The organism is Pseudoxanthomonas koreensis, assembly GCF_010093225.1.
GTDB classification, from domain to species: domain Bacteria; phylum Pseudomonadota; class Gammaproteobacteria; order Xanthomonadales; family Xanthomonadaceae; genus Pseudoxanthomonas; species Pseudoxanthomonas koreensis.
Genome location: NZ_PDWM01000026.1, coordinates 1 through 45,927, shown reverse-complemented (window position 1 = coordinate 45,927; position 45,927 = coordinate 1). Strand labels below are relative to the sequence as shown.

The following is a 45,927-nucleotide window of genomic DNA, read 5'->3' as shown; positions in this document are numbered from 1 at the left end:
GCCCCAGAATCCCCCGCCGCGCCGCGTTTCGGTGACCTCGGCCTCCCCGAGCCGTTGCTGGCCACCCTGTCGGAGGTCGGCTACGAATCGCCGTCGCCGATCCAGGCCGCCACCATCCCGGCGCTGCTGTCCGGCCGCGACGTGCTCGGCACCGCCCAGACTGGCACCGGCAAGACCGCCGCGTTCGCGCTGCCGGCGCTGGCCAGGCTGGACCTGTCCAGGCACAAGCCGCAGGTGCTGGTGCTGGCGCCCACGCGCGAACTGGCGATCCAGGTGGCCGAGGCGTTCCAGCGCTATGCGGCCAAACTGCCCGGTTTCCACGTGCTGCCGATCTACGGCGGCCAGGGCTACGGCCCGCAGCTGCATGCGCTGCGCCGCGGCGTGCATGTGGTCGTCGGCACCCCCGGGCGGGTGATCGACCACCTGGAGCGCGGCACCCTGGACCTGTCCGGCCTGCAGTGCCTGGTGCTGGACGAGGCCGACGAGATGCTGCGGATGGGCTTCATCGACGATGTCGAGGCGGTGCTGCAGAAGACCCCGCCCACGCGCCAGGTGGCGCTGTTCTCGGCGACCATGCCGCCGCCGATCCGGCGCATCGCCCAGACCTACCTGAAGGATCCGGTCGAGGTCACGATCGCGGCCAAGACCACCACGTCGGCGAACATCCGCCAGCGCTACTGGTTCGTCAGCGGCCTGCACAAGCTCGACGCGCTCACCCGGATCCTGGAGGCCGAGCCGTACGACGCGATGATCGTGTTCGCGCGGACCAAGGCCGGTACCGAGGAACTGGCGGAGAAGCTGCAGGCGCGCGGCGTGGCCGCCGCGGCGATCAACGGCGACATCCAGCAGCAGCAGCGCGAGCGCACCATCCAGCAACTCAAGGACGGGCGCCTGGACGTGCTGGTGGCCACCGACGTGGCCGCGCGCGGGCTGGATGTGGAGCGGATCAGCCACGTGCTCAACTACGACATTCCGTACGACACCGAGAGCTATGTGCACCGGATCGGCCGCACCGGCCGCGCCGGGCGCAGCGGTGAGGCGATCCTGTTCGTCACCCCGCGCGAGAAGGGCATGCTGCGCGCGATCGAGCGCGCCACCCGGCAGCCGATCGAGGAAATGCGCCTGCCCACGGTCGAGGCGGTGAACGACCGCCGCGTGGCGAAATTCTTCGAGAAGATCTCCGGCGCGCTGGAAACCGGCGGGCTGGACCCGTACCGCGAGCTGGTCGAGCGTTACGCCGGCGAGCACGACGTCACCACCACCGAGGTCGCCACCGCATTGGCGCGGCTGCTGCAGGGCGATACGCCGCTGTTCCTGGAGGCGAAGGAACCGCCGCCGCGCGCGCCGCGCTTCGAGCGCGAGGGCCGCGAGGACAACCGTGGCGCGCGTGCGCCGCGCGAAGGGTTCGCCGCGCGCGGGCACGAGGGTGCTGCGCGCAGGCCACACGAGGGCGGCCACGTTGCCCGTGCGCCGCATGCATCCGGCGAGGCCGGTGAAGGCCAGCATCCGTCGCGCCCGCCGCGCGCGTACGATGCCGAGTACGGCACCCGCCCGCCGCGCGCAGCCAAGCCGCCGCGCGCGGCGCCGGACCCGGGCATGGAAACCTACCGGGTCGAGGTCGGCCACGCGCATGGGGTGAAGCCGGGGAACATCGTCGGCGCGATCGCCAACGAGGCCGGGCTGGAGAGCCGCTACATCGGCCGCATCGACATCCACGACGACCATTCGATCCTGGACCTGCCCGAAGGCATGCCGCCGGAGATCATGTCGCACCTGCAGAAGGCCTGGGTGGTCGGCCAGCAGCTGCGGATCAGCCGCTGGGACGGCAGCCATGCGCCGTCGGTCCATGGCCCCGTGGAGCGTGCGCCGAAGAAGGGCCCGTTCCGCAGCCAGGGAGAACGTCCGCACGGCGCGCATCCGCGCAAGTCCGGCAAGCCGCCGGCCAGGCCGCACCGCAAGGGTCCGCCGAAGCCGCATGGTGGCTGAGCCGGCGGCCGCCGGCTCGGGGATAATCGCGCCATGACCGAGCCCGTCCGCCTCAACAAGCACATCGCCGAAACCGGCTTCTGTTCGCGCCGCGAGGCCGATCGCCTGATCGCGGACAAGCGCGTCACCGTCAACGGCCAGCCGGCCGGGATGGGCGCGGTGGTGGGCGAGGGCGACACCGTACTGGTCGACGGCCAGCCGCTGAAGGCGCGCACGGCGAAGGCCGGCAGGCGCCGCCACGTCTACATCGCGCTGAACAAGCCGGTCGGCGTCACCTGCACCACCGAGTCCTCGGTGAAGGGGAATATCGTCGACTTCGTCGGCCACGAGCAGCGCATCTTCCCGATCGGGCGCCTGGACAAGGATTCGGAAGGCCTGATCCTGCTGACCAGCAACGGCGACATCGTCAACCAGGTCCTGCGTGCGGAAAACCGCCACCAGAAGGAATACCTGGTGGCGGTGAACAAGCCGGTCACCGACGAGTTCCTGCGCGGCATGGCGCGCGGGGTGCGCATCCACGGGCAGATGACCCTGCCGTGCCGCACCGCGCGGATCGCCAAGTTCGGCTTCCGCATCGTGCTGGAGCAGGGTCTGAACCGGCAGATCCGGCTGATGGCCGCGGCCTTCGACTACCGCGTGGTCCAGCTGCGGCGGGTGCGGATCGACAACATCAAGCTGGGCGAGCTCAAGCCGGGCAAGTGGCGCAACCTCACCGACGCCGAGCTGCGCGGGCTGCTGCCCGGGCACGACGACTGGTAATGGCGGCCGATTGATCCGGGTCATTCCCCGCCGGCGGCACCGGCATTAACATCCATGCACGTAGCGGACAGCCTGGAGGCGAGACGATGAAGATCCTGGTGGCGGTGGACGACAGCGCCGTGGCAGCGACGGTGGTCAAGAGCGTGGCGAAGCTGGCGAAGGAACTGAAGACGCCGCCGCAGCTGTTCGTGCTCAGCGTGGTGCCGAAGCTGTCCGCTGCCGCGGAGAAGGAGTTCGGCAAGGCCGGGCCGGGGCGCTACTACGAGCGCCAGGCCGAACTGGCGCTGGCGCCGTTGCGCCCGCTGCTCAAGCGCACGCGCCTGGACTGGAGCGAGCGCACGGCGATCGGCGACATCGCGCCGACGCTGCTGGCCGAGGCCAAGACGGTGAAGGCCGGCATGATCGTCATCGGCAGCCACGGAAAGGGCGCGCTGAAGAGCCTGCTGGTCGGCTCGGTGACGCAGAAGGTGATCGCGCTGAGCCCGATCCCGGTGCTGGTGGTGCACTGAGGCGCCGCGGCGGGGACGTCAGTCCACCATCTGCTTGGCTTCGGAGGTGCCCAGCACTTCGGGATGCTGGACCTCCGGTTCGGCCGCCGTCGTGGGTGCCGAGCGTCGCGCCAGCAGCGGATCGAGGAACACAGCACCCAGGATCACCGCCACGCCCAGGTAGAACAGTGGGGTCAGTTCGCGCTGCTCGCCCAGCAGCAGCGCCGCCAGCACGATCGCGTACACCGGCTCCAGGTTGGTGGCCAGCTGCACGGTGTACGCGCTGAGGTGGCGCAGCGCCACCAGCGACAGCGCGAACGGCAGCAGGGTGCAGCCCAGCGCCAGCACCAGCAGCAGCGTGCCGTCGGCCAGTCCCGGCATGACCAGCAGTTCGGAGGAGAAGCCGGGCAGCAGCACCAGCAGCGGCGCCATCGCGGTCAGGGCGACGGTGCCGGCGCCCAGTTCGACGGCGGTCACGGTCAGCGGGTCGGCATGCTCGACCAGGCGCTTGTTGAACGAACCGAACACCGCCACCAGCAGCGCCGACAGCGCGCCCACCGCCACGCCCAGGCGCATGCCGTCGGGCACGCCGCCGACCACCAGGGCCACGCCGGGCAGCACCGCCACGCCCAGTGCGAGTTCGCGCGGGCGGAACGGCCGCCGCGCCACCCATGGTTCGATCACCGCGGTGAACACCGGTGCCAGGGCAATGCAGGTCGCGGCCACCGAGGCGTTGGCCAGCTTGATCGCGCCGTAGAAGGTCAGCCAGTGCAGCGCGACCAGCACGCCGATGCCGGCGTAGGCCAGCAGCAGCCGCGACGGCAGCGCGCGCAGGCCGCGCCAGACCCGCGGCAGCAGGGCCAGGGTCGCCACCACCAGCAGCATCCGCCACCACACCAGCGGCAGCGCGGGCAGGGTTATGAGTTTCCCGAGGATCGCGGTAAAGCCCCACAGCAGCACGCAGAAGTGGATCTGCAGCTGGGCGCGGGCGCGGTCGGTCATCGGCATGGGCGCATTATCGCCCGGCGGCGGTGGCGCGTGGGTGCGGGATACGGCGCTCTTGTAGGAGGGGGCATGACCGCGACCCGACGCCGTCGGCCCAGGCGACGCCTTCGCTTTTCCGACGCCCGTGTCGCGGTCATGCCCGCTCCTACAAACGCGGGGCGAGCCAGCCGCGCAGGCCCAGTACGGCGACCATGAGCGCCGCGCCGAGGGTGGCCATCAGCATGTCCTTCTGCGCGTCCCATACGTCGCCCTGGGTGCCCAGGTAGGCCTGGCCGAGGTCGCCGCCGAACACGATGGCGGCCAGCCATTCGAACATCTCGAACAGCAACGAGTGCGACATGATGAAGCTGACCGGCAGCACGTAGCGCCAGATCCCGCGAGGCGGCGCGACCCGGTCCAGCAGTTCGACGCAGGCCGGGGCCGCCAGCACGCCGTAGAGGAAGTGCACGAGGCGGTCGAAGGAGTTGCGCTGCAGGCCGAGCATGGCGTCGGGCGAGATGCCGAAGGTGCGCTGGAAGAACGCGTCGTAGGGCACTTCGGAGTAGGTATAGTGCGCGCCGATCTCGTGCAGGACGCCGAACACGAACAGGCAGGCGTAGCTGAGCCGGGTCAGCGGCATCCGCCGCCAGCCCCAGGCCAGCACCGGCACCGCGACCACGACCAGCACGTTCTCCAGTGCCCAGTCCTGGCGGTACCAGGGCGAGATCGCCAGCGCGATCCAGACCGCGGCGAACAGGCCGAGCAGGACCAGCGCGTAGCGGGAGGAGGCGGGCGTGCGCCGGAATCCGTCGGCCATGGCGCATCCTCGCACGGAACCGGTTTACCTGTAGGAGCCCACTTCAGGGGGCGACCCGAGGCGGCCGGGCGCAGCCGCGTTGAACGCAACCGCTCCGGAGCACTGCGCGTTGAACGCTGTGACCTTCAACCGCCTCGGGTCGCCCCCTGAAGTGGGCTCCTACAGGAGGCGCTGGAGCAGGGCCTGGGCGGCGGCGGGGTTGCGTTCCTTGGCGCTGGCGATGAAGAACACGAAGACCTCGCGCGGCGTCCGGTCCGGCCGCAGCTCGGCCACATGCGGCAGGTCGGCCGGATCGTCGCCCTCGGCCCAGGCGCGGGCGCGGCGCGCCCAGGCGTCCAGGTCGGCGTCTGGATAGCCCTGCGCCAACCCGGCCTGCGCCTGCATCAGCCGTGCATAGGTGAAGTCGGCGGTGAGATCGGCGAAAGACGGGTGTTCGTCCGAGCCGGCGAACACCAGCGCCACGTTGCGCGCGCGCAGCAGCGCCAGCAGGTCGTCATCGAACGCGGCCGGATCGCGCAGTTCCAGCGCGTGGCGCAGGCGGCGGCCACCGGCCTGCGCGGGCAGCAGCTCGAGGAACGCAGCAAGATCGTCCGCTGTCGGCGACTGGCCGCGATCGAACTGCCACAGCAGCGCGCCCAGCCGGTCGCCAAGCGTGGCGATGCCGCCGACGAAATCGTCGATCTGCGCGCCGGTGCCGGCCAGGCGGCGGCTGGCCATGATCCGCTTCGGCGCCTTGGCGGTGAACAGGAAGCCGGGCGGGGTCTCGTCGCGCCACTTCGCGTACGTCTCCGGCTTCTGCGTGCCGTAGTAAGTGCCGTTGATCTCGATCGCGGTGAGCTGGCGGCTGGCGTATTCCAGCTCGCGGCGCTGGACCAGGCCCGGCGGGTAGAACATTCCGCCGCGCCACGGCGCGTAGGTCCAGCCGCCGATGCCGACATGGATGCGGCCCGGGGCGGAGGAGGGAATGGACGCGAACAGGTCTTCCATCGGCGGAGGGTGCAGGCGGCGGCGGGAACGGCAGCATAAGCCCGGCGGCAGTCCCGCCCATCGCGCGACGCTCACGTAGAGCGGGGCTTGCCCCGCTCTACGGATGGCGGCGGGGCGGGAGTGCGCGCATGCCACTAGAATCGGGGAAACATCGACCGGATGCCTGCATGTCCTCGCCAACGCCCGCTCTCCGCCTGTCCTGCCTTGCGCTGCTTGCCGCCGGCCTTCTCGCGGCCACGCCGCCGGTGCTGGCCGACGCCCCCGCCGCGCCGGCCACGGTGGCACCGGAACGGGCCGCCCTGGATCCAGCCCAACTCGATGTCTGGGTCGAACAGGTCCGCGAGCGTTTCGAGGTGCCGGGCATCGCCATCGCCGTGGTCAAGGACGGCGAAGTCGTGCTCGAGCGCGGCTGGGGCGTGCGCGAACTGGGCAAGCCCGAGCCGGTGGACGCGCACACCCTGTTCGCGATCGCCTCCAACACCAAGGCCTTCACCGCTGCCTCGCTGTCGATGCTGGCCGATGAGGGCAAGCTCTCGCTCGACGACCGGGTGGTCGACCACCTGCCGTGGTTCCGCATGTCCGACCCGTATGTGACTTCGCAGATGCGCCTCCGCGACCTGCTCACCCACCGCAGCGGGCTGGGCCTGGGCGCCGGCGACCTGCTGTTCTGGCCGGGCAGCGTCTACACCACCGAAGAGGTGGTGCGCAGATTGAAGGACGTGCCGCTGAAGACCGGCCTGCGCGAGCGCTACGCCTACGACAACATCCTCTACGCGGCGGCCACGCTGGTGATCGAGCAGGCCTCCGGGCAGCTGTACGCGCAGTTCCTGCAGCAGCGCTTCTTCGGTCCGCTGGGCATGGCGTCCACGCGCTTCAACGCCGACGAACTGCGGGCGGGCGACAACGCCGCCACCGGGCACGCGAAGGCCGACTTCACCACGCTGCGGCCGACCTTCCCGCTGACCTGGCACAACGCCTCCGGCGCCGGCGGGATCTACTCCAGCGTGCACGACATGAGCCGCTGGATGAAGGCGCAACTGGCCGGCGGAACCTTCGTCGACCCGCAGGGGCGCGAGCAGCGCCTGTTCTCGGAGAAGCGCCAGCAGTCGATGTGGTCGCTGCATTCGCCGATGAACATCGCCGAGCCCGCGGTGCCGGAGCTGGCGCCGGCCAGGCCGGATTTTCTTGGCTACGGCGAAGGCTGGATCACCTCGGAGTTCCGTGGCGAGAAGCTGGCCTGGCATACCGGCGGCTGGCCGGGCATGGTCTCGCGGGTGACCCTGGTGCCCGGGCGCGACCTGGGCATCGTGGTCCTGACCAACCAGGAGGCGGGTGGTGCATTCAATGCGTTGACCCTGCAGATCCTCGATGCGTTCCTGCAGCCGGCGCAGGGCAACGACTGGATCGCGGCCTATGCCGCCGCGGCCGGCAAGGCCCGGGCCAAGGCCGACCAGGCCTGGCAGGAACGCGTGGCCGCGCGCGACGCGCGCTCGAAGCCCTCGCTGCCGCTGTCGGCCTACGCCGGCACCTGGCGCGATGCCTGGTACGGCGACGTCGAGATCGTGCGGAATGGGGCGGAGCTGCGCATGCACTTCAAGCCCAGCCCGCTGCTCTCCGGCACCTTGCAGCACTGGCAGCACGATACCTTCCTGGTGAAGTGGGACGATCGCACGCTCAACGGCGATGCGTTCGTTACCTTCAGCCTGGACGCGGACGGGAAACTGCGCGAGGCGCGGATGGAGGCGGCGTCGGAACTGACCGACTTCAGCTTCGATTTCCAGGACCTGGTGCTGAAGCCGGTGCGTTGAGGCTTCAGCGCGGCTCGTCCGGGCGGCCCGTCCGCGGGCTCTTCCGCGTGCCCGTCCGCGTGCCGTCTGTAGGAGCTGACTTCAGTCGGCGACACGGTCGTCGGAACCATGATGACGTCGCCTGTGCCAGCGTCGTTGTCGCCGACTGAAGTCAGCTCCTACAGAAAGCGGGAGCAGCGACGCGACGCGGGCGCAGGGGCGCGAAGCGGCGCAGCCCCGCTCTACCGGATCGGTTCGTCCAGCATCAGCTGGCGGGCGAAGCGGACCGGCGGGGCGCCGTAGGACAGGATCCGGTCGTGGTAGGCCTTCAGGTCGAAGCTGTCGCCCAGCTTGGCCTCCACTGCCTTGCGCGTGTCGAAGTGCTCTTGCACGCCGACGAAGTAGGTCGGCAGCTGCGCCGAGGTGAGCTGCGCGCGGGTCCACTTGCCGGCCGCCTCGCTCTCCTGCTGGAAGGTCTGGTTGACCATCAGGTCCATCGCCTGCTCGCGGGTCCAGCCGTCCACGTGCACGCCCTGGTCGAGGATCGCATTGGCGATCGTGCGCAGGTAGAACTTCAGCTGGACCAGGCGGAACAGCGGGTCGTTGTCCAGGTAGCCGGCGTCGGCCATCATCTTCTCGGTGTAGACGGCCCAGCCTTCGGCGAACATGCCCGAGCGCAGCACCGCGCGCAGGGTCGAGGGGAACTTGGCCGAGTGCCAGCCCTCCAGGTAGTGGCCGGGCGTGCCCTCGTGGATGCTCAGCAGTTCGATCATGCGCGAGTTGTATTCGCGCAGGAACGAATCGACCTGGGCCTGGGTCCAGTCCTTCGGGATCGGCGAGACCGCGTAGAAGGTCTTCAGGTTCTTGTCCAGCGGGCCGGGCGAGTCGGCGTAGGCCACCGCCACGCCGCGCTGGAACTCCGGCATCTCGATGATCTCCACCGGTGCGTCGGGCAGGGTCACCAGGTCGTGGGTGCGCACGAACTCGGTGGCGCGGGCCAGCGCGGCTTCGGCATCGGGCACCACCTGGTCGCGCGCCGGGCGTTCGGCGTAGGCCAGTTCCAGTGCCGCCTCGATCGCCTTCTGCTGCTGTTCCGGGGTCGGGTTCTCGGGCAGTTCCGGCGCGCCGGGCTTGCCGGCAAGCACCTGGCGGGCGATGCCGTACATCTCGGCGCGCACGCGCACCAGTTCGGCCTCGGCGCGCTGCTTGATCTCCGCGCGCGAGAGCGAGGACAGCAGGGCGAACTGCAGCTTCTGGTCGTACAGCTCCGCGCCGATGCGGAAGTCGCCCTTCGCGTTCGGCACCAGGGTCTTGTCCAGCCATTCCTGGTGTTCGGCCACGGCCTTCTTCAGCCCGGCGATCGCCAGTTCGGCGCGCTCGCGCTCGGGATTGGCCAGCTGGCCCAGGTTCGGGGCGATGAAGGCGTCGACGATGCCGAGGATGCCGGCGTTCTGCTTGGCGACGGTCTCGGCGTGGATCTTCGGCACGCGCGCCGGGTCCAGGTTGGCGCGGGCCTGGGCCAGCAGCGCGGGGATCTTCTCCATGCGCGCGGTGGCCGATCCAAGACGGTCCGGCATCGGCGCGAACTCGCGCGCCATCAGCCCGTAGAGCGCGCTGCCGGCCAGGCCGCTGTAGAGCTGCGGGTCCCAGGCCCAGGACTGCAGGGTCTCGCCGCTCCAGATGTCGTACTGCAGCTGGTTGCGCAGGATCGCCGCGTCGACCTGGTTCTCGCTCGACAGAGTGGACACGTCCATCGCGTCCAGTTCGGCGAGGATCGCGCGGCTGGCCTCCAGGCCCTTCTGCCGGCCTTCGGCGCTGAGGTCGTCCAGCTCGCCATCGTAACGGTGCTCGCCGATCTGGGTGGCGCTGACCGGGGACAGCTGCAGCCAGCCGTCGAGGGCGCGCCTGGACAGGTCGGCGAAGGCGGCATCGGCCGGCGAGACGCCGGCGGTTGCAGCGGTAGCGGCCGCATCGGCGCCCGGCGCGGCGGCGGTCGTGTCCGCAGGCTCCTTGTGGCAGGCGGCCAGGCTGGCGAGGAGTGTGACGGCGAGCAGACTGCGGCGCATGGCGGGTTCCGTGACGGGCGGCGGGAAGACTGGAAGCATAGGCGCACCACGCGGCCGGCGGAACCGGGGGCTGCGGATTTTCTTCGGCTGCGGGCCGGGCCCGACAGGGCATGCGCGGCTCGGCATGCGCCTCCGGTGTGCCTGGAGTCACCGGCGCCGGGCGCGATCCATTAGGCTGGGCCCCTGCCTGTCCCGTGGAGCGCACAGATGACCACCCAGTCCGGAAGCTGCCACTGCGGCCGCATCGCCTTCGAGGTCGAAGTCGGCGACGGCATCGCCGAGGTCTACGACTGCAACTGCTCGATGTGCCGCCGCCGCGGCGGACTGCTCTGGTTCGCGCCGCGCACCGCGCTGCACCTGAAGACGGCCGAGGCGGACCTGGGCACGTACCGTTTCAACAAGAAGCACCTGGAGCACCACTACTGCCCGGACTGCGGCATCGCGCCCTTCAGCGAGGGAACGAACCCGAAGACCGGCGAAGCGACGGTGGCGGTGAACGTGCGCTGCCTGCCTGACGTGGACCTGGCGTCGCTGAAGGTGGTGCAGGCGGACGGCGCGAGCTACTGAGCCCGGCTTCCCGGCGCGCGTCGCCGTCCGGCGGCAGGCGCGCACGGCATGGCGTGCTTCAGTCTTCGTCGTCGATGAACTCGGCCATCAGGCCCAGCCGGTAGGCCAGTTCTTCCACCGCTGCGCGTACGCGCCCGGCGGTGTATTCGTTGGGTGCCTCGACTTCCAGTTCGTGCGTGCCCGGGCCGATGTCGTCGGACAGGCCCGCCGAACTGGAATCCTCGTCGTCCATGCGCGGCATCAGGTCCGCCACTTCCTCCACGTGCTCGATGCCTTCCAGGCTTTGCAGCAGGTCGGCGACGGCGCGCAGGTCGTCGTCGCTGCCGGTGATGCGGATGCGGAGCAGCTGGGGCATGGCGGTGTCTCCGTGGTCTGGCGGCCAGCCTACCGCCGCCGGATCAAGGCCGGGTGACGGCAGGGAAGGGCGCGCGCAGGCTCACCGCTTCGCCGTGCGCACCGGCAGCGGCACGTTGCACAGGTCGATGTGCCCGGCCGGCCGCTTGTAGAAATCGTCGCGGCGGTTGCGGCGCGCCTCGACCACCTCGCGGAAGGTCGCGCTGTCGGTGCGCAGCAGTTGCAGCTGGCTGCGCTCGGCCTCCGGCACCGTGCTGGCCAGGCGCACCGCGCGGATCGCGGTGCGCTGCGCCGGATCCTCGTAGAAGCCCATCGGCTCGGGCCCGCGCGGCAGTGCCGCCAGCAGTTCCATGCCCTGGATGACGCGGCCGACCTGGGGGATGTTGCGGTCCCGCTGCCGCGGCGACTGCCCGGTCACCACGTACAGCTCGGCGCCGATGCTGCTGTCGGGCTCGTTGTTGCGCCCGGCGCCGACCACGCCGTAGCAGTGCGCCATCCAGGCCTTGCCGGCCTGCGGGTCGCGCCCGGCGGCGAAGCCGTCGGCGAAGCCGACCTGCGGCGCCCAGCCGTCGACGTCGGGCAGCACCTGGAAGTCCAGGCCCTTCGCATCGCGTTCGAACTCGGCCGGCAGCTTGCGCCTGGCCGCGCCCAGCGGCCTGGCCTTCGCCGCATCGTCCGCGTCGGCGTCCCCGAACTGGACCACGAAGTTGTCCTGCACGCGGTAGATGCTGGTGCCGTCCCAGAAACCCTCGCGGGCCAGGGTGCGGATGTTGTCCACGTGGGCGGGGGCGAAGCCCGGCGCCAGCTCGATCACCACCCGGCCGCCTTCGAGTTCCAGGTACAGGGTGCTGTCCGGATCGGGGCTGCGCCAGTCGGCGACCGGCGACGCGTCCAGGATCTGCTGCGCGCTGCGGTACGGCGGCGGATCGGCGGCAAGCGCCGGGGCGGTGGCGAGCAGGGTGGCGAGCAGGGCGGGGCGCAGGATCATGGCGTGGGCATGCGTCGGAAGGATGGACGATTCTCGCAGCCACTCCCGGCAGCCGCCAGCCGGGCGGACCGTCCCGGCCTGCAACCGCTGCCCCGGCGACCGCATCTCCTTGTGCGGACCCTCCCGTGACCAACCGCCATGACTTCACGTCCCGCCCTGTTCCTGTTCCTGTTGCTTTCCTGCGGCCTGCAGATGCCCGCGAGGGCGCTGGCCGCGTCCCCGGCCGCCAGCGATGCCGCCCCGAACACCCTCGCGGCCGAGGCCGATCCCGCCCGCCAGGCGCTGGACGCCTGGCTGGCGGCCTTCAACGCCAACGACCGCGGGCAGCTGGAAGCCTTCCGCGATCGTTACGAGCCGACGATGGATGTCGACGGGATGCTGGATTTCCACCAGCGCACCGGCGGGTTCCGGCTGATCCGGTACGAACCGTCCGAACCCGGGTCGGCGCAGGCGCTGATGCAGGAAATGGATTCGGACACCGTCGCGCGCGTGCGGACGACCACGAATGCGGATGCGAAGCAGGAACTGGCGATCGAAGCCATCGAGCGTCCTGCGGACCTGCGCATCCCGCGCCTGGAGCAGGCCGCGGCGATCGATGCGTTGACGGCGAGGGCCGACGTCCAAGCGGAACAGGATGCCTTCTCCGGCGTGCTCCTGGTGGCGCGTGGCGAGCAGGTGCTGTTGCAGCGCGCGTGGGGCCTCGCCGATCGCCAGGCCGGCACGCCGGTCGCGCTCGACACCAGGTTCCGGCTGGGATCGATGAACAAGATGTTCACCGCGGTGTCCGCGCTGCAGCTGGTGCAGGCCGGCAAGCTGTCGCTGGACGGCACCGTCGGCGACTACCTGCCGGACTATCCGAACGCGGAGATCGCCAGGGTCACCATCCGCCAGCTGCTCACGCATTCCGGCGGCACCGGCGACATCTTCGGGCCGGAGTTCGACCGGCAGCGGCTGTCGCTGAAGACCCATGACGACTACGTGCGCCTGTATGGCGCGCGCGGGCCCGACCACCCGCCCGGCGAGGCGCACCGGTACAGCAATTACGGTTTCCTGCTGCTGGGCGCCATCATCGAACGCGTGAGCGGCCAGTCCTACTACGACTATGTCGACCAGAACGTCTTCGCCCCCGCCGGGATGCGCGACAGCGGTTCGCTGCCGGAGGACGCGGCGGGGCCCGGCCGCGCGCGTGCCTATACCCGTGCCGCCAACAGTGCTGCGTGGACCGACGCCGCCGACACCCTGCCGTACCGCGGTACGGCCGCCGGCGGCGGCTACAGCACCGCCGGCGACCTGCTGAAGTTCGCGCGCGCGCTGCAGTCCGGCAAGCTGCTGTCGCCGGCGCTGCTGGCCGAGGCCACGCGCAGGCAGACCCCCTGGTACGGCTACGGATTCTCGGTCGCCCAGGAGCAGGGTGTTCCCGTCTACGGCCACGGCGGCGGTGCGCAGGGCATGAACGCGGAACTCCGCATATTCCCGACTCTGGGCGAGGTGGTGATCGGCCTGGGCAATGTCGATCCGCAGGCGGTGTCGCGGCTGGTGGAGTACTACCAGGCCCGCATGCCGCTCACGCAGTAGCGGCGCGCGACACGCCGGCGCGCGGCATCCGGCGGGGCGGTCCCGGACCATGTCCGGGATCGCCCGGCGTCCGGACCTAGGGGGCGTGGATCCCTGCAGGGTGGCCGGGCTCGAACAACCGGCTGCCGATCCAGGACAGCGCCATGCAGCCCACGGCAGCCAGCGCCCAGCCAAGGGCGTCGCCATCCAGGATCCCCTGCAGCGCTTGCAGCCACTGCGCGCCGTACTGCGCGCCCATCGCGGCCGACGCGACCACGAACACGACCAGCAGGCTCCGCCACAGCAGGCGTTCGAGTCCCGCCTCGTGGCGGGCGACGTGTTTCGCGACCGCGGTGGCGAAACCGGCCGGCGGTTCGCTGCGGGGGGCGGACACCAGCGCCTCGGCCACGATGCGGTAGTCCGCCGCCGCCTCGTCCAGCCGTGCGTCCGCATCGCGTGCGCGTGCGGTGCGCATGCCGCGCTCCTGTGCCTCCCATTCGCCCGGGTCGACCTGAGGCTTGTTCCTCGTGTTCATGGCGATTCTCCTATGCGCGATTCCAGCACTCCGCGCAGTCGCTTGCGGCTGCGGAACAGGTGGCTCTTGACGGTGCCCTCGGCAAGGCCGGTCAGGCGGGCGATCTCGCCGATGGGCATCTCTTCGAGATGGTAGAGCGTAAGCAGCGTCCGCTGCAGTGGCGGCAAGGCCTCGATGGCCGCATGCAGGTGCGCGTTGATTTCCGCGTCCGCGGCGTTCGCCTCCAGATCGAAGCCGTCGCCTGTCCTTTCGGCGAGGAGCAGGCCGTCCTCGCCGTCGCTTCCTTCCACGATCGGGATGCGTTTGCGCTCGAGGTGCCGCCTGGCCACCGAGTAGGCCACCTGCGCCACCCACGATTTCAATGCGCTCTCGCCCCGGTACTGGTGCAGCGAGCGGTGGATGCGCAGGAAGACCTCCTGGCACAGTTCGCGCGTGTCGTCCGGGTGCCGCACCATGCGGTCCACGACATGCCAGCACAGGTTCTGGTATTCGCGCACCAGTCGCTCGAACGCGCCGGGCCTGCGCGCCAGGACGGCTTCCACCAGTGCCCGGTCGGCGCCAAGGGTGTCCTGGAAGGAGGCGGGGGAGGGCGGGCTGGTCATCCGGTACAGGGATACGCCGGGCGTGGCGCCGGTTGCAAATCACCGGCTGCAACCCGCTGGCATGGCCACGTATCTCAATGGGGACCCACTCGACATGGTTGCCGACTCATGAACTTCGATCTCCTCATCCCCATCACCCTGTTCGCCTCCATCGCCTACTCCATCAAGGCGGTGGTCGATGCCTACACGCGCCGGCGGATCATCGAATCGCGCGGTTCCGAGGAGCTGGTGCGCTCGCTGCTCGAGGGCGAGGCGACGCGGCGGCGCCTGGCCGCGCTGCAGTGGGGCAGCGTGTGCCTTGCGCTGGCCGGGGGCTTCGGCCTGGTGGAGCTGACCGGCGCGGACCGGGTCACCCCGGGCGTCATCGCGCTCCTGCTCGGTGCTACCGGGCTGGGAAATCTGGCGTACTACGCCCTGGAGCGGAAGCTGAAGTAGCTGGGGACGGGCCGCAGTGCGGCCTTGATCTTCAATTTTATCAATATGTTATGAGGTTCCGCGTGCGCGGGCTGGCATCAATGCCGGCTCGCGATCTCGCCCGCCGGCCATGCGCACGGCGTGACTACTAGCACATACGCTATATCAGACTTCGCAATAGCATGGCCTCCAACCTAGCGGCAGATCCGCCCGGGAGGACGCCATGTTCGATACCGAGGTCCACCTGAAGAAGTTCCAGAAGGAGATCAGCACCGGCACCGTGTCGCTGGTGCTGCTGGCGGTGCTGGCGCGTGCCGGCGAGCCGCTCTACGGCTACCTGATCGCCAAGCAGCTCGAGCGCACCGGCGACGGCGTGCTCGCCAACAAGCAGAGCGCGCTGTACCCGGTGTTGCGCAACCTGGAGGGCGGCGGCCTGCTGGACAGCTTCGTCGAGCCGTCCGTCGCCGGCCCGCCGCGCCGCTACTACCGCATCACCGATGCCGGCCGCCAGGTCCTGCAGTCCTGGGCCGCCGCCTGGCGCGCCACCCGCGATACCGTCGATTCCGCCCTGGAGGGGGTCCCCGCATGAACACCACCAATTCCGCACGGCCGCTGCCCGGCACGATCCCCGAATACCTGGAACAGCTGCGCGAGGCCCTGGCAGGCGCGGACAAGGCCATGATCCAGGACGCCCTGTACGACGCCGAGGAATACCTGCGTTCGGAACTGGCCGAGAACCCGGACCGCTCCGAATCCGAGGTGATCGCCGCGGTCGCCGGCAGCTACGGCGCGCCGGAAGAGGTCGCCGACATCTACCGCGAGACCGAGGTGACGGTGAACCGCGCGCTGCGCCCGCCGGCGCCGCCGAAGCGGCGCTCGCTGGTCGGACGCTTCTTCGGCGTGGTCGCCGATCCGTACACCTACGGTTCGCTGTTCTACATGCTGCTGGCGCTGGCCACGGGCACCTTCTACTTCACCTGGGTGGTGACCGGCATGAGCCTGTCGCTGGGCCTGCTGGTGCTGATCGTCGGCGTGCCGCTGCTGCTGCTGTTCCTGATGTCGGTACGGCTGCTGTCGCTGGTGGAAGGGCGCATCGTCGAGACCCTGCTGGGCGTGCGCATGCCGCGGCGGCCGCTGTACACGCAACGCGACAAGCCGTGGCTGACGCGGATCAAGGAGCTGTTCACCGACGTGCGCACGTGGACGGCGATGGGCTACATGCTGCTGATGCTGCCGCTGGGCACGGCCTATTTCAGCTTCGTGATCACGGCGGTGGCGCTGTCGCTGGCCTTCGCGGCGGCACCGGTGATGGTCTGGACGGGCCTGGCCGATGCGGGTGTCACGGTCGATGGCTGGCAGGTGCTGAACTATGGCGGTGATGCCTTCGTCACGTCGCTGCCGGCGTGGGGCCTGCCGCTGGTCTTCGTCGGCGCGGTGCTGATGCTGTTCGTGACCCTGCACCTGGCGCGCCTGGTCGGCCGCTTCCACGGCTGGCTGGCCCGGCACCTGCTGGTGCGCGACCCGGTGGTCTGAGCCGGCGCCACGCCCCGGCCCGCGCGCAGCGGCGGGCCGGGGGATGTCCTCCCGCTGCGATCCCGAGTCCCGATGTCCCATCCGCATGCCGCCACGGCAGGAGAGAGTATTGCCCATGGAAAAGAGCACCGTGTCCTCGTCTTCCGTTCCTTCGTCCCGCCGTGGCCGCCAGGCGCTGCTGTGGTCCCTGGTCGCCGGCGCCTGGGGCCTGTCGCTGGCGCAGTGGCTGCTGCCCGATGCCAATGCCAGTGCCAGTGCATCGGCGACGCTCGCGGCCAGCGGCCACCAGCACGTGCAGGAACTGACCGTCGAGCGGATCAACGTGGTCGACGCCAGCGGCAAGCCGCGACTGGTGATCGCGAATGCGGAACGCTTCCCCGACCCGGTGTTCCGCGGCAAGACCCATGCGCGCAGCATCCGTACCGCCGCCGGCATGGTCTTCTACGACCAGGAGGGGGTGGAAACCGGTGGATTGGCGACCATGACCGGTCCGGCCGGACACCGCATGGCGGGCCACATCTTCGACTACAACCACCAGCCCACCGATGGCATCGGCCTGATGAAGATGGAGAGCCCGGACGGCAAGTCGTGGATGGCCGGCCTGACCATCGCCGACCGCATCCCCTACAGCGAGGGTGAGGTGACCACCAGCGAAGGCGTGTCGCGGATCATGCTCTCCAACCGCAACCGCGATGCCGCGCTGGAGATCGCCGACACCAGCGGCAAGCCGCGCATCCGCATCGGCGTGGACGCGAACGATGAGCCGCGCATCGAGATCCTCGATGCCGAGGGCAAGGTGGCGCGTCGGCTCTGAACCGCCTGGATCGGTGGCGTGGAACGGAAGGGCCTGCTGCCGCCACGCTTTCGCCCTATCGCATCAGGAACGGAAAGCCCCGCTCGCAGGCGGGGCTTTCCTTGATCCCGGGGCTGCGACCCGGATCAGCCGTTGTACCTGGCGATGAACCCGCGCACCTGCGGATAGACCTTCTCGCGCCAGCGGCGGCCACTGAAGATGCCGTAGTGGCCGGCGCCCTCGACCGTCAGGTGCTTCTGCCGGGTCTTGGCGATGCCCGTGCACAGGTCGTGCGCGGCGGCGGTCTGGCCCAGGCCCGAGATGTCGTCCAGTTCGCCTTCGATGGTCATCAGCGCCGTGCCCTTGATCGCCGCCGGCCTGACCGGCTCGCCGTTGACCTTCCACTTGCCGCGCGGCAGCAGGAATTCCTGGAACACCGTCCTGATCGTGTCCAGGTAGTACTCGGCCGGCATGTCCAGCACCGCGTTGTACTCGTCGTAGAAGCGACGGTGCGATTCGGCGTCCTGCAGGTCGCCCTTGACCAGGTCCGAATAGAAGTCCCAGTGCGACATGACGTGGCGGCTGGGGTTCATCGCGATGAAGCCGGCGTGCTGCAGGAAGCCCGGGTAGACCTCGCGGCCCTGGCCCGGGTACGGCTGCGGCACCGTGTGGATCACGTGGTTCTCGAACCACGCCAGCCGGTTGCGCGTGGCCAGTCCGTTGACCTGGGTCGGGCTGCGGCGCGCGTCGATCGGCCCGCCCATCATCACCAGCGAGCGCGGCACCGGCTCGCCGCGCGCGGCCATCAGCGACACCGCCGCCAGCACCGGCACGGTCGGCTGGCACACGCTCATCACGTGCAGGTTGGCCGCGCCGATGTGGCGGATGAAGTCCTCGATGTAGGCGACGTAGTCGTCCAGCCCGAACGCGCCATCCTCCAGCGGGACCATGCGCGCGTCGATCCAGTCGGCGACGTAGACCTTGTGGTCGCGCAGCAGGGTGCGCACGGTGTCGCGCAGCAGGGTGGCGTGGTGGCCGGACAGCGGCGCCACCACCAGCACGACCGGGTCGTCCTTGAGCGCGGCGATGACGCTGGCGTCGTCGCTGTAGCGCTTGAAGCGGACCAGGCGGCAGAACGGCTTGCGCACCACCTCCTGTTCCAGCACCGGCACCTTGTGCCCGGCCACTTCCACTTCGTGGATGCCCCAGGGCGGCTTCTCGTATTCCTTGCCGAGGCGGTGCACCAGTTCGTTGCCGGCGGCGATGCGCTCGGCGCCGGGCAGGGAGGAGATCCAGCTGGAAGGGTGGGAGAAGATGCGCGAGTTGGCTTCGGCCAGATGGACCCAGGGGGCCATCATCGCGCGGTTGAGTTCATGGATCTGGTAGAGCATCGAGTGGCCACGCCTGTTGCGGGGGTGTTGCATCGCACAATCCTAACCGCATTCGCGGCTGCGCGGCACCGGTGGTATGGCCCTCCAACATGAATACGGGCCGGGCCATGCCTGGCCCGGCCCGTCGCGCGCAACGCGGTTGGCGCCTACTCGTTCGCAGGCCGCAGCCAGGCGTAGAGCACGCCACCGATCGCGCCGCCGATCAGCGGTGCCACCCAGAACAGCCACAGCTGGCCGATCGCCCCGGAGCCGGCGAACAGGGCCACGCCGGTGGAGCGGGCCGGGTTCACCGAGGTGTTGGTGACCGGGATGCTGATCAGGTGGATCAGGGTCAGGGCCAGGCCGATGGCGATCGGCGCGAAGCCGGCGGCAGCTTTGTTGTGGGTCGCGCCCATGATCACCAGCAGGAAGAACGCGGTGAGCACCACTTCGCACAGGAACGCGGCGGCCATGGTGTAGCCGCCGGGCGAGAGCACGCCGTAGCCGTTGCTGGCGAAGGCGCCGGCCGCGGTCGGATCGATGACGAAACCGCCGCCGCCGCGGGCGATCTGCAGCAGGATGAAGCCGGCGGCGATCGCGCCCAGCACCTGGGCCACGATGTAACCGGGCAGGTCCTTGGCCGGGAAGCGTCCGCCGGCGGCCAGGCCCAGGCTCACCGCCGGGTTGAAGTGTCCGCCGGAGATGTGGCCGAAGGCATACGCGCCGGTGAGCACGGTCAGGCCGAAGGCCAGCGCCACGCCGACGAAGCCGATGCCCAGCGGATTGCCGTCGCCGCCGAACTTCGCCGCCAGTACCGCACTGCCGCAACCGCCCAGCACCAGCCACAGCGTGCCGAGGAATTCGGCCGCCAAACGTTTCGTCACAGTCATCGTCGTCCCCGTCGTTGACGCCCGGAATGGGCCGGCAGAGCGTACGCCGAACACGCGGACGCTGTCGTTGCCTTCCGGTTAAACGGCGCCGCGCCGCCGGCCGCTGCCGGACCCGCGCGTGGAAGCGGCCGCCGCGGATCCGCCATCGCCGCGGCTGATTTCACCGCGTCCGGCGGCGTCCACGCGGGCCGGTCCATCGCGCCGCGATGCCAGCCGGTCGGCCAGCCGCGTCGGTTCGGGCAGGCGATAGCCGGCCAGGCAGCGCAGCGCCAGTTCCACGGCCGTGTGCAACGACACCCGGTGCCCCGGCGAGACGATCAGCGGATTGCAGCGCGGCTTGCTGCGCAGCGCGTAGCCGACCACCTCACCGCGATGGACCACCGGGCTGCGGTCGCCGCGCTCGGCGCCCGGCGGATCGAATTTGCCGGCCAGCAGCGACTTCGCCACGCCCATCGCCGGCAGCCCCGTCGCCACGCCGAAGTGCGCCGCGATGCCCAGCCGCCGCGGATGGGCGATGCCCTGGCCATCCACCATCGCCAGGTCCGGCGCCCGCGACAGCATCGCCAGCGCCCGCAGCAGCGCCGGCAGTTCGCGGAAACTCAGCAGGCCTGGCACGTATGGCATCGAGGTTGGCACCCGCGCCACGTGCGACTCCAGCGGCTGCAGCGAGTCCGCATCGACCAGCACCACCGCCGCGCGCGTGGTCGCGCCCTGGTCCTCGAAGCCGACGTCGAAGCCCGCGATCATGCGCAACGGCACCACGAAGCCATCCTCCAGCGACCCCCGTGCCGCCAGTTCCGCCTGCAACGCACGCGCCCCGGCGGTGCTGCCATCCCAGCCCGGGAAAGGATCGACGACGTCCACGGATGCCTCCATCCCGCGATTATCGCCATTGCCGGTGAAGCGCCGGCGACGACGCGACAACCAGCGCGCCCCCGCCATCCCGCTACAATCGCCATCCCGCTTTCCATCCGCCCCCCGGAGACCCCAGTGACCCGCAAGCTCGTCCTGCTGCGCCACGGCCAGAGCCAGTGGAACCTCGAGAACCGCTTCACCGGCTGGGTCGACGTCGACCTCACCGCACAGGGCCGCGCCGAGGCCGCCGCCGGCGGCAGGCTGATGCGCGAGGAAGGCCTGCGCTTCGATGTCGCCTTCACCTCCACCCTCAAGCGCGCCATCCGCACGCTCAACCTGGCCCTCGGTGAGCTGGACCAGGACTGGCTGCCGGTGCACAAGAGCTGGCGCCTCAACGAGCGCCACTACGGCGCGCTGCAGGGCCTGGACAAGGCCGAGACCGCCGCCCGGCACGGCGAGGAACAGGTCAAGACCTGGCGCCGCTCGTACGACATCCCGCCGCCGCCGATGCCGCTGGACGATCCCGGCCACCCGGCCAACGATCCGCGCTACGCCGGCCTGGACCGCAACGCGCTGCCTTCTTCCGAATCGCTGGCCACCACCCTGGACCGCGTCCTGCCGTACTGGCACGACGCCATCGCCCCGGTGCTGAAGTCCGGCAGCGACGTGCTCGTCGCCGCGCACGGCAACTCGCTGCGCGCGCTGTACAAGTACCTCAACGACGTCTCGAAGGAGGAAATCCTCGAGCTCAACATCCCCACCGGCATCCCGCTGCTGTTCGAACTGGACGACGGCCTGGCGGTGAAGTCCTACCGCTACCTCGGCGACCCCGAGGCGGCCAGGCGCGCGGCCGAGGCAGTGGCCAACCAGGGCAAGGCGAAGTAGGCGCGCCTCTCCCGCAGGACCGGAATGGCACCCGGCTTCGGCCGGGTGTCGTCGTTTCCGGGGTGCTGGATATTGCGGAGTGAGAGTGATTCGCATTTAATACGCGGGCGGTTTTCATGGCCGGCCGGTATTCCGGCCCCCCGCGGGCGGCGGCACGGGACGTGGCGCAGGCGCGGGCGGGCAGGGCGGTACGGACATCTGGGCGGGCGCCGGAAGGTTCCGGTCGCCTTCGTTCCCTCCCGACTCCCATTCGACAAAGGCATCCCGATGCGTTCCACCCGTTCTTCCCGACCGGCGAACAGCCGTCGCCCGGCTTCCCGTTTCCTGGCCAACGCCAGCCTGCCTTTGGCCATCGCCCTGGCCCTGTCGCTCCCGGCAGCGGCCCTGGCCGCACCGCAGGACGCCACCGCGGAGGCGACCGCCACGCCGACCGAGCTGGACACGGTGATGGTCGTGGCCCAGCGCGCCAACCGGGTCAGCAACGGCGCGACCAACCTCGACCTGGACATCAAGGACACCCCGCAGTCGATCAGCGTGGTGAGCGGCGAGTTGATGGCCAAGTTCGGCGCCACCAGCGTCAACGAGGCGCTGCGCCTGGCCACCGGCGTGCGCGTGGACGAGTGGGAGACCAACCGCACCAGCTACGGCGCACGCGGCTTCGACATCCTCAACACCCAGATCGACGGCGTCGGCATGCCCAACAGCTGGGGCATCGCCACCGGCGCGATGGACACCTTCGGCTACGAGAAGGTGGAAGTGATCCGCGGCGCCAACGGCCTGCTCACCGGCGTCGGCAACGCCGCCGGCACGATCAACTACGTGCGCAAGCGCCCGACCAACGAGGCCGAGGGCAGGCTCGGGCTCGGCTACGGCTCGTGGGACACGCTGCGCGCCGAGGCCGACTATTCGACGCCGTTCACCGACGACGGCACCTGGGCCGGTCGCATCGTCGCCGCGCACGAGGACGGCGGGTCCTGGCTGGAAGCCAACGAGAACCGCCGCGATTACGTTTACGGCGTGGTCGACGGCCAGGGCGGCGAAAACGGCACCCTGGCGTTCGGCTACTCGTACCAGCAGGCCGACTCCGACGGCATCATGTGGGGCGCGCTGGTGTTCATGAACAGCGACGGCACCCAGAACGAATGGCCGCGCGGCGCCACGACCACGCAGGACTGGACGTACTGGGACACCACCGACCAGACCGCCTTCGCCGAGTACACCCACCAGCTCGGCGCCGACTGGCAGTTGAAGGCGTCCTACAACTACCGCCGCGCCGAAGGCGACGAACGCATGTTCTACGCTTACGACGGGCTCGCCACCGGCCTGGATCCGGACACCGGCCTGGGCCTGTCCGGTTTCCCCTGGGGCGGAAACGACGAGTCCAGCGCGCACCTGGGCGCGGTCACCGTCGATGGCCGCTTCGAACTGTTCGGCCGCGAGCAACAGGCGATGCTCGGCGCCAGCCTCTCGCGCGCCGAGTCGGACAGCTGGGAGCGCGCCGCCGACTTCTCTTCGCCGGCCTGGGGCCCGCTGCCGCCGTTCCCGTACCCGACCGACGCGATCCCCGAGCCGGCGTGGGGCGATCCGTCGCTCTATTCGGTGCTCAACCAGCGGCTCAAGCGCGTGTTCGGCGCGACCCGGATCTCGCTGAGCGAGCGCTTCAACGCCATCGTCGGCGCCAACTACGCGCAGTACCGGCGCCACGGCCATTCCTACGGGCTGACCTTCGACCAGACCACCAGCCACACCAGCCCCTACGCCGGCCTGACCTTCGATTTCACCGGCAACGTGCTGGGCTACGTCAGCTATTCGGACATCTACCAGCCGCAGGACCAGGTCGACGAGAACGATCGCTACCTGGATCCGAGCAAGGGCGTGAACTACGAGGCGGGGATCAAGGCCGAATGGCTGGACCAGCGCCTGCTGACCACGCTGGCGGTGTTCCGTGCCGACCAGCAGGGACTGGCGACGCCGACCGGCCAGTACAACCAGTACGGCCAGACCATCTACGCGCCGGTGGACGTGGAGTCGACCGGCATCGAGCTGGAGGCGGTCGGCAGGCTCAGCGAGAACCTGGACGTGGTGCTGGGCTACACCGCGTTGAAGATGGATGGACTGAACGGCGAGGACACCTACCCGTGGGTGCCGCGGCGCAGCGCCAATCTGGTCCTGAGCGCGCGCGCGCCGGGCTACGCGGCCCTGTCGTACGGCATCGGCGGGCGCTGGCAGAGCGCGATCTCCAACACCGAGAGCAGCGGCTTCACCGTGCGCCAGGACAGCTACGCGGTGCTCAACGGCTTCATGGCCTGGGACTTCGTCGACAACGCCAGCGTGCGCCTGAACGTCAACAACCTGTTCAACGAGAAGTACATCAGCACCCTGCGCTACAGTGGCTTCTACGGGGCGCCGGCCAACTACACGGTCACCCTGGACTGGCGGTTCTGAGCCGCCATCCGCCACGTACGACACCAGCCGACGCCATGTCACGTACCTTCGCCACAGCCGATGCCCAGGGTGCCACGCGCCTGCATGTCGCGGCACGGATAGTTGCCGCGGTGTTCGGTGGCTACGCTTTCGCGTGGGGCGTGGTCGCGGCCACGACCAGCCTGCTGTTCGCCGCCGGCCTGGAATTCCACGACGCCGAGTTCCTCGGCGCCGTGGCCGGGCTGCTCGCCTGCCTGGTGGTGTTCCTGTGGGCGATCGCCGCGCGCCGGCTGGCGCGGGTGTGGGTGGTGCTGCTGGCCGGCGGCGGGTTGCTGGCCGGGCTGGGTTCATTCGTGCAGTCGCTGCTGGCCTGAGGGAGGTTTGCGATGTTCCAGGGCTTCCGGCAATCGATGGCGTGGCTGCACACCTGGTTCGGCCTGGTGCTGGGCTTCGTGCTGATGGCCGCGTTCTTCTTCGGCGCGCTGTCGGTGTTCGACCGCGAGATCGACCGCTGGTCGATCCCGGCCACGCGCATCGAGCCGCAGCCGATGCCTTCGTACGAGCAGGTGTTGCGGCCGGCATTCGAGCGCATGCAGCCGACCGCCCAGGCGGTCGAGGCGATGCGCCCGCGTGTCGACGGGCCGATGCCCGAGCGTTTCGACACGGTGGTCAGCTGGAGTGCCTACACGACCCATCGCGACCCGGTGCTGGCGCTGTTCGCCGGCTACGAGGTGCCGGGCGCGAAGGACCCGGAAGAGGCGATCTGGGCCTACGCCACCATCGACCCGCGCGACGGCACCGCGCTGCCGGACGACCGGCTCAAGCTCGGCAGCGGCTTCTTCTTCCCGCTGCACTACGGGCTGACCCTGGACTGGAAGAACCTGGGCATCTGGATCGTCGGCTTCTCGGCGATGGTGATGCTGGCCGCGCTGGTCAGCGGCGTGGTGATGCACCGCAGGCTGTTCCGCGAGATCTTCACCTTCCGCCCCGACAAGGCGCGCCTGCGCAGCGTACTGGACCTGCACAACCTCACCGGCGTGGTCGCGCTGCCGTTCCACTTCTTCTTCGCCTTCACCGGGCTGGTGATCTTCGCCGGCACCTACTACTTCCCGGTCGGCCACACCCAGTTGCACGACCTGCACGCGCAGGTCGAGGCGCAGGAAACCGGCCTGCCGCACGACCGCGCCGGCGTGCCGGCCGGGCTGGCCGACGTCGATGCGATGGTGGCCGAAGCGCAGCGCCGCTGGGAGGCCAATGGCAAGGCCGGCGACGTGGGCTTCCTGGTGCTGCAGCACGTGGGCGATGCCAACGGCTATGTCAGCGTCTACCGCGCCGGCACCGATCGCATCGCGCTGGTCGGCGACGGCATCCACTTCAAGGCCGCCACCGGAGAGCTGATCCGCGAGGATCCGCCGGCCACGCCGACCGCGCGGGTCAGCGAGTTCCTCACCGGCCTGCACCTGCAGCACTTCCGCCACTGGTTGCTGCGCTGGCTGTACGTGCTGGGCGGGCTCGCCGGCGCGGTCTGTATTGCTACAGGCTTCGTGTTCTTCGTCGAGAAGCGCAAGCGCCAGCACGCGCTGCGCGGCAGCCAGGGCGCGCGCGTGGTCGATGCGCTGGCGGTGGCGACGGTGACCGGCATGGTCCTGGCCACGCTGGGGATCCTGGTCGCCAACCGGCTGCTGCCGGAGGACCTGCCGGCACGTGGCGACTGGGAGCGCTATGCGTTCTGGGGTACCTGGCTGCTGGCCCTGCTGCATGCGGCCTGGCGCGGCGCGCCGGTGGCGCAGGGCCGGGCGAATCCCGCCTGGGGCGAACAGTGCCGGGCAATCACCGTGCTTGCCGTGGCTGCGGTGCTGCTCAACTGGGTCACCACCGGCGACCACCTGCTGCGCACACTGGGCGCCGGCTACTGGCCGGTCGCGGGCATGGACCTGGCGCTGCTCGCGGTGGCCGCCATCGCCTTGCTGGTGGCGCGCAGGGTGAAGGCGCGCGTGGCGGCGACCGCCGTGGACGGCGTCGCGGACCCGGGAGCGGCGCATGCATGAGCCGGCCCACGCGGCCTGGCTGCTGGCCGCGGCACTGGGCGCGGGCTTCGCCGGGATGGGCTGGCTGGCGCTGGCGATGCCGGCGCATGCCCGGCAGGTGTGGGGCGCGCCGGCCGCGCCGGCCACGACCCGGCTGTTGCGCGTGCTGGGCACGCTGGGCCTGTTCGCTTCGCTGCTGCTGTGCCTGGCGGTCGACCATCCGACCATGGCATCGCTGGTGTGGGTGATGCTGCTGGCGGGCTCGGCGCTGGCGGTCGCGTTCACCCTCTCCTGGCGGCCGCGCTGGCTGGGCGTACTGGCGCCGTGGGTGCGGCGCGGCGCTGTCGATCCCGCCCGGGAAAGGTGAACCGGGCCCGTGGATCGGGCCATGGAGGCGGCGACTTCGGTTTCGACCGTGACTTCCGGCCTATCACCCGGGGTGCCCCGCGGGTCTAGGCTGGGGGATTGGCACCCTGTCCGCGGTCTGGTGTCCCGCATCCCGGAGTCCACGATGTCCCTGCGTTCCTCTTTCGCCCCCCTGACCCTGGCGGTGGCCGTCGCCGTCGCGCTGTCCGCCTGCGGCAAGTCCGAGGCCCCGGCCGATGCCGCGCCGGCACCGATGAGCTTCGACCTGTCCGCGGTCGATACCCCGAGCGCCGCGTTCGACGTTGCCGACCTGGATCCGTCGATCGCCGCGTGCGCCGACCTCGGCGGCCACGTCAACAGCAAGTGGCTGGCCGCCAACCCGGTGCCGGGCGATCGCACCAGCTGGGGCAGCTTCGAAGTGCTGGGCGAGCGTTCGCTGGCGATCCAGCACGCCATCGTCGAGCAGGTCGCCGCGGCGCAGCCGGCTGCCGGGTCGATCGAGGCCAAGATCGGCGACATCTGGCGCACCGGCATGGACCAGGCCGCGATCGACGCGGCCGGCCTGGCGCCGCTGCAGCCGCAGCTCGACGCCATCGCCGGGCTGAGGGACGGCGCCGGTGTGGTCGCGTGGCTGCGCTCGCAGTACGCCGCCGGCGCCGGCGGCCCGTTCTCGTTCTTCGCCAACGCCGACTACAAGGATTCGGGCACCGTGATCGGCTACGCCGGCCAGGGCGGCCTGGGCCTGCCGGAGAAGGGCTACTACTTCGACGCCGACAAGGCGCCGATCCGCGAGGAGTACGTCAAGTACATCGCGCGGCTGCTGGAACTGTCGGGCGTGGACGCGGCCGCCGCGGCGCAGCAGGCGCAGTCGGTGCTGGATTTCGAGACCCGCCTGGCCAAGGCCTCGCTGTCGCGGATCGAGCTGCGCGACCCGGCCAAACGCTACAACCCGGTCAGCGCCGCCGACGCCAACGCGATCACCCCGAACTTCGACTGGAACGCGTTCTTCGACACGCTGGACGTGCCGGCGGCGCAGAAGTTCTCGCTGGCCCAGCCGCAGTTCTTCGCCGAACTGGACAGGATGCTGGCCGACACCCCGGTGGAGGCCTGGCAGGCCTACCTGCGCTTCCACGCCATCGACGACGCCGCGCCGTACCTGGCCGCGCCGTTCGAGCAGGCCAACTTCGGCTTCTACAGCCAGACCCTGCGCGGGCAGAAGGAGATGCTGCCGCGCTGGAAGCGCGTGCTCGGCTCGGTCAACCAGGGCATGGGCGAGGCGCTGGGCCAGCTGTACGTGCAGGCCGCGTTCCCGGCCGAGTCCAAGGCGCAGATGCAGCAGCTGGTCGAGAACCTCTCGGCGGCGCTGAAGGTGCGCCTGGAGAACCTGGACTGGATGGGCGACGAGACCAAGAAGCGCGCACTGGAGAAGTGGGCCAGCTTCACCCCGAAGATCGGCTATCCGGACAAGTGGCGCGAGTGGGATGGCCTGCAGACCACGGGCGAGGGCTACCTGGCCAACATGCAGGCGGCGCGCGCGTTCAACTACCGCTACGTGCTGGACAAGATCGGCAAGCCGGTGGACCGCACCGAGTGGGGCATGAGCCCGCAGACGGTCAACGCCTACTACAACTCGACCAAGAACGAGATCGTGTTCCCGGCCGCGATCCTGCAGCCGCCGTTCTTCGACGCCAAGGCCGACCCGGCGCTCAACTACGGCGGCATCGGCGCGGTGATCGGCCACGAGATGATGCACGGCTACGACGACTCCGGCAGCCAGTTCGACGCCAAGGGCAACTTCGACCTGTGGTGGACCGCCGAGGACCGCAAGCTGTTCGAGCAGCGTGCCGACCAGCTGGTGGCGCAGTTCGACGGCTACGAGGCGATCCCGGGCAAGAACGTGAAGGGCCGCCTGACCCTGGGCGAGAACATCGGCGACCTGGGTGGCCTGACCGTGGCCTGGGACGCGCTGCAGATGGCGCTCAAGGCCAACCCGGAAGCGAACGTCGAGGTCGACGGCATGACCCAGGACCAGCGCTTCTTCGCCAACTGGGCCACGGTGTGGCGCCGCAACTTCACCGACGGCGAGCTGCGCGTGCGCCTGGAGACCGATCCGCACGCACCGGCGAACTTCCGCGCCAACGGTGCGCCGTCGAACATGCCGTCCTTCGCCGGCGCGTTCGGCTGCAAGGCCGGCGACCCGATGGTGCGCGCGGACGCGGACCGGGTGGTGATCTGGTAAGCCGTCCGCCACCGGCGTGACCTGCGGAAGGCCCGGCATTGCCGGGCCTTCTATTTTCCGCGAGCCGGCACCGCGGCCGCCCCGCATGTCACGGGTTTCCGGCCGCACACATGGACGTTGCGGGCTGGCCGCCTACAATCGGCCGGTCAGCGGGAATGGAGCAATGATGAGACAGGCGGCGAAGAAGGTGCTCACCTGGCTCGGCATCGGCCTGGCCGCGTTCGCGCTCGCCTCGCTGCTGGCGCTGTGGGCCTACGGGCGCTTCGCCGAAAGCGTGCGCGGGCCGCCGTCGCAGGTGCTGCCGGTCGCCGGCGCGGCCACGCCCGTCGACCGCCTGGTCGAACCGCTCACTGCCGCGCACCCCGGCCAGGCCGGGATGGTGATCCTGGGCGACAACCTGGATGCCTTCGCCATCCGCGCCGCCAGCGCCCGCGCCGCCGGGCGCAGCCTGGACCTGCAGTACTACATCTGGCACCCGGACTTCACCGGCAACCTGCTGCACAGCGAGCTGCTGCGCGCGGCCGACCGCGGCGTGCGCGTGCGCCTGCTGCTGGACGACCTGAACGTGCACGGCAGCCATTCGGTGCTGGCGGCGCTGGACAGCCACCCGGGCATCGAGGTGCGCCTGTTCAACCCGACCCGCGCCCGCGAAGGCACCCTGGCGCGCGGCGTCGAGCTGCTGCTGCGGTTCTTCAGCGTGAACCGGCGCATGCACAACAAGACCTGGATCGTCGACGGCCGGCTGGCCGTGGTCGGCGGGCGCAACGTCGGCGACGAGTACTTCGATGCCGCCGCCGGCATGAACTTCATGGATACCGACGCGGCCGTGGTCGGGCCGCCGGTCGCACAGGCCGAGCGCATCTTCGACGCCTACTGGAACAGCCCCACCGCGATCCCGCTGGAAGCGCTGGTGCAGGCCGAATCGGAGGCGCTGCCGCGGCTGCGCGAGAGCATCGACGCCGGCCTGCAGTCCGATCGCGCCGGCCCCTACGCCGAACGGCTGCAGCGGGCGCAGGGCGTGCGCGACCTGCTGGAGGGCCGGCGCACGCTGCACTGGACCGGCGACGCGTCGATCATTTCCGATCCGCCGGAGAAGGCGCAGGGCGCCACCCCGGGCCCGGACTGGATGACGCCGGTGCTGCTGGCCCGCGCCGGCGCGGCGCAGCGCGACCTCAAGGTCATCTCGCCGTATTTCGTGCCCGGCGACGACGGCGTGCGCTGGTTCGGCGGCCTGGTCCGCCGCGGCGTGGAGGTCGGCATCCTCACCAACTCGCTGGCGGCCAACGACGTCATGGCCGTGCACGGCGGCTATGCGCGCTACCGGGTGCCGCTGCTGCGATCGGGCGTGGCGCTGCATGAACTGAAGTCGCAGGGCCAGGGCATCAGGAGCAGCCTGTTCGGCTCCAGCGGCGCCAGCCTGCACACCAAGGCCTTCGTCGCCGATGGCCGGCATGGTTTCATCGGCTCGTTCAACCTCGATCCGCGTTCGATGAACCTCAATACCGAGATGGGCCTGCTGTTCGACAGCCCCGGCGCGGCGGCCGAACTGGAACGGCTGTACGCGGCCAAGACCTCGGCCCCGGTCAGCTACCGGCTGGAACTGGTCGACGGTGCGCTGCGCTGGCACGACGATGCCGCGCAGCCGCCGTACACCTGGGAGCGCGAACCGGACGCCAGCCTCTGGCGCCGCGGAGTTTCGCGGGTGATCGGCTGGTTGCCGGTCGAGTCGCAACTCTAGTGATGGAATCCATGCGCATGTCCACCCGCGACGCCCCCGGCATGCAGGCAGGGCCGCCCCGATGAGCGCCGAGTTGCTGCTGGTCCTGGGCCTGCTGGGCGTAGCCATCGCCCTGTTCTCGATCGGGCGCCCGCGCACCGACGTGGTCGCGCTGCTGATGGTCGCGGCGTTGCCGTTCACCGGGGTGATCGACATCGGCGAGGCGATCGCCGGTTTCGCCGACCCCAGCATCGTGCTGATCGCGCTGCTGTTCGTGATCGGCGAAGGCCTGGTGCGCACCGGCCTGGCGCAGCGGATCAGCGCCTTCATCCTGCGCGTGGCCCGCGGCGACGAGACCGTGCTGCTGGTGACGCTGATGCTGGCGGTGGGCGCGATGGGCTCGGTGATGAGCTCCACCGGGGTGGTCGCGATCTTCATCCCGATCGTGCTGCGCATCGCCCGCGGCTGCCGGATCGCGCCGGGGCGGCTGATGATGCCGCTGAGCGTGGCCGCGCTGTGCAGCGGCATGATGACCCTGGTGGCCACCGCGCCGAACCTGGTCGTGCACGGCGAGCTGCTGCGCGACGGCCATGCCGGCTTCGCCTTCTTCGACTTCCTGCCGTTCGGCGTGCCGGTGCTGCTGTTGTCGATCGGCTGGATGCTGTTCGCGCGACGCTGGCTCGGCAGCGGCGCGCCGGCGGCGGCATCGTCGCGGGCGCCGCGGCTGGAAGACTGGATCGACGAATACCGGCTGGCCGGCCGTTCGTTCCGGGTCCGGGTGGACGCGGACTCGCCGCTGGTAGGGCGGGTGGCGTCGGCGCTGGTGCAGGACGAACTGGAAGGCATGAACGTGCTGGCGGTCGAGCAGCTCGGACGCTTCGGCCAGCGCCTGCTGCTGCCGCCGCAGGGTCGGCGGCTGCTGCCCGGCGATGCTCTGCTGCTGGACCTGCACGCGCCGGCGATCGATGCGGTGGCGCGTTTCCGCCAGTTCGGCCTGGAACCGCTGCCGCTGGAGGGCGCGTACTTCTGCGGGTACGCCAACGACATCGGCATGGCCGAGATGATGGTGGCGGCGAACTCGCCGCTGGCCGGGGTGAGCGCGAAACGGGCGCGGCTGCAGGACCGCCCCGACCTGGCCGGGATCGGGCTCAAGCACGGCCGCAGCGCCGAGGTGCGCGACCTGGCCGACGAGGCGCTGGAGGTCGGCGACACCTTGCTGGTGGCCGGCCCGTGGTCGGCGATCCGCGCGCTGGGTTCGGGCCCCGACGGCTTGATCCTGCTCAACCTGGCGTCGGATGCCGAAGAGGTGGCGCCGGCCGCCGCACGCTGGCCGTTCGCACTGGCCTGCCTGCTGCTGACCCTCGGCCTGATGGTCAGCGGGGTGATCGCCAACGTGCACGCGGCGCTGGTCGGCTGCCTGCTGATGGGGCTCACCGGCTGCGTGGACCTGCGCAGCGCCTACCGTTCGATCCACTGGCCCAGCCTGGTGCTGATCGTGGGCATGCTGCCGTTCTCGCTGGCGCTGCAGCGCACCGGCGGGGTAGACCTGGCCGCCGACCTGCTGGTGCGCACGGTCGGCGACGCCGGCCCGCGGGTGGTGCTGGCGGCGATCTTCGCGGTCACCGCGCTGTTCGGCATGTTCATCTCCAACACTGCGATCGCGGTGCTGATGGCGCCGGTGGCGCTGGCGATCGCCCAGCACCTGGGCCTGTCGCCGTATCCGTTCGCGATGACGGTGGCGCTGGCCGCGTCGGCGGCGTTCATGACGCCGGTGTCCTCGCCGGTGAACGCGCTGGTGGTGGGGCCGGGCGGCTACAGCTTCGGCGACTTCGTCAAGATCGGCACGCCGCTGGCGGTGATGACCCTGCTGCTGGTGGTGCTGCTGGTACCGTGGATCTTTGGGATGTAACGGCAACGGCAGCGGCAACGGCAGCGGCAACGGCAGCGGCAGCGGCAACGGCGGTTGGTTTCGTCGGCTCCGGAGGGAGTCCGTCGCCGCATGGGGGTATGGCCCACCCTTCGGTACGACATCCTGTCTTTACTCAGGGCCGTGGCACATCCATGTGCCACTTGGTCCATACCCCCATGCGCCGACGGCCTTCGGGAACGTTGGGGTTCGCGCCTGCGGCTCTGGGACCATCCAGGCCGCCTTTCCGACAGGGGCCTGCTCTTCTGTAGGAGCTCCCTTCAGGGGCGACCCGACGACGTTGGAAGGCGCAGTTTCATACCAAGCATGGTCTCCGGAGCCGGCGCGTTGAACGCAGCTGCGTTCCGGCGTCCTCGCGTCGCCCCTGAAGGGAGCTCCTACAAAAAAACAAATGCGGGATGGGACGATTGTTCGGTCTGCTCACAATTTGAACCGCACGGCGCAAACCCCAACGTTCCCGAAGGCCGTCGTTGCAGTGGGGTATGGCCCAAGTGGCACATGGATGTGCCACGGCCCTTCGTAAAGACAGGATGTCGTCCCGAAGGGTGGGCCATACCCCGCTGTAACGGCGGACTCCCTCCGGAGCTGCGTGCCCAAGGCTTTTGTGGTTGCTGTTGCTGCTGCTGTTGCTGTTGCTGTTGCTTTGGCGGTCAGTTGCCTTGGCTTTGCGAAACCCGGGACCGGCCTCAACCCGGCGCCAGCGTCGTCAGCAGGGCACGGGCGGCGTTGAAGCGGTCGGCGGGTTCCGGCAGCGGCACGCGGATGCGCAGCTTGTCGGGGCCTTCCATCGCGTAGAGCTTGGGCTGCTGCTGGATCATGCGGATCACCGACATCGGGTCGACGTTGGGCCTGGCCTCGAACACGATGCGGCCGCCGGCCTCGCCCAGGTCCAGCTTGCGGATGCCCAGTTGCTGCGCCTGCAGCTTCAGTTCGGCGATCGCGAACATGTGCTTCACCGGATCGGGCAGCAGGCCGAAGCGGTCGATCATCTCCACCTGCAGTTCGCGCAGCGCTTCGCTGTCGCGGGCGCTGGAGATGCGCTTGTACAGGGTCAGGCGGGTATGCACGTCGGGCAGGTAGTCCTCGGGAATGAGGGCCGCCACGTGCAGTTCGACCTCGGCGCCGCGCGCTTCCTCGCCGGCGTCCAGGTCCGGCAGCTTGCCCTGGCGGATGCTGCGCACCGCGCGCTCGAGCAGCTCGGTGTACAGGCTGAAGCCGACTTCGGCCATCTGCCCGCTCTGGTCCTCGCCGAGCAGTTCGCCGGCGCCGCGGATCTCCAGGTCGTGGGTGGCCAGGGTGAAGCCGGCGCCCAGTTCGTCCATCGAGGCGATCGCCTCAAGCCGCTTTTCCGCGTCCGGGGTCATCGAGCGCCGGTCCGGCGGCACCAGCAGGTAGGCGTAGGCGCGGTGATGCGAGCGGCCGACCCGCCCGCGCAGCTGGTGCAGCTGGGCCAGGCCGAAGCGGTCGGCACGGTTGATGACGATGGTGTTGGCGTTGGGGATGTCGATGCCCGATTCGATGATCGTGGTCGACAGCAGCACGTTGAAGCGCTGCTTCTGGAAGTCCAGCATCACCCGTTCCAGCTCGCGCTCGGGCATCTGCCCGTGGGCGATACCGATGCGGGCCTCCGGCACCAGCTCCGACAGCTGCTTCTGCATGCGGCCGATGCTCTCGACGTCGTTGTGCAGGAAGTACAGCTGGCCGCCGCGCGCCAGTTCGCGCTGGAACGCTTCGCGCAGCTGGGCGTCGTCCCAGGGCACGACGAAGGTCTGCACCGCCAGCCGGTTCGGCGGCGGCGTGGCAATGATGCTCAGATCGCGCAGCCCAGCCATGGCCATGTTCAGCGTGCGCGGGATCGGGGTGGCGGTGAGGGTGAGCAGGTGCACGTTGGCGCGCAGCGCCTTCAGCGCTTCCTTCTGGCGCACGCCGAAGCGCTGTTCCTCGTCGACGATCACCAGGCCCAGGTCCTTGAACTTCACGTCCGGCTGCAGCAGGCGGTGGGTGCCGACGATCACGTCGATCTCGCCGCGCGACACTTTCTGCAGCTCGGCCTCGATTTCCTTCTTCGTCTTGAAGCGCGACAGCACCTCGACCTTCAGCGGCCAGTCGGCGAAGCGGTCGCGGAAATTGCGGAAGTGCTGCTCGGCCAGCAGGGTGGTCGGCACCAGCACCGCCACCTGGCGGCCGCCGCTGGCGGCGGCGAAGGCGGCGCGCACGGCGACCTCGGTCTTGCCGAAGCCGACGTCGCCGCAGACCACCCGGTCCATCGGCTGGCTCGACTGCAGGTCGCGCAGCACCGCCTCGATCGCGGCGTGCTGGTCCGGGGTCTCCTCGAACGGGAAGCCGGCGGCGAAGCTCTCGTACATCGGCCGGTCGATGTCCAGCGCCAGGCCGGCGCGGGCCTGCCTGCGCGCCTGGATCTCGAGCAGTTCGGCGGCGACGTCGCGGACCTTTTCCTGCGCCTTGCGCTTGGCCTTGCTCCACTGCTCGCCGCCGAGCGAATGCAGCGGCGCGGTCTCCGGCGAGGCACCGGAGTAGCGGCTGACCAGGTGCAGCTGCGCCACCGGCACGTACAGGCGGTCGCCCTTGGCGTATTCGATGTCGAGGAATTCGCCGGGCATGCCGCCGATGTCCATCGCCACCAGCCCGCGGTAGCGGCCGACGCCGTGGTCCTCGTGGACGATCGGCGCGCCTTCGGTCAGCTCGCCGAGGTCGCGGATGATCGCCTCGGGCTCGCGCCCGGCGCGGCGCGCGCGGCGCGGCTGGGTCGCGCGCTCGGGGAACAGCTGGCGCTCGGTGAGGACGACGAAGGGCGGCTCGTCGATGGCGAAGCCGTCTTCCAGCGGCGCGACGGCGAGAGCGAAGCGCACGGCCTCGCCTTCCCCGACCACTTCACCGTCATCCCGGCGAAAACCGGGATCCAGTGTCTTTGCCTTTCCGGGAGCCGCCGCGGAAGTCGCTGGGTCCCGGCTTCCGCCGGGACGACGGGCCAGGAACGACGGGAAATCGGCCACCACCTCCGGCCGCAGATCCGCCGCCTGCAGCACCTCCAGCAGCGCCTCGCGCCGGCCCGGCGAATCGGCGGCCACCAGCACCCGCCCCGGATAACTGCCCAGGAACGAACGCAGCGCCCCGCCGGCGACGTGATGGTCGCGCCCGGCCACCGGCAGCGACGGCGCCGGCTGGTCGCCCAGCGGCGCCGCTTCGTCGCGGCGCGGGTGGTCGCTGCCGCAGACCTCGATGCGGATGCCCAGGTTCAGCCGCTCGCGCAGCGTGTCCGGCGGCAGGTACAGCTCTTCCGGCGGCAGCAGCGGATGCTCGACATCATGTCGGCGCTGCTCGTAGCGGTTGCGGGTCTGCTGCCAGAACGCGGTGGCCGCCGCGTTGCTGCCGTCGGCCAGCACCGGTAGCACGCTGACCGGCAGGCAGTCGAACAGGGTGGCGGTGGCGTCGCTGCCGTCCCGGTTCGGCGGGAAGAACAGCGGCAGGTAGTACTCGATGCCGGCCGGCGCCAGGCCGGCCTTCAGGTCCTGGTACAGCGCGCTGCGCCGGGTGTCGACGTCGAAGCGCTCGCGCAGCGTCTCCAGCACGCGGGCGATGCTGGCCTCGTCCATCGGCAGTTCGCGGCCGGGCAGCATGTGCACCGCGTCCACGCGTTCCAGCGAACGCTGGCTCTCCGGGTCGAAGCGGCGGATCGAATCGATCTCGTCGTCCAGCAGTTCGATCCGCAGCGGCGCGTCGGCGCCCATCGGGTAGACGTCGAGCAGGCCGCCGCGCACGGCGAAGTCGCCCGGGTCGAGCACCTGCGGCACGTTGCGGTAGCCGGCGCTCTCCAGCCGGCGCTTCTCCGCGTCCAGGTCCAGGCGCTGGCCGGTGCGCAGATCGAAGCTGCCGCCGGCGATGTAGCGCAGCGGTGGAAGCCGCTGCAGCAGGGTCTGCACCGGCACCACCACGATCCCGCGCTCGAGCTGCGGCAACCGCTGCAGCGCGGCCAGGCGCTGGCTGACGATGTCCGGGTGCGGGCTGAAGCGGTCGTACGGCAGGGTTTCCCAGTCCGGGAACGGCACCACCGGCAGCGATGGGTCATCGCCGAGCAGGGTCTGCAGGTCCGATTCCAGCTGGTGCGCGGACTGGTTGTCGCGGGCCACGAACAACAGCGGCCCCGGATGCGCGCGCGCGGCGCGGACCAGGTGCCAGGCCAGGGCCGAGGGCGAAGCGGGCGCGCGCCACCAGGCGCGGGCCTGGCCGCGGCGGGGCAGGGGAATGGCGGGTGGCACGGAGGAGGCAGCGGACGGCATGGACCGCGCATTGTAGCCGGGCGGTGCGCTGCTCCCGGTGTGCAGGCGGGCGCCTGCCCGCCGTTGCCTACAGCTCCCGCACCAGCCGGATCAGGCCCGGCGGCACGCCGGCTTCATCGCTGGGGCGGAAACCCATCGAGGCCGCCAGTTCGAGCATCGGCTCGTTGCTGCCGGGGGTGTCGCCGTACAGGCGGTCCCGGTAGCGGCCGCGCGACCACTTCACCAGCTTCTGCATCAGGTGCCGGCCCAGGCCCAGGCCGGCGACGTAGTTGCCGAGCAGGATCGCGTACTCCGCCTGGCGGGTGCCGGGCACGATCCGGGCGCGGGCCAGGCCGGCGATCATCGCCTCGCCCGGCGCCAGCGGCTCGGCGCCGACCAGGACCAGTTCGGTCTTCGGGTCCGGGCGCGACAGCCGCTGCGCGGTGGCTTCGTCCAGCACGTCCACGTCGGCGCTGAAGCCGGCGCGGACCTCCACCGGTGCGAGCATGCCGAACACGCCCTGCAGCGGCGCCGCGTCCTCCGGCCGGATCGGGCGGATCAGGATCGCCCTGCGGTTGGGCAGGACGAACTCCTCGTGCCAGGGCGGGAGGCGGTTGCGGGGCATGGGCGGAGTGTCCCACATTCGGCGCTGGCGTGACCGACGGCTTGCTAGACTCGCTTCCCGGCGACCCAGGGAGCGTGCGATGGCAGGCGGCGGCGATTCGGTACGTGCGATCCTGTTCGCGCTGGGCGCGAATTTCGCCATCGCGGTGGCCAAGGGCGTGGCCGCCTTCGTCACCGGCTCGGGCGCGATGCTCGCCGAAACCGTGCATTCGCTCGCCGACTGCGGCAACCAGCTGCTGCTGCTGATGGGCCTGCGCCAGGCGCAGCGGCCGGTCGATACCGAACACCCGCTGGGCTACGGCCGCGCGATCTATTTCTGGTCGTTCCTGGTGGCGGTGATCCTGTTCAGCGTCGGCGGCATGTTCTCGGTGTACGAGGGCGTGCACAAGCTGCGCCATCCCGAGCCGCTGGAGCAGTGGTGGTGGGCGGTGGGCGTGCTGCTGTTCGCGATCGTGGCCGAGTCGGTGTCGATGCGCGCCTGCATGCAGGAAGTGGACAAGGCGCGCGGGTCGCGTTCGGTATGGCAGTGGTTCCGCGAGAGCCGGCAGGCCGAACTGGTGGTGATCTTCGGCGAGGACCTGGCCGCATTGCTGGGCCTGGTGTTCGCGCTGGCGGCGATCGGCCTGGCCGTGGCCACCGGCAATCCGGTCTGGGATGCGATCGGCACCATCGGCATCGGCGTGCTGCTGGTCGTGATCGCGGTGCTGGTCGCGGTCGAAGTCAAGGCGATGCTGATCGGGCAGAGCGTGGATCCGTTCCTGCAGGCGCAGATCAGCCAGTTCCTGGCCACCCGGCCGGAGATCGCCGAGGTCCTGCACCTGATCACCCTGCAGCAGGGCAACGATGTGCTGGTCTCGACCCATGCCCGCATGCGCCGGTCGCACGACGGCGAGGCGATGCTGCGCGACATCGACCAGGTCGAGCGCGCGCTCAAGCAGCAGTTCCCGGTGGTGCGCTGGAGCTTCTTCGAGCCCGAGGGCGCGGACACCCCCGACTGAACGGCCAGCCGCATCGCCGCCCCTGTAGGAGCCCACTTCAGGGGGCGACCCGACGGCGTCCAAAGGGCACGACATTCAACCGCGCCCGGCTCCGGAGCCGATGCGTCGAGCGCCGCGTTTTCCGATGTCGTCGGGTCGCCCCCTGAAGTGGGCTCCTACAGGGTGTCGCGCTTGAGCCACTCCAGGCGGGTGGAGGCACCGGGTTCGCCCAGCCTGCGCTGCAGCACCGGCAATGCCGGCGCGATCGCCTCGTCCAGCTTCCATGGCGCATTGAGGATCGCCATGCCGCTGCCGTTGAGGCGCAGCGGCGAATCGTCGGGGCGGACCAGCAACTCGGCCAGCAGCAGCGAACGGGCGGGCAGGGCCTCGAGCTTGCGGAAGAACGGCTGCAGGCTGCGCCGCAGCTTGATCGGGTACCAGATGGCGCAGCTTGCCTGCGGCCAGCGTTCCAGCGCCTCGCGCACCGCCCGCGCCACCCGCGGGTACTCCTCGTCCTGCGCCTCGTAGGGCGGGTCGACCAGGACCAGGCCGCGGGCGATGCGCACGCCGTCCACCCGCGGCGGCAGCAGTGCGCGGATCGCGTCGTAGCCGTCGCGCGCGTGCACGGCCACGCGCGCATCGTGGGCGAACAGCGTCTTGAGCGCGGCGGCCTCCTCCGGCTGCAGTTCGCAGGCGGCCAGCCGGTCCTGTGCGCGCATGGCCTGGGCGACGAGCAGCGGTGAGCCCGGGTAGGTGAGCAGCGCATCCACCGGGTTGCCGGCCGCGACCGCCCGCAGGTAACGCCCGACCACCGGCGGCGGGTCGTCCAGGCCGAGCAGTTGCAGGATGCCGGTCGCCGCTTCCGCGGTCCGCCCCGCCTGTTCGCCCTGCAGCAGGTAGCGGCCGCGTCCCGCATGGGTGTCCAGCACGAAGAACGGCGCATCCTTGCGCAGCAGCGCGTCGAGCAGGGCCAGCAGCACCATGTGCTTGAGCACATCGGCATGGTTGCCGGCGTGGAAGGCGTGGCGGTAGTTCATGCGCGCAGCATAGCCGCCGCCGCGGGGGGCGGACTATGCTTGGCCGATGCAGCCCCAGCCCCGCACGACACCCGACGCCCCGCTGGTCCTGGTCGCCGAAGACGAGCCGGCCATCGCCGACACCGTGCTCTATGCGCTGCGCAGCGAGGGCCTCCGCGCCGAGCACTGCCTGCTTGGCGGACAGGCGCTGGAACGGCTGCGCGGTGGCGATGTCGACGTGCTGGTGCTGGACGTGGGCCTGCCCGACCTCAACGGCTTCGAGGTGTGCCGGCGGCTGCGCGGCTTCAGCCAGGTGCCGGTGATCTTCCTGACCGCGCGCAACGACGAGATCGACCGCGTGCTCGGCCTGGAACTGGGCGCGGACGACTACATGGCCAAGCCGTTCTCGCCGCGCGAACTGGTGGCGCGGGTGCGCGCCCGCCTGCGCCGCAGCCGGCCGGCCGAAGACGCGGCCGACCCCTGGCGCACCCGCGGCGACTTCGCCGTGGACGCCGCCGGCCACCGCATCCGCTACCGCGGCCGGGTGCTGGACCTGACCCGCTACGAATTCGCCGTGCTCGACGCGCTGCTGCAGCGCCCCGGCGCGATCCTCAGCCGCGCCCAGCTGATGCAGCGCGGCTGGGACAGCGACGCCGACAGCAGCGACCGCACCGTCGACACCCATGTGAAAACGCTGCGGGCCAAGCTGCGCGCGGCCGGCGCCGAAGGCGAGCCGATCCGCACCCACCGCGGCCTCGGCTACGCGATCGAGGCCTGAGTGCGGCTCGGCCTGCGCCTGTTCCTGGGCTTCTTCCTGATCGTCGGCCTGGCCGCGTTCTTCGTGATGCGCGTGTTCGTCGACGAGGTCAAGCCGGGCGTGCGCCAGGCGATGGAATCGACCCTGGTCGACACCGCCAACGTACTGGCGGCGATGGCCGCCGGCGACCTCAAGGCCGGGCGGATCGCCGATGGCCGCTTCGCCGCCGACCTGGCGCGGGTGCGCCGGCGCGATCCGCAGGCGTCGATCTGGGATTTCCCCAAGCGCAGCATCGAGTACCGGGTCACCATCACCGACGTGCGCGGCATCGTCGTGTTCGATTCGGAAGGGCGCGACCTGGGCCGCGACAACTCGCGCTGGAACGACGTGTACCGCACCCTGCGCGGCGAGTACGGCGCCCGGTCCAGCCCGGAGGCGCCGGGCAGCGAACGCACGGTGATGCACGTGGCCGCGCCGGTGCTGGACCCCGATGCGCCAGGCATCCTGCTCGGCGTGCTGACGGTGGCCAAGCCCAACCACAGCCTCGAGCCGTTCATCCAGGCCAGCCAGCGCAGCATCCTCCGCCAGGGCGCGTGGCTGGTCGGCCTGTCGGCGCTGGTGGGGCTGCTGATGACCGGGTGGCTGATGCGCGGCATCGGCCGCCTGAACCGCTACGCGCAGGCGGTGGCCGCCGGCGAACCGGTGCCGCCGCCGCCGTCGCGCCGCGACGAGATCGGCGACCTGGGCCGGGCGCTGGAGGATATGCGCCGCAAGCTGGAGGGCAAGGCCTACGTGGAGCAGTACGTGCAGTCGCTGACCCACGAGATGAAGAGCCCGCTGGCCGCGATCCGCGGCGCCGCCGAACTGCTGCAGGAGCCGCTGCCGGAAGCCGAGCGGCAGCGCTTCGCCGGCAGCATCCGCGAGCAGCAGGCGCGCCTGACCGAAACCATCGACAAGCTGCTGGCGCTGGCCGAAGTGGAGCAGCACGGCTGGCTGCAGCGGCGCGAGCCGGTGGACCTGGCAGCGCTGCTGCGTGATGCCGCCGCCGCGCTGGAGCCGCGGCTGGCCGCCGACGGGCTGCAGTTGCAGATCGAAGGCACGGCAGGGCAGGCGACCGTGCGCGGCGACGCCTTCCTGCTGCGCCAGGCGCTGGCCAACCTGCTCGACAACGCGCTGGCGTTCTCGCCTCCCGGCGGCACGGTCGTGCTGGGCCTGGACGTGGAAGGGGACCGGGCCCGCCTGCGCGTGCGCGACAGTGGCCCGGGCGTGCCGGAGTACGCGGCCACGCGCGTGTTCGAGCGCTTCTACTCGCTGCCGCGGCCGGGCAACGGCCAGCGCAGTTCCGGCCTGGGCCTGCCGTTCGTGCGCGAGGTCGCGCGCCTGCATGGCGGCGAAGCCTGGCTGCGCAACCACGAAGCCGGCGGCGCCGAAGCAGGCCTCTCGCTGCCCCTGTAGAGCGGGGCAAGCCCCGCTCTACGAGGCACACATTGGCTTCACAGTGGGGCCATCGCCACTCCACGTGGCCGAGTGAGCCTGCGCACCGGTATCCACACCGGGGCGAACCCATGAAATCCCTGAAGCTGCTGTTGCGTTTCCTCACCGTCGGCGGGCTGGTGCTGTTACTGCTGATCCCGCTGAGCATGATCCGTGGCCTGGTCCACGATCGCGAGAGGTACCGCGAGCAGGCGGTGGAGCGGGTATCCCAGAGCATGGCCGGGCCGCAGCAGCTGGTCGGGCCGCTGCGCGTGGTGCCGTGGAAGAGCACCCGCCGGGTCAACGGCGCCGGCCCGGACGGGCGCATCGAGGTCCGCGAGGAAACGGGGGAGGGCTTCCTGCTGCAGGCGCCGGCCACGTTGCAGGCCGGCGGCCCGGTCGAGCCGGGCGTGCGCCGGATCGGGCTGCACGAGGTGCGCGTGTTCCAGTGGAAGGCGCAGGTGGCGGCCGACTTCGCGCCGCTGCCGCTGCCGGCGGTGCCCGGGCGCGAGTACGGCGAGCCCTACCTGGTGCTGGGCCTGGGCGACGTCCGCGGCCTGGTCGGCACGCCGGTGCTGCAGGCCGACGCCAGTGCCCTGCAGTTGCAGCCCGGCACCGGCGCGCTGTCGCCGCGCCTGGGCGGGATGCACGCGCGCCTGCCGCTGCCGCCGCGGCGGCTGGCCGCCGACGGCGTCGAAGCGCCGCGCGCGCTGCCGGCCAGCAAGGTGCGGTTGCAGATGGCGCTGGCCGGGACCCGGTCGCTCGGGGTGGTCCCGGTGGCCGACAGCAACCACATCGAGCTGGCCTCGGGCTGGCCGCACCTGCTGTTCGGCGGTCGCTTCCCGGCCAGTGCGCGCGGCGAGGGCAGCGCCACCTGGAACATTTCCTCGCTGGCCAGCGGCGCGCAGGCGCAGCTGCAGGCGACGGCCCTCGATGGCCGGGTGGCGCGCGTGGCCGGCGACGACAGCGGTCCGCTGGACCTGGACAGCGTCGAGCTGAGCCTGGTCGAACCGGTGGACGTCTACACCAAGGTCGACCGCGCGACCAAGTACGGGCTGCTGTTCGTGGTCCTGACCTTCGTCGGCTTCGCCCTGTTCGAACTGGTCAAGCAGTTGCGCATCCACCCGCTGCAGTACCTGCTGGTGGGCCTGGCGCTGGCGATCTTCTTCCTGCTGCTGCTGAGCCTGTCCGAGCACATCGCGTTCTGGCAGGCGTACCTGGTGGCGGCGGCGGCCTGCATCGGGCTGCAGTTCGTCTACCTGTCCGGAGTGCTGCGCAGCTGGTGGCACGCCGGCCTGTTCGCAGCGATGCTGACCGCGCTGTACGGTGCGCTCTACAGCCTGCTGGTCTCGGAGGACAACGCGCTGCTGATGGGCTCGCTGCTGCTGTTCGGGATCCTCGCCGCGATCATGGGTATCACCCGCAAGGTGGACTGGTACGAGCGCGCCGGCGCGCTGGGGTGAGGGCCGGTGGTCGAAGAGTGCAGCCGGACGTGCGGGGTGGCCATGGACGGCCGCGCCGCATGCGGTGCCGGCTTCAGCCGAGCAGGTCGTGCGCGGCCTGGTCGAAGCGGGCCAGCGCCGCGCCCGACTCCGGGGGGAGCCGCAACGACGCCACCGCCTCGCCCAGGCGGCGCGCACCGGCCAGGCCGCAGCCCGCCTGCAGCCGGTGCAGGCGGGCGCGCAGCGCGGCGGGGTCGCCGGCGCGGGCGCTGGCCAGCACCTCGGCGCGGGCCGCGGGCAACTCCTCCAGGAACAGCCGGCGCAGGGCCTGCACGTTGGCCGGATCGTTGTTCAGCGCCGCGGCCGCGGCCGCGTTGTCCCAGTCGGGCAGGCCGCCGGCTTCGGCCAGCGCGGTACGCACCGCGCCGGCGAGCGCGGCACGCACTGCGCCGGCCAGTTCGGCGGTCGCCAGCGGCTTGACCAGCACGTCGCGGAAGCCGGCCTGCAGCGCAGCCGTGCGCGGGGCGGGGTCGGCATCGGCGGTGTGGGCCAGTGCCGGTGGCGGTTGCGGCCAGCGCTGGCGCAGCTGCTGCAGCAGTTCGATGCCGGAGCCGTCGGGCAGACCCAGGTCCACCAGCCACAGGTCGTGGCGGGTGTCGGTGGCCCGCGCCAGCGCGCAGGCCCGGGTCGCGACCGTATCGACCGTGGCGGGCAGGCCCTCGAGCACAGCCCGGAAATAGACCTGGCTGATCGTGTCGTCCTCTACCAGCAGGATGCGTGGCATCCGCGGCGGGTCAGGCTGTTCCATCGGGCTGACTCCCTGTCGTCCGCGGCCATCCTAGCCCAGCCGCCGCGGCCTTTGCCGCGGCGCACCGTCGCGGCGTCCGATCCGGGATAATGGCCGGCCTTTTTCCGCCCGCAGCCCCCGCCACGTGGCCCGACTCGACCGTACCCCGTTCCAGACCCGGATCCTCGATCTCAGCCACGATGGCCGCGGCGTCGCCCGCCGCGAGGACGGCAAGGCGGTGTTCGTCTCCGGCGCACTGCCGGGCGAAACCGTGCTCGCCGAGCCGACCGCGCGCAGCCGCCGCTTCGACGAGGCGCGCACGGTGCAGGTGCTGGAAGCCTCGCCCGACCGGGTGCAGCCGCGCTGCCCGCACTTCGGCACCTGCGGCGGCTGCGTGCTGCAGCACCTGGCCGAGGACAAGCAGATCGTCGCCAAGCAGCGCGTGCTGCTGGAGAACCTGGAGCGGATCGGCAAGGTCGCCCCGGGCGCAGTGCTGCCGCCGCTGACCGCCGGCAGCTGGGGTTACCGGCGCAAGGGCCGCTTCTCGGTGCGCCGGGTGAACAAGAAGGACAAGACCCTGGTCGGCTTCCGCGAGCAGGATCCGCGCTTCGTCGCCGACCTGCGCCAATGCCATACTGTGATCCCGCAGATCGGGATGAAGATCGAAGCGCTGGCCGCGCTGGTGGATTCGCTGCAGGCGCGCGAATCCATCCCCCAGATCGAATTCATCGCCGGCGACGACGCCATCGCCCTGACCGTGCGCCACCTGGAGCCGCTCGCCGAGGCCGACCGCGCCGCCCTGGCCGCCTTCGGCCGCGAGCACGGCTTCGCCATCTTCCTGCAACCCAAGGGGCCGGACAGCGTGCACCCGCTGGAAGGCAAGGCACCGGCGCTGTCGTTCCGCCTGCCGCAGTGGGACGTGGAACTGGCGTTCGAACCGCTGGACTTCATCCAGGTCAATGCGCGGCTCAACGACAGGATGATCGCGCTGGCGCTGGAGATGCTCGACGCGCAGCCGGGCGAGCGCGTGCTCGACCTGTTCTGCGGCCTGGGCAACTTCACCCTGCCGCTGGCGCGTGGTGCGGCCGAGGTGGTGGGCGTGGAAGGCGACGCGGGGCTGGTGGCGCGGGCACGGGCCAATGCGCAGCGCAACGGCCTGGCCAACGCGCAGTTCTTCGCCGCCGACCTGACCCAGGACCAGCGCGGTACGCCGTGGATGCGCCAGGGCTTCGACAAGTTGCTGCTGGACCCGCCGCGCTCGGGCGCCGATGAAGTGCTCAGGCAGTTGCCGCTGAAGGGCATCGACCGCATCGTCTACGTCAGCTGCCATCCGGGCTCGCTGGCGCGCGACGCCGGCTTCCTGGTCCACGAGCGCGGCTATCGCCTGGTTTCGGCGGGCGTGATGGACATGTTCCCGCACACCGCGCATGTGGAGAGCATCGCGCTGTTCGAGCGCTGACCGGCCCGCCCGCACCGATCCGCGGTGGCGCGACCCGCACCGACTCGCACCGCACCGACCTGCACGACCCGCGGCCCGCAATGACCTGCATCGACCCGCGCCGACGCGCGGCGAGCGGCCGGGTAGAGCCGGGCTTGCCCGGCTGCTCCTCCCGGGAATCACGACGGACCGGCAGCAGCGGGGCAAGCCCCGCTCTACAACGGCCGCTTGCCAGGGTCGCCCTGGACCTCGCGCACCAGCTTCGGCACCAGGTAGCCGGACAGTCGAGCCGCCAGCGCCGCATGCAGGGCGCGGGCCTCGTCGTCGGGCACCTCGAAGTGGGCCACGCCGGCCACCCGGTCGAGCTGGTGCAGGTAGTAGGGCAGCACGCCGGCGGCGAAGCTGCGTTCGGACAGGTCGGCCAGCGCCTCGACGCTGTCGTTCACCCCACGCAGCAGCACCGCCTGGTTGAGCAGCTGCACGCCGGCGCCACGCAGCGCCGCCATCGCCGCATCGACCGACGCGTCGAACTCGTTGGCGTGGTTGGCGTGAACCACGAAGGCCACCGGCCAGGGCAGGGCGGACAGCCATTGCAGCAGCGGCGCATCGACCCGCTCGGGCAGGACGATGGGCAGGCGGCTGTGGATGCGCAGGCGCCGGAGGTGCGGGATGGCGGCGAGCTGGGCGGTCAGTTCGGCCAGCTTGGGCGTGGCCAGCGACAGCGGGTCGCCGCCGGAGAGGATGACCTCGTCGATCGAAGGGTCTTCAGCGATCGCCGCCACCGCGCCGGACCAGCCGTCGCGCGCGGCGGTTTCCCCGGCATAGGGGAAATGCCGGCGGAAGCAGTAGCGGCAGTTCACCGCGCAGCTGCCGGTGGCCACCAGCAGGGCGCGGCCGCGATATTTCTGGATGACCCCGTCGGCCTTCTTCGCCGCGCCGTCGCCGACCGCGTCCAGGCCGAAGCCGGGCACGATGCGCTCCTCGGCGTCGACCGGCAGGATCTGGCGCAGCAGCGGATCGTGCAGGTCGCCGGGGCGCATGCGGGCGACGAACCCGCGCGGCACCCGCAGCGGGAACTGCGCCGCGGCAGCCTCGGAAATCCCCGCGGCGGCCGCGTCCAGCCCCAGCAGGCCCAGCAGTTCGCGCGGGTCGCGCACGGCCTCGCGCCACAGCCGCTGCCAGCGCGGCGTGGGGGCGGGCGTGGCCATGGGGACGGTGGCGG

The 45,927-nt window shown here is 70.8% G+C and carries 38 protein-coding genes and 1 pseudogene; 23 read left to right on the top strand and 16 right to left on the bottom strand.

Annotated elements, in window-relative coordinates; translation table 11 throughout:
* The 3 genes from CSC64_RS09325 to CSC64_RS09315 all read left to right on the top strand — a co-directional run.
* Positions 1-1,986: DEAD/DEAH box helicase (locus tag CSC64_RS09325; RefSeq protein ID WP_162435051.1), on the top strand; the 1,986-nt coding region annotated here is incomplete at its 5' end.
* Positions 1,987-2,019: 33 nt separating this feature from the next.
* On the top strand, positions 2,020-2,745 hold the full coding sequence (locus CSC64_RS09320) for a pseudouridine synthase (RefSeq protein ID WP_162435050.1): 726 nt from the start codon (positions 2,020-2,022) through the stop codon (positions 2,743-2,745).
* Positions 2,746-2,831: 86 nt separating this feature from the next.
* Positions 2,832-3,254 carry a universal stress protein gene (locus tag CSC64_RS09315; RefSeq protein WP_162435049.1) on the top strand — a complete coding sequence of 141 codons (423 nt, stop codon included), beginning with the start codon at positions 2,832-2,834 and terminating at the stop codon, positions 3,252-3,254.
* Between the two features lie 18 nt (positions 3,255-3,272).
* Here CSC64_RS09315 and CSC64_RS09310 read toward each other — a convergent pair whose 3' ends face one another.
* From CSC64_RS09310 to CSC64_RS09300, 3 genes are all read right to left on the bottom strand, one after another.
* Positions 3,273-4,241 (bottom strand): DMT family transporter, encoded by a 969-nt coding sequence (locus tag CSC64_RS09310; protein WP_162435048.1) that lies wholly within the window; start codon positions 4,239-4,241, stop codon positions 3,273-3,275.
* 142 nt (positions 4,242-4,383) lie between these two features.
* Entirely contained in the window at positions 4,384-5,034 is a 651-nt protein-coding gene (locus CSC64_RS09305; protein WP_162435047.1) for a DUF2238 domain-containing protein, read from the bottom strand.
* A 159-nt stretch (positions 5,035-5,193) separates the two neighbouring features.
* Complete coding sequence (locus CSC64_RS09300) at positions 5,194-6,021, bottom strand: DUF72 domain-containing protein (protein WP_162435046.1); 828 nt, start codon at positions 6,019-6,021, stop codon at positions 5,194-5,196.
* 167 nt (positions 6,022-6,188) lie between these two features.
* Here CSC64_RS09300 and CSC64_RS09295 point away from each other — a divergent pair, with 167 nt between their 5' ends.
* Complete coding sequence (locus tag CSC64_RS09295) at positions 6,189-7,829, top strand: serine hydrolase (protein ID WP_162435045.1); 1,641 nt, start codon at positions 6,189-6,191, stop codon at positions 7,827-7,829.
* 221 nt (positions 7,830-8,050) lie between these two features.
* Here CSC64_RS09295 and CSC64_RS09290 read toward each other — a convergent pair whose 3' ends face one another.
* Positions 8,051-9,874 (bottom strand): DUF885 domain-containing protein, encoded by a 1,824-nt coding sequence (locus CSC64_RS09290; RefSeq protein ID WP_162435044.1) that lies wholly within the window; start codon positions 9,872-9,874, stop codon positions 8,051-8,053.
* A gap of 207 nt (positions 9,875-10,081) precedes the next feature.
* Here CSC64_RS09290 and CSC64_RS09285 point away from each other — a divergent pair, with 207 nt between their 5' ends.
* Positions 10,082-10,441, top strand: coding sequence for a GFA family protein (locus tag CSC64_RS09285; protein WP_162435043.1), 360 nt, complete (start codon positions 10,082-10,084; stop codon positions 10,439-10,441).
* A 58-nt stretch (positions 10,442-10,499) separates the two neighbouring features.
* Here CSC64_RS09285 and CSC64_RS09280 read toward each other — a convergent pair whose 3' ends face one another.
* Both CSC64_RS09280 and CSC64_RS09275 read right to left on the bottom strand, forming a co-directional pair.
* Complete coding sequence (locus CSC64_RS09280) at positions 10,500-10,796, bottom strand: hypothetical protein (protein ID WP_162435042.1); 297 nt, start codon at positions 10,794-10,796, stop codon at positions 10,500-10,502.
* A gap of 81 nt (positions 10,797-10,877) precedes the next feature.
* Positions 10,878-11,783 (bottom strand): peptidylprolyl isomerase, encoded by a 906-nt coding sequence (locus CSC64_RS09275; RefSeq protein WP_162435041.1) that lies wholly within the window; start codon positions 11,781-11,783, stop codon positions 10,878-10,880.
* Between the two features lie 138 nt (positions 11,784-11,921).
* On the opposite strand from CSC64_RS09275, the gene CSC64_RS09270 reads away from it, so the two are divergent.
* Positions 11,922-13,358 carry a serine hydrolase domain-containing protein gene (locus CSC64_RS09270; RefSeq protein WP_162435040.1) on the top strand — a complete coding sequence of 479 codons (1,437 nt, stop codon included), beginning with the start codon at positions 11,922-11,924 and terminating at the stop codon, positions 13,356-13,358.
* Between the two features lie 76 nt (positions 13,359-13,434).
* Here the strand turns inward: CSC64_RS09270 and CSC64_RS09265 are convergent, their stop codons facing one another.
* The gene (locus tag CSC64_RS09265) at positions 13,435-13,872 is read right to left on the bottom strand and encodes a hypothetical protein (protein WP_162435039.1); all 438 of its coding nucleotides are present in this window, start codon (positions 13,870-13,872) and stop codon (positions 13,435-13,437) included.
* Positions 13,869-14,474 (bottom strand): RNA polymerase sigma factor, encoded by a 606-nt coding sequence (locus CSC64_RS09260; RefSeq protein WP_162435038.1) that lies wholly within the window; start codon positions 14,472-14,474, stop codon positions 13,869-13,871. The genes CSC64_RS09265 and CSC64_RS09260 overlap by 4 nt, the downstream gene beginning before the upstream one ends.
* Positions 14,475-14,582: 108 nt before the next feature.
* Here CSC64_RS09260 and CSC64_RS09255 point away from each other — a divergent pair, with 108 nt between their 5' ends.
* From CSC64_RS09255 to CSC64_RS09240, 4 genes are all read left to right on the top strand, one after another.
* Positions 14,583-14,909, top strand: coding sequence for a hypothetical protein (locus tag CSC64_RS09255; protein ID WP_162435037.1), 327 nt, complete (start codon positions 14,583-14,585; stop codon positions 14,907-14,909).
* A 202-nt stretch (positions 14,910-15,111) separates the two neighbouring features.
* Positions 15,112-15,477, top strand: coding sequence for a PadR family transcriptional regulator (locus tag CSC64_RS09250; RefSeq protein WP_162435036.1), 366 nt, complete (start codon positions 15,112-15,114; stop codon positions 15,475-15,477).
* Complete coding sequence (locus CSC64_RS09245; RefSeq protein WP_162435035.1) at positions 15,474-16,421, top strand: sensor domain-containing protein; 948 nt, start codon at positions 15,474-15,476, stop codon at positions 16,419-16,421. Before CSC64_RS09250 ends, CSC64_RS09245 begins: the two co-directional genes overlap by 4 nt.
* Before the next feature lie 115 nt (positions 16,422-16,536).
* Positions 16,537-17,235 carry a hypothetical protein gene (locus CSC64_RS09240; protein ID WP_162435034.1) on the top strand — a complete coding sequence of 233 codons (699 nt, stop codon included), beginning with the start codon at positions 16,537-16,539 and terminating at the stop codon, positions 17,233-17,235.
* 125 nt (positions 17,236-17,360) lie between these two features.
* On the opposite strand, the gene CSC64_RS09235 is transcribed toward CSC64_RS09240, so the two are convergent.
* From CSC64_RS09235 to nfi, 3 genes and pseudogenes are all read right to left on the bottom strand, one after another.
* On the bottom strand, positions 17,361-18,605 hold the full coding sequence (locus CSC64_RS09235; protein WP_162435052.1) for a polyhydroxyalkanoate depolymerase: 1,245 nt from the start codon (positions 18,603-18,605) through the stop codon (positions 17,361-17,363).
* 146 nt (positions 18,606-18,751) lie between these two features.
* Complete coding sequence (aqpZ, locus tag CSC64_RS09230) at positions 18,752-19,474, bottom strand: aquaporin Z (protein WP_162435033.1); 723 nt, start codon at positions 19,472-19,474, stop codon at positions 18,752-18,754.
* Between the two features lie 171 nt (positions 19,475-19,645).
* Positions 19,646-20,494 (bottom strand): annotated as a pseudogene (nfi, locus tag CSC64_RS09225) (deoxyribonuclease V); the annotation flags it as partial.
* Here nfi and gpmA point away from each other — a divergent pair.
* The 8 genes from gpmA to CSC64_RS09185 all read left to right on the top strand — a co-directional run bounded on the left by gpmA (position 20,465) and on the right by CSC64_RS09185 (position 31,896).
* Entirely contained in the window at positions 20,465-21,214 is a 750-nt protein-coding gene (gene gpmA, locus CSC64_RS09220; protein WP_162435031.1) for a 2,3-diphosphoglycerate-dependent phosphoglycerate mutase, read from the top strand. The pseudogene nfi and the gene gpmA overlap by 30 nt on opposite strands.
* A gap of 267 nt (positions 21,215-21,481) precedes the next feature.
* Positions 21,482-23,659, top strand: coding sequence for a TonB-dependent siderophore receptor (locus CSC64_RS09215; protein ID WP_162435030.1), 2,178 nt, complete (start codon positions 21,482-21,484; stop codon positions 23,657-23,659).
* A 35-nt stretch (positions 23,660-23,694) separates the two neighbouring features.
* Positions 23,695-24,012, top strand: coding sequence for an iron uptake protein (locus tag CSC64_RS09210; protein ID WP_162435029.1), 318 nt, complete (start codon positions 23,695-23,697; stop codon positions 24,010-24,012).
* Positions 24,013-24,024: 12 nt separating this feature from the next.
* Entirely contained in the window at positions 24,025-25,686 is a 1,662-nt protein-coding gene (locus CSC64_RS09205; protein ID WP_162435028.1) for a PepSY-associated TM helix domain-containing protein, read from the top strand.
* Positions 25,679-26,032: a DUF3325 domain-containing protein gene (locus CSC64_RS09200; RefSeq protein ID WP_162435027.1), complete on the top strand. Its 354-nt coding sequence runs from the start codon at positions 25,679-25,681 to the stop codon at positions 26,030-26,032. The genes CSC64_RS09205 and CSC64_RS09200 overlap by 8 nt, the downstream gene beginning before the upstream one ends.
* Positions 26,033-26,176: 144 nt before the next feature.
* Positions 26,177-28,270, top strand: a complete 2,094-nt coding sequence (locus CSC64_RS09195; protein WP_162435026.1) for a M13 family metallopeptidase — start codon at positions 26,177-26,179, stop codon at positions 28,268-28,270.
* A gap of 166 nt (positions 28,271-28,436) precedes the next feature.
* Positions 28,437-30,008 (top strand): phospholipase D family protein, encoded by a 1,572-nt coding sequence (locus CSC64_RS09190; protein ID WP_162435025.1) that lies wholly within the window; start codon positions 28,437-28,439, stop codon positions 30,006-30,008.
* 61 nt (positions 30,009-30,069) lie between these two features.
* Positions 30,070-31,896, top strand: a complete 1,827-nt coding sequence (locus CSC64_RS09185) for an SLC13 family permease (protein ID WP_162435024.1) — start codon at positions 30,070-30,072, stop codon at positions 31,894-31,896.
* Between the two features lie 704 nt (positions 31,897-32,600).
* Here CSC64_RS09185 and mfd read toward each other — a convergent pair.
* Entirely contained in the window at positions 32,601-36,212 is a 3,612-nt protein-coding gene (mfd, locus tag CSC64_RS14110; protein WP_162435023.1) for a transcription-repair coupling factor, read from the bottom strand.
* 67 nt (positions 36,213-36,279) lie between these two features.
* Positions 36,280-36,816: a GNAT family N-acetyltransferase gene (locus CSC64_RS09175; protein ID WP_162435022.1), complete on the bottom strand. Its 537-nt coding sequence runs from the start codon at positions 36,814-36,816 to the stop codon at positions 36,280-36,282.
* 79 nt (positions 36,817-36,895) lie between these two features.
* Between CSC64_RS09175 and CSC64_RS09170 the strand changes: the two genes are divergently transcribed.
* The gene (locus CSC64_RS09170; RefSeq protein ID WP_162435021.1) at positions 36,896-37,813 is read left to right on the top strand and encodes a cation diffusion facilitator family transporter; all 918 of its coding nucleotides are present in this window, start codon (positions 36,896-36,898) and stop codon (positions 37,811-37,813) included.
* Positions 37,814-37,968: 155 nt separating this feature from the next.
* Here the strand turns inward: CSC64_RS09170 and CSC64_RS09165 are convergent, their stop codons facing one another.
* On the bottom strand, positions 37,969-38,829 hold the full coding sequence (locus CSC64_RS09165) for a 23S rRNA (adenine(2030)-N(6))-methyltransferase RlmJ (RefSeq protein ID WP_162435020.1): 861 nt from the start codon (positions 38,827-38,829) through the stop codon (positions 37,969-37,971).
* A gap of 46 nt (positions 38,830-38,875) precedes the next feature.
* On the opposite strand from CSC64_RS09165, the gene creB reads away from it, so the two are divergent.
* The 3 genes from creB (at position 38,876) to creD (ending at position 42,501) form a co-directional block, all read left to right on the top strand.
* Positions 38,876-39,586, top strand: coding sequence for a two-component system response regulator CreB (creB, locus tag CSC64_RS09160; RefSeq protein WP_162435019.1), 711 nt, complete (start codon positions 38,876-38,878; stop codon positions 39,584-39,586).
* The gene (gene creC / locus CSC64_RS09155) at positions 39,587-41,020 is read left to right on the top strand and encodes a two-component system sensor histidine kinase CreC (protein WP_162435018.1); all 1,434 of its coding nucleotides are present in this window, start codon (positions 39,587-39,589) and stop codon (positions 41,018-41,020) included. It abuts the gene before it with no gap.
* A gap of 110 nt (positions 41,021-41,130) precedes the next feature.
* Complete coding sequence (gene creD, locus CSC64_RS09150; RefSeq protein WP_162435017.1) at positions 41,131-42,501, top strand: cell envelope integrity protein CreD; 1,371 nt, start codon at positions 41,131-41,133, stop codon at positions 42,499-42,501.
* 73 nt (positions 42,502-42,574) lie between these two features.
* Here creD and CSC64_RS09145 read toward each other — a convergent pair whose 3' ends face one another.
* Positions 42,575-43,288 carry a response regulator gene (locus tag CSC64_RS09145; RefSeq protein ID WP_162435016.1) on the bottom strand — a complete coding sequence of 238 codons (714 nt, stop codon included), beginning with the start codon at positions 43,286-43,288 and terminating at the stop codon, positions 42,575-42,577.
* A gap of 124 nt (positions 43,289-43,412) precedes the next feature.
* On the opposite strand from CSC64_RS09145, the gene rlmD reads away from it, so the two are divergent.
* Entirely contained in the window at positions 43,413-44,726 is a 1,314-nt protein-coding gene (gene rlmD / locus CSC64_RS09140) for a 23S rRNA (uracil(1939)-C(5))-methyltransferase RlmD (RefSeq protein ID WP_162435015.1), read from the top strand.
* Between the two features lie 194 nt (positions 44,727-44,920).
* Here rlmD and epmB read toward each other — a convergent pair whose 3' ends face one another.
* The gene (gene epmB, locus CSC64_RS09135) at positions 44,921-45,913 is read right to left on the bottom strand and encodes an EF-P beta-lysylation protein EpmB (protein WP_162435014.1); all 993 of its coding nucleotides are present in this window, start codon (positions 45,911-45,913) and stop codon (positions 44,921-44,923) included.
* Positions 45,914-45,927: the final 14 nt, after the last annotated feature.

What these genes read in the sequence shown, in the direction of transcription:
- CSC64_RS09320 (WP_162435050.1), top strand. Translation starts at nt 2,020, where the DNA reads ATGACCGAGCCCGTCCGCCTCAACAAGCACATCGCCGAAACCGGCTTC.
- CSC64_RS09315 (WP_162435049.1), top strand. Translation starts at nt 2,832, where the DNA reads ATGAAGATCCTGGTGGCGGTGGACGACAGCGCCGTGGCAGCGACGGTG.
- CSC64_RS09310 (WP_162435048.1), bottom strand. Translation starts at nt 4,241, where the DNA reads ATGCCGATGACCGACCGCGCCCGCGCCCAGCTGCAGATCCACTTCTGC.
- CSC64_RS09305 (WP_162435047.1), bottom strand. Translation starts at nt 5,034, where the DNA reads ATGGCCGACGGATTCCGGCGCACGCCCGCCTCCTCCCGCTACGCGCTG.
- CSC64_RS09300 (WP_162435046.1), bottom strand. Translation starts at nt 6,021, where the DNA reads ATGGAAGACCTGTTCGCGTCCATTCCCTCCTCCGCCCCGGGCCGCATC.
- CSC64_RS09295 (WP_162435045.1), top strand. Translation starts at nt 6,189, where the DNA reads ATGTCCTCGCCAACGCCCGCTCTCCGCCTGTCCTGCCTTGCGCTGCTT.
- CSC64_RS09290 (WP_162435044.1), bottom strand. Translation starts at nt 9,874, where the DNA reads ATGCGCCGCAGTCTGCTCGCCGTCACACTCCTCGCCAGCCTGGCCGCC.
- CSC64_RS09285 (WP_162435043.1), top strand. Translation starts at nt 10,082, where the DNA reads ATGACCACCCAGTCCGGAAGCTGCCACTGCGGCCGCATCGCCTTCGAG.
- CSC64_RS09280 (WP_162435042.1), bottom strand. Translation starts at nt 10,796, where the DNA reads ATGCCCCAGCTGCTCCGCATCCGCATCACCGGCAGCGACGACGACCTG.
- CSC64_RS09275 (WP_162435041.1), bottom strand. Translation starts at nt 11,783, where the DNA reads ATGATCCTGCGCCCCGCCCTGCTCGCCACCCTGCTCGCCACCGCCCCG.
- CSC64_RS09270 (WP_162435040.1), top strand. Translation starts at nt 11,922, where the DNA reads ATGACTTCACGTCCCGCCCTGTTCCTGTTCCTGTTGCTTTCCTGCGGC.
- CSC64_RS09265 (WP_162435039.1), bottom strand. Translation starts at nt 13,872, where the DNA reads ATGAACACGAGGAACAAGCCTCAGGTCGACCCGGGCGAATGGGAGGCA.
- CSC64_RS09260 (WP_162435038.1), bottom strand. Translation starts at nt 14,474, where the DNA reads ATGACCAGCCCGCCCTCCCCCGCCTCCTTCCAGGACACCCTTGGCGCC.
- CSC64_RS09255 (WP_162435037.1), top strand. Translation starts at nt 14,583, where the DNA reads ATGAACTTCGATCTCCTCATCCCCATCACCCTGTTCGCCTCCATCGCC.
- CSC64_RS09250 (WP_162435036.1), top strand. Translation starts at nt 15,112, where the DNA reads ATGTTCGATACCGAGGTCCACCTGAAGAAGTTCCAGAAGGAGATCAGC.
- CSC64_RS09245 (WP_162435035.1), top strand. Translation starts at nt 15,474, where the DNA reads ATGAACACCACCAATTCCGCACGGCCGCTGCCCGGCACGATCCCCGAA.
- CSC64_RS09240 (WP_162435034.1), top strand. Translation starts at nt 16,537, where the DNA reads ATGGAAAAGAGCACCGTGTCCTCGTCTTCCGTTCCTTCGTCCCGCCGT.
- CSC64_RS09235 (WP_162435052.1), bottom strand. Translation starts at nt 18,605, where the DNA reads ATGCTCTACCAGATCCATGAACTCAACCGCGCGATGATGGCCCCCTGG.
- aqpZ (WP_162435033.1), bottom strand. Translation starts at nt 19,474, where the DNA reads ATGACTGTGACGAAACGTTTGGCGGCCGAATTCCTCGGCACGCTGTGG.
- CSC64_RS09215 (WP_162435030.1), top strand. Translation starts at nt 21,482, where the DNA reads ATGCGTTCCACCCGTTCTTCCCGACCGGCGAACAGCCGTCGCCCGGCT.
- CSC64_RS09210 (WP_162435029.1), top strand. Translation starts at nt 23,695, where the DNA reads ATGTCACGTACCTTCGCCACAGCCGATGCCCAGGGTGCCACGCGCCTG.
- CSC64_RS09205 (WP_162435028.1), top strand. Translation starts at nt 24,025, where the DNA reads ATGTTCCAGGGCTTCCGGCAATCGATGGCGTGGCTGCACACCTGGTTC.
- CSC64_RS09200 (WP_162435027.1), top strand. Translation starts at nt 25,679, where the DNA reads ATGCATGAGCCGGCCCACGCGGCCTGGCTGCTGGCCGCGGCACTGGGC.
- CSC64_RS09195 (WP_162435026.1), top strand. Translation starts at nt 26,177, where the DNA reads ATGTCCCTGCGTTCCTCTTTCGCCCCCCTGACCCTGGCGGTGGCCGTC.
- CSC64_RS09190 (WP_162435025.1), top strand. Translation starts at nt 28,437, where the DNA reads ATGAGACAGGCGGCGAAGAAGGTGCTCACCTGGCTCGGCATCGGCCTG.
- CSC64_RS09185 (WP_162435024.1), top strand. Translation starts at nt 30,070, where the DNA reads ATGAGCGCCGAGTTGCTGCTGGTCCTGGGCCTGCTGGGCGTAGCCATC.
- mfd (WP_162435023.1), bottom strand. Translation starts at nt 36,212, where the DNA reads ATGCCGTCCGCTGCCTCCTCCGTGCCACCCGCCATTCCCCTGCCCCGC.
- CSC64_RS09175 (WP_162435022.1), bottom strand. Translation starts at nt 36,816, where the DNA reads ATGCCCCGCAACCGCCTCCCGCCCTGGCACGAGGAGTTCGTCCTGCCC.
- CSC64_RS09170 (WP_162435021.1), top strand. Translation starts at nt 36,896, where the DNA reads ATGGCAGGCGGCGGCGATTCGGTACGTGCGATCCTGTTCGCGCTGGGC.
- CSC64_RS09165 (WP_162435020.1), bottom strand. Translation starts at nt 38,829, where the DNA reads ATGAACTACCGCCACGCCTTCCACGCCGGCAACCATGCCGATGTGCTC.
- creB (WP_162435019.1), top strand. Translation starts at nt 38,876, where the DNA reads ATGCAGCCCCAGCCCCGCACGACACCCGACGCCCCGCTGGTCCTGGTC.
- creD (WP_162435017.1), top strand. Translation starts at nt 41,131, where the DNA reads ATGAAATCCCTGAAGCTGCTGTTGCGTTTCCTCACCGTCGGCGGGCTG.
- CSC64_RS09145 (WP_162435016.1), bottom strand. Translation starts at nt 43,288, where the DNA reads ATGGAACAGCCTGACCCGCCGCGGATGCCACGCATCCTGCTGGTAGAG.
- epmB (WP_162435014.1), bottom strand. Translation starts at nt 45,913, where the DNA reads ATGGCCACGCCCGCCCCCACGCCGCGCTGGCAGCGGCTGTGGCGCGAG.